This window comes from Sphingobium naphthae (assembly GCF_043589935.1).
GTDB classification, from domain to species: Bacteria; Pseudomonadota; Alphaproteobacteria; order Sphingomonadales; family Sphingomonadaceae; genus Sphingobium; species Sphingobium naphthae_A.
In genome coordinates, this window is record NZ_CP171455.1 from 385,172 (window position 1) to 440,773 (window position 55,602).

53 protein-coding genes (2 of these 53 only partly in view) are annotated in these 55,602 nt (G+C 65.8%); 35 read left to right on the top strand and 18 right to left on the bottom strand.

Annotated features, from left to right (window positions below):
* Nucleotides 1-553: the 3' portion of an HpcH/HpaI aldolase/citrate lyase family protein gene (locus ACGGKE_RS16780; RefSeq protein WP_394443088.1), read on the top strand. The gene continues 284 nt to the left of window position 1, outside the view; the window shows 553 of its 837 coding nt (coding positions 285-837); its start codon lies off the left edge, out of view; its stop codon occupies nucleotides 551-553.
* A 30-nt stretch (nucleotides 554-583) separates the two neighbouring features.
* Here the strand turns inward: ACGGKE_RS16780 and ACGGKE_RS16785 are convergent, their stop codons facing one another.
* The 6 genes from ACGGKE_RS16785 to ACGGKE_RS16810 are packed head-to-tail and all read right to left on the bottom strand — an operon-like array spanning nucleotide 584 to nucleotide 6,100.
* On the bottom strand, nucleotides 584-1,582 hold the full coding sequence (locus ACGGKE_RS16785) for a Gfo/Idh/MocA family protein (RefSeq protein WP_394442407.1): 999 nt from the start codon (nucleotides 1,580-1,582) through the stop codon (nucleotides 584-586).
* An 11-nt stretch (nucleotides 1,583-1,593) separates the two neighbouring features.
* Entirely contained in the window at nucleotides 1,594-2,598 is a 1,005-nt protein-coding gene (locus ACGGKE_RS16790; protein ID WP_394442410.1) for a zinc-binding dehydrogenase, read from the bottom strand.
* Nucleotides 2,595-3,716 (bottom strand): inositol-3-phosphate synthase, encoded by a 1,122-nt coding sequence (locus tag ACGGKE_RS16795; RefSeq protein WP_394442413.1) that lies wholly within the window; start codon nucleotides 3,714-3,716, stop codon nucleotides 2,595-2,597. Before ACGGKE_RS16795 ends, ACGGKE_RS16790 begins: the two co-directional genes overlap by 4 nt.
* A 19-nt stretch (nucleotides 3,717-3,735) precedes the next feature.
* A complete protein-coding gene (locus ACGGKE_RS16800; protein ID WP_394442416.1) occupies nucleotides 3,736-4,656 on the bottom strand; it encodes a glycosyl hydrolase in 921 nt (306 codons plus the stop codon).
* Nucleotides 4,653-5,477 carry a TIGR04290 family methyltransferase gene (locus ACGGKE_RS16805; RefSeq protein WP_394442419.1) on the bottom strand — a complete coding sequence of 275 codons (825 nt, stop codon included), beginning with the start codon at nucleotides 5,475-5,477 and terminating at the stop codon, nucleotides 4,653-4,655. Before ACGGKE_RS16805 ends, ACGGKE_RS16800 begins: the two co-directional genes overlap by 4 nt.
* Complete coding sequence (locus tag ACGGKE_RS16810) at nucleotides 5,474-6,100, bottom strand: histidine phosphatase family protein (RefSeq protein ID WP_394442422.1); 627 nt, start codon at nucleotides 6,098-6,100, stop codon at nucleotides 5,474-5,476. The genes ACGGKE_RS16805 and ACGGKE_RS16810 overlap by 4 nt, the downstream gene beginning before the upstream one ends.
* Before the next feature lie 304 nt (nucleotides 6,101-6,404).
* Here ACGGKE_RS16810 and ACGGKE_RS16815 point away from each other — a divergent pair, with 304 nt between their 5' ends.
* From ACGGKE_RS16815 to ACGGKE_RS16845, 7 genes are read left to right on the top strand one after another with little or no spacing between them, the layout of a single operon-like run.
* Nucleotides 6,405-7,517, top strand: a complete 1,113-nt coding sequence (locus ACGGKE_RS16815; protein WP_394442425.1) for an SDR family NAD(P)-dependent oxidoreductase — start codon at nucleotides 6,405-6,407, stop codon at nucleotides 7,515-7,517.
* A gap of 5 nt (nucleotides 7,518-7,522) precedes the next feature.
* Nucleotides 7,523-8,593 (top strand): SDR family NAD(P)-dependent oxidoreductase, encoded by a 1,071-nt coding sequence (locus ACGGKE_RS16820; RefSeq protein ID WP_394443090.1) that lies wholly within the window; start codon nucleotides 7,523-7,525, stop codon nucleotides 8,591-8,593.
* Complete coding sequence (locus tag ACGGKE_RS16825) at nucleotides 8,590-9,672, top strand: glycosyltransferase family 4 protein (RefSeq protein WP_394442428.1); 1,083 nt, start codon at nucleotides 8,590-8,592, stop codon at nucleotides 9,670-9,672. The genes ACGGKE_RS16820 and ACGGKE_RS16825 overlap by 4 nt, the downstream gene beginning before the upstream one ends.
* Complete coding sequence (locus ACGGKE_RS16830; protein ID WP_394442431.1) at nucleotides 9,669-10,790, top strand: glycosyltransferase; 1,122 nt, start codon at nucleotides 9,669-9,671, stop codon at nucleotides 10,788-10,790. Before ACGGKE_RS16825 ends, ACGGKE_RS16830 begins: the two co-directional genes overlap by 4 nt.
* The gene (locus ACGGKE_RS16835; protein WP_394442434.1) at nucleotides 10,787-11,893 is read left to right on the top strand and encodes a glycosyltransferase; all 1,107 of its coding nucleotides are present in this window, start codon (nucleotides 10,787-10,789) and stop codon (nucleotides 11,891-11,893) included. Before ACGGKE_RS16830 ends, ACGGKE_RS16835 begins: the two co-directional genes overlap by 4 nt.
* Complete coding sequence (locus ACGGKE_RS16840; RefSeq protein ID WP_394442437.1) at nucleotides 11,890-12,969, top strand: glycosyltransferase; 1,080 nt, start codon at nucleotides 11,890-11,892, stop codon at nucleotides 12,967-12,969. Before ACGGKE_RS16835 ends, ACGGKE_RS16840 begins: the two co-directional genes overlap by 4 nt.
* 26 nt (nucleotides 12,970-12,995) lie before the next feature.
* Nucleotides 12,996-14,015: a UDP-glucuronic acid decarboxylase family protein gene (locus ACGGKE_RS16845; RefSeq protein ID WP_394442440.1), complete on the top strand. Its 1,020-nt coding sequence runs from the start codon at nucleotides 12,996-12,998 to the stop codon at nucleotides 14,013-14,015.
* 25 nt (nucleotides 14,016-14,040) lie between these two features.
* On the opposite strand, the gene ACGGKE_RS16850 is transcribed toward ACGGKE_RS16845, so the two are convergent.
* The 4 genes from ACGGKE_RS16850 to ACGGKE_RS16865 all read right to left on the bottom strand — a co-directional run bounded on the left by ACGGKE_RS16850 (nucleotide 14,041) and on the right by ACGGKE_RS16865 (nucleotide 15,498).
* On the bottom strand, nucleotides 14,041-14,787 hold the full coding sequence (locus ACGGKE_RS16850) for a Crp/Fnr family transcriptional regulator (RefSeq protein ID WP_394442443.1): 747 nt from the start codon (nucleotides 14,785-14,787) through the stop codon (nucleotides 14,041-14,043).
* 67 nt (nucleotides 14,788-14,854) lie between these two features.
* Complete coding sequence (locus ACGGKE_RS16855; RefSeq protein WP_394442446.1) at nucleotides 14,855-15,094, bottom strand: DUF6894 family protein; 240 nt, start codon at nucleotides 15,092-15,094, stop codon at nucleotides 14,855-14,857.
* A gap of 45 nt (nucleotides 15,095-15,139) precedes the next feature.
* Nucleotides 15,140-15,352 (bottom strand): DUF3606 domain-containing protein, encoded by a 213-nt coding sequence (locus ACGGKE_RS16860; RefSeq protein ID WP_394442449.1) that lies wholly within the window; start codon nucleotides 15,350-15,352, stop codon nucleotides 15,140-15,142.
* Between the two features lie 5 nt (nucleotides 15,353-15,357).
* Nucleotides 15,358-15,498: a hypothetical protein gene (locus ACGGKE_RS16865; protein ID WP_394442452.1), complete on the bottom strand. Its 141-nt coding sequence runs from the start codon at nucleotides 15,496-15,498 to the stop codon at nucleotides 15,358-15,360.
* Between the two features lie 225 nt (nucleotides 15,499-15,723).
* On the opposite strand from ACGGKE_RS16865, the gene ACGGKE_RS16870 reads away from it, so the two are divergent.
* A complete protein-coding gene (locus ACGGKE_RS16870; RefSeq protein ID WP_228165139.1) occupies nucleotides 15,724-16,353 on the top strand; it encodes a Crp/Fnr family transcriptional regulator in 630 nt (209 codons plus the stop codon).
* 271 nt (nucleotides 16,354-16,624) lie between these two features.
* The gene (locus tag ACGGKE_RS16875) at nucleotides 16,625-17,374 is read left to right on the top strand and encodes a Crp/Fnr family transcriptional regulator (protein WP_394442456.1); all 750 of its coding nucleotides are present in this window, start codon (nucleotides 16,625-16,627) and stop codon (nucleotides 17,372-17,374) included.
* On the opposite strand, the gene ACGGKE_RS16880 is transcribed toward ACGGKE_RS16875, so the two are convergent.
* On the bottom strand, nucleotides 17,371-19,440 hold the full coding sequence (locus ACGGKE_RS16880; protein WP_394442459.1) for an NAD(+) synthase: 2,070 nt from the start codon (nucleotides 19,438-19,440) through the stop codon (nucleotides 17,371-17,373). The genes ACGGKE_RS16875 and ACGGKE_RS16880 overlap by 4 nt on opposite strands.
* Nucleotides 19,427-19,972, bottom strand: coding sequence for a CinA family protein (locus tag ACGGKE_RS16885; RefSeq protein WP_394442462.1), 546 nt, complete (start codon nucleotides 19,970-19,972; stop codon nucleotides 19,427-19,429). The genes ACGGKE_RS16880 and ACGGKE_RS16885 overlap by 14 nt, the downstream gene beginning before the upstream one ends.
* A gap of 229 nt (nucleotides 19,973-20,201) precedes the next feature.
* Here ACGGKE_RS16885 and ACGGKE_RS16890 point away from each other — a divergent pair, with 229 nt between their 5' ends.
* From ACGGKE_RS16890 to ACGGKE_RS16910, 5 genes are read left to right on the top strand one after another with little or no spacing between them, the layout of a single operon-like run.
* Nucleotides 20,202-20,795, top strand: a complete 594-nt coding sequence (locus ACGGKE_RS16890; protein WP_394442465.1) for an SRPBCC family protein — start codon at nucleotides 20,202-20,204, stop codon at nucleotides 20,793-20,795.
* Nucleotides 20,795-21,988: a zinc-dependent alcohol dehydrogenase gene (locus ACGGKE_RS16895; RefSeq protein ID WP_394442468.1), complete on the top strand. Its 1,194-nt coding sequence runs from the start codon at nucleotides 20,795-20,797 to the stop codon at nucleotides 21,986-21,988. Before ACGGKE_RS16890 ends, ACGGKE_RS16895 begins: the two co-directional genes overlap by 1 nt.
* Nucleotides 21,989-22,011: 23 nt before the next feature.
* Nucleotides 22,012-22,611: a DUF4142 domain-containing protein gene (locus tag ACGGKE_RS16900; protein WP_394442471.1), complete on the top strand. Its 600-nt coding sequence runs from the start codon at nucleotides 22,012-22,014 to the stop codon at nucleotides 22,609-22,611.
* 8 nt (nucleotides 22,612-22,619) lie between these two features.
* Nucleotides 22,620-23,411, top strand: coding sequence for an SDR family NAD(P)-dependent oxidoreductase (locus ACGGKE_RS16905; RefSeq protein WP_394442475.1), 792 nt, complete (start codon nucleotides 22,620-22,622; stop codon nucleotides 23,409-23,411).
* 2 nt (nucleotides 23,412-23,413) lie between these two features.
* Complete coding sequence (locus tag ACGGKE_RS16910; protein ID WP_394442478.1) at nucleotides 23,414-23,566, top strand: hypothetical protein; 153 nt, start codon at nucleotides 23,414-23,416, stop codon at nucleotides 23,564-23,566.
* A 32-nt stretch (nucleotides 23,567-23,598) separates the two neighbouring features.
* Here the strand turns inward: ACGGKE_RS16910 and ACGGKE_RS16915 are convergent, their stop codons facing one another.
* Entirely contained in the window at nucleotides 23,599-24,078 is a 480-nt protein-coding gene (locus ACGGKE_RS16915; RefSeq protein ID WP_394442481.1) for a MarR family winged helix-turn-helix transcriptional regulator, read from the bottom strand.
* A gap of 72 nt (nucleotides 24,079-24,150) precedes the next feature.
* On the opposite strand from ACGGKE_RS16915, the gene hmgA reads away from it, so the two are divergent.
* Nucleotides 24,151-25,491 carry a homogentisate 1,2-dioxygenase gene (hmgA, locus tag ACGGKE_RS16920; RefSeq protein WP_394442484.1) on the top strand — a complete coding sequence of 447 codons (1,341 nt, stop codon included), beginning with the start codon at nucleotides 24,151-24,153 and terminating at the stop codon, nucleotides 25,489-25,491.
* On the top strand, nucleotides 25,488-26,780 hold the full coding sequence (gene fahA, locus ACGGKE_RS16925) for a fumarylacetoacetase (protein WP_394442487.1): 1,293 nt from the start codon (nucleotides 25,488-25,490) through the stop codon (nucleotides 26,778-26,780). The genes hmgA and fahA overlap by 4 nt, the downstream gene beginning before the upstream one ends.
* A gap of 138 nt (nucleotides 26,781-26,918) precedes the next feature.
* On the opposite strand, the gene ACGGKE_RS16930 is transcribed toward fahA, so the two are convergent.
* Genes ACGGKE_RS16930 through ACGGKE_RS16945 form a run of 4 tightly spaced genes read right to left on the bottom strand, consistent with a single transcriptional unit; the run spans nucleotide 26,919 to nucleotide 31,150 of the window.
* Complete coding sequence (locus ACGGKE_RS16930) at nucleotides 26,919-27,611, bottom strand: YoaK family protein (protein WP_394442490.1); 693 nt, start codon at nucleotides 27,609-27,611, stop codon at nucleotides 26,919-26,921.
* Between the two features lie 2 nt (nucleotides 27,612-27,613).
* Nucleotides 27,614-29,539, bottom strand: a complete 1,926-nt coding sequence (locus ACGGKE_RS16935) for an amidohydrolase (RefSeq protein WP_394442493.1) — start codon at nucleotides 29,537-29,539, stop codon at nucleotides 27,614-27,616.
* A gap of 60 nt (nucleotides 29,540-29,599) precedes the next feature.
* Nucleotides 29,600-30,439 (bottom strand): alpha/beta fold hydrolase, encoded by an 840-nt coding sequence (locus tag ACGGKE_RS16940; protein ID WP_394442495.1) that lies wholly within the window; start codon nucleotides 30,437-30,439, stop codon nucleotides 29,600-29,602.
* 51 nt (nucleotides 30,440-30,490) lie between these two features.
* Nucleotides 30,491-31,150 (bottom strand): hydrolase, encoded by a 660-nt coding sequence (locus ACGGKE_RS16945; protein ID WP_394442498.1) that lies wholly within the window; start codon nucleotides 31,148-31,150, stop codon nucleotides 30,491-30,493.
* Nucleotides 31,151-31,391: 241 nt separating this feature from the next.
* Here ACGGKE_RS16945 and ACGGKE_RS16950 point away from each other — a divergent pair, with 241 nt between their 5' ends.
* From ACGGKE_RS16950 to ACGGKE_RS17035, 18 genes are all read left to right on the top strand, one after another.
* Nucleotides 31,392-32,288, top strand: a complete 897-nt coding sequence (locus ACGGKE_RS16950; protein WP_394442501.1) for a LysR family transcriptional regulator — start codon at nucleotides 31,392-31,394, stop codon at nucleotides 32,286-32,288.
* An 83-nt stretch (nucleotides 32,289-32,371) separates the two neighbouring features.
* Nucleotides 32,372-33,607, top strand: a complete 1,236-nt coding sequence (locus ACGGKE_RS16955) for an amidohydrolase family protein (protein ID WP_394442504.1) — start codon at nucleotides 32,372-32,374, stop codon at nucleotides 33,605-33,607.
* Nucleotides 33,608-33,623: 16 nt separating this feature from the next.
* On the top strand, nucleotides 33,624-35,135 hold the full coding sequence (locus ACGGKE_RS16960; RefSeq protein ID WP_394442507.1) for a bifunctional 3-(3-hydroxy-phenyl)propionate/3-hydroxycinnamic acid hydroxylase: 1,512 nt from the start codon (nucleotides 33,624-33,626) through the stop codon (nucleotides 35,133-35,135).
* Nucleotides 35,132-35,572, top strand: coding sequence for a heme-binding protein (locus tag ACGGKE_RS16965; protein ID WP_394442510.1), 441 nt, complete (start codon nucleotides 35,132-35,134; stop codon nucleotides 35,570-35,572). The genes ACGGKE_RS16960 and ACGGKE_RS16965 overlap by 4 nt, the downstream gene beginning before the upstream one ends.
* Nucleotides 35,569-36,477 carry a VOC family protein gene (locus tag ACGGKE_RS16970; protein ID WP_394442513.1) on the top strand — a complete coding sequence of 303 codons (909 nt, stop codon included), beginning with the start codon at nucleotides 35,569-35,571 and terminating at the stop codon, nucleotides 36,475-36,477. Before ACGGKE_RS16965 ends, ACGGKE_RS16970 begins: the two co-directional genes overlap by 4 nt.
* Nucleotides 36,477-37,307 carry a fumarylacetoacetate hydrolase family protein gene (locus tag ACGGKE_RS16975; RefSeq protein ID WP_394442516.1) on the top strand — a complete coding sequence of 277 codons (831 nt, stop codon included), beginning with the start codon at nucleotides 36,477-36,479 and terminating at the stop codon, nucleotides 37,305-37,307. Before ACGGKE_RS16970 ends, ACGGKE_RS16975 begins: the two co-directional genes overlap by 1 nt.
* A gap of 34 nt (nucleotides 37,308-37,341) precedes the next feature.
* Nucleotides 37,342-39,672 (top strand): TonB-dependent receptor, encoded by a 2,331-nt coding sequence (locus tag ACGGKE_RS16980; RefSeq protein WP_394442519.1) that lies wholly within the window; start codon nucleotides 37,342-37,344, stop codon nucleotides 39,670-39,672.
* Nucleotides 39,673-39,760: 88 nt separating this feature from the next.
* Nucleotides 39,761-40,720 carry an MBL fold metallo-hydrolase gene (locus tag ACGGKE_RS16985; protein WP_394442522.1) on the top strand — a complete coding sequence of 320 codons (960 nt, stop codon included), beginning with the start codon at nucleotides 39,761-39,763 and terminating at the stop codon, nucleotides 40,718-40,720.
* Complete coding sequence (locus tag ACGGKE_RS16990) at nucleotides 40,717-41,562, top strand: alpha/beta hydrolase (RefSeq protein WP_394442525.1); 846 nt, start codon at nucleotides 40,717-40,719, stop codon at nucleotides 41,560-41,562. The genes ACGGKE_RS16985 and ACGGKE_RS16990 overlap by 4 nt, the downstream gene beginning before the upstream one ends.
* A 27-nt stretch (nucleotides 41,563-41,589) precedes the next feature.
* Entirely contained in the window at nucleotides 41,590-42,894 is a 1,305-nt protein-coding gene (locus ACGGKE_RS16995; RefSeq protein WP_394442528.1) for a family 1 glycosylhydrolase, read from the top strand.
* A gap of 12 nt (nucleotides 42,895-42,906) precedes the next feature.
* Nucleotides 42,907-43,821 (top strand): alpha/beta hydrolase, encoded by a 915-nt coding sequence (locus ACGGKE_RS17000; protein ID WP_394442531.1) that lies wholly within the window; start codon nucleotides 42,907-42,909, stop codon nucleotides 43,819-43,821.
* Nucleotides 43,818-44,276: a hypothetical protein gene (locus ACGGKE_RS17005; RefSeq protein ID WP_394442534.1), complete on the top strand. Its 459-nt coding sequence runs from the start codon at nucleotides 43,818-43,820 to the stop codon at nucleotides 44,274-44,276. Before ACGGKE_RS17000 ends, ACGGKE_RS17005 begins: the two co-directional genes overlap by 4 nt.
* A complete protein-coding gene (locus ACGGKE_RS17010; RefSeq protein ID WP_394442537.1) occupies nucleotides 44,273-47,599 on the top strand; it encodes a glycosyl hydrolase in 3,327 nt (1,108 codons plus the stop codon). Before ACGGKE_RS17005 ends, ACGGKE_RS17010 begins: the two co-directional genes overlap by 4 nt.
* An 86-nt stretch (nucleotides 47,600-47,685) precedes the next feature.
* Entirely contained in the window at nucleotides 47,686-48,588 is a 903-nt protein-coding gene (locus ACGGKE_RS17015) for a Ku protein (RefSeq protein ID WP_394442540.1), read from the top strand.
* 4 nt (nucleotides 48,589-48,592) lie between these two features.
* Nucleotides 48,593-49,072 carry an MgtC/SapB family protein gene (locus ACGGKE_RS17020; RefSeq protein WP_394442543.1) on the top strand — a complete coding sequence of 160 codons (480 nt, stop codon included), beginning with the start codon at nucleotides 48,593-48,595 and terminating at the stop codon, nucleotides 49,070-49,072.
* Nucleotides 49,069-51,576 carry a DNA ligase D gene (gene ligD, locus ACGGKE_RS17025; protein WP_394442546.1) on the top strand — a complete coding sequence of 836 codons (2,508 nt, stop codon included), beginning with the start codon at nucleotides 49,069-49,071 and terminating at the stop codon, nucleotides 51,574-51,576. The genes ACGGKE_RS17020 and ligD overlap by 4 nt, the downstream gene beginning before the upstream one ends.
* A gap of 106 nt (nucleotides 51,577-51,682) precedes the next feature.
* Nucleotides 51,683-52,771 (top strand): glycosyltransferase family 4 protein, encoded by a 1,089-nt coding sequence (locus ACGGKE_RS17030; RefSeq protein WP_394442549.1) that lies wholly within the window; start codon nucleotides 51,683-51,685, stop codon nucleotides 52,769-52,771.
* 10 nt (nucleotides 52,772-52,781) lie between these two features.
* Nucleotides 52,782-54,998 carry a glycogen debranching N-terminal domain-containing protein gene (locus ACGGKE_RS17035; RefSeq protein ID WP_394442552.1) on the top strand — a complete coding sequence of 739 codons (2,217 nt, stop codon included), beginning with the start codon at nucleotides 52,782-52,784 and terminating at the stop codon, nucleotides 54,996-54,998.
* Between the two features lie 9 nt (nucleotides 54,999-55,007).
* Here ACGGKE_RS17035 and fghA read toward each other — a convergent pair whose 3' ends face one another.
* On the bottom strand, nucleotides 55,008-55,602 hold the 3' portion of the coding sequence (fghA, locus tag ACGGKE_RS17040; protein ID WP_394442555.1) for an S-formylglutathione hydrolase. It continues 239 nt past the right edge of the window; the window shows 595 of its 834 coding nt (coding positions 240-834); its start codon lies off the right edge, out of view — the gene reads right to left on this strand; it ends in the stop codon at nucleotides 55,008-55,010.

Here is a 55,602-nt window from a genome sequence, read left to right on the forward strand (position 1 = left end):
GCAGACGGTCGGGGCCTTGGCCGCGCGCCTTGCGCCCGGCGTGCGCATCCTGCCGATCGCCACCGAAACGCCGCGCGCCATCTTTGCGCTGGGCGACTATGGCGAAGTCGCCGACCGGCTCTGCGGCCTGACCTGGGGCGCGGAGGATCTGCCCGCCGCGATCGGCGCCGCCGGCAGCCGCCAGCCCGATGGACGCTATACGTCCCCCTATGAAATGGTGCGCGCCCTCACCCTGTTCGGCGCGCATGCCGCCGGCGTCGCCGCGATCGAAACCGTCTATCCCGCCATAGGCGACGCGGACGGCCTGGCCGCCTATGCCGCGCGCGGCGCGCAGGATGGCTTTACCGGCATGATGGCGCTTCACCCGGCGCAGGTGCCGATCATCAACGCGGCCTTCACGCCGACGCCCGAGCAGATCATTCATGCGCAATCGGTTATCGATGCATTCGACCGCGCCCCCGATGCCGGCGTGCTGCTGCTTGACGGACGGATGATCGACGCCCCGCATCTGGCCCAGGCGCGCAAATTGCTCGCCCGCGCTGGCCTCGGCTGACGCGGCGCACTTGTCGCTTTCGCTGTCGCGCTACGTCCGCGCCGCCGCCTCGTAAATGCCATCGATGATCGCGGCCAGCGCGATCAGCTTCTCGCAATCCGGATCGTAGCGGTTGGACCGCGCCAGCTGCTGCGCCCAGAGCGTCGCCATCTGTCCGCCCCATGCGTCGCCCGGCTCCGTCAGCCGTTCGCGCCGGGTGCCGCGCAGCAGGTCGGCGCTGAAATCGTAGAAGGACCCATTCTCGTTGCGGAAAGACGCGCCTGCCGCGCTGCCGTAGAAATCGGCGCTGATGACGGCGTCCTGTCCCGCGGGCAGATGCCAGGAACAGGCGATCCGCACCACTGTGCCGCCCGCCAGCCGGATCGTCGCCAACCCCAGATCCTCAACCTGCGCCGACCGGTCGGCCAGCGGCTGACCCCTGCAGAACAGATCGGCTTCGATGCTCTCCACTTCGGGGAAGTCGAGCATCCACAGCGCCACGTCGATCAGATGCACGCCCAGGTCCATCACGCATCCGCCGCCCGATAGCAGCGGATCGTAGAACCAGGGCTTGTCGGGTCCATAGGCGTTGTGGAACACCAGATCGATCGCATGGACATGCCCCAGCTCGCCGGCCTGTATGCGCTCGCGGATCGCGCGCATGCCCGCCGTCCCGCGATAGGAGAGATCGACGCCCAGCAGCCGGTCGGCCCGCCGCGCCGCATCGATCACCGCCGCCACTTCCGCGCGGCTGCGGCCCAGCGGCTTCTGGCAGAAGACAGCAATGCCCCGGTCCAGCGCCCGGATCGACTGTTCGGCATGAAGCGCGCTCGGCGTCGCGATGACGATGCCGTCCAGCACTTGGTCCAGCAATGCGTCAATATCGTCCAGCTGCACGGCGCCGGGGGCCAGCGCCCCGGCTTGTGCGCTGTTGTCGGGCAACGCGTCGCTGATCGCCGCCACCGTGATGGCATCGGAGCCCAGCATCGCCTCCATCCGGTGCCGGCCGATCCAGCCGACCCCCAGAAAGCCGAGGCGCGGCCGCGTCATGAGCAGCGCGCTCATAGCGTGATTACGGCCTTGACGAAGCCGTCGGGCTTGTCCCGCGTCGCGTCGAGCGCTGCGTCCAGCTGCTCCAGCGGATAGCGGTGCGAGCAGAGCGGCGCCGGGTCGATCCGCCCCGCCGTCACCGCCGCGATCGCGTCGCGCACGCCCTGCGCATAGATTGTCGGGTCGCGTTCATGGGCATTCACCACGTCGAGGCCGCGCCAGTTCCACAGCCACATGTTGATCTGGCGGGGGCCATCCTGATGATAGCCGGCGATGACCAGCCGGCCGCGCTCCGCCGTCAACTCGCCCGCCAGGTCCAGCGGCCATTGCTTGCCGACGGCCTCGATCACGCGCTCGCAGAAACGACCTTCGGTCAGCGCGCTCACCTGGTCGATGATCGCCTGATGATCGTCCATCGGGATCGTCTCGTGCGCGCCATGGTCGCGCGCCAGCTCGAGCGAAGAGGACCGGCGGGAAATGGCGATCACCCGCGCGCCCGCTTGCGACGCCAGCCGGCACAGGATCGCGCCCAGAAACCCGACGCCGATGATCGCGACCGTCTGACCCGCCTGAATGTCGCAGCGGCGGAAGATGTTGAAGGCGCAGCCGAGCGGCTCGCCGGGGAAGGCCATGCCGTCCAGCGCGGCGGGCAGGGGAACGACCGCCTGCGCGTCTGCTATGTCATATTCGGCATAGCTGGCGTGGGACAGCGTCGCCACCCGGTCGCCGGGTTGCACGTCGGTGACGCCTTCACCCACGGCATCCACCACGCCCCATCCCTCATGCCCCAGCTCGCCGGGGCGAAGCGGATAAGTCTGCCACTCCGGTCCGGCCCAGGGGGTCAGGTTCGACGCGCACACGCCGCACCCTTCCAGCTTCACCCGCACCTGCCCCGGCCCCGGCTCGGGGCGGGGCAGATGGTCGATGCGCACGGCTCCGGGGCCCGTCACCACCGCCGCCCGCATCAGCGGCGCGTCGACGCTGGCCTGCTTCTCCATCGTCAGCATCTCGCTCATTCCGCCGCCATCGCCATGATTGCATCTCCCTTGATGAAGGCTTCCAGCGCCTCATGCGCCAGGTCGTCGGTCATCTGGCGCGGCGGGTGCTTGCAGAAATAGGCGGCGGCCGGATCGATCGGCCCGCCCAGCCCGCGGTCGCGCGCCAGCTTGGCGCAACGGATCATGTCGATCGCCACGCCCGCCGAATTGGGGCTGTCCTCGACCGACAGGCGCAGCTCCAGGTTCATCGGCACGCCGCCGAACAGCTGCCCTTCCATCCGCAGGAAGCAGACCTTGTTGTCATTCTGCCACGCCACATAGTCGGATGGCCCGACATGGATATTCTCGTCCTCGATCCGGCTGTGCGCCACCGACTGCACCGCTTCGGTCTTGGAAATCTTCTTCGACGCCAGCCGCTTGCGGTTCGACATGTTGAGGAAGTCGGTATTGCCCCCGGTGTTGAGCTGGTAGGTGCGGTCCAGCTTCACGCCGCGCTTGGCGAACAGGTCGGTCAGCACGCGGTGGACGATGGTCGCGCCCAGCTGCGCCTTGATGTCGTCGCCGATGATCGGCACCCCGGCCTGCCGGAACCTGTCGGCCCATGCGGGGTCGCTCGCGATGAAGACCGGGATGTTGTTGACGAAGGCGACGCCTGCTTCCAGCGCGCATTCGGCATAGAATTCGGTCGCCTGCTGCGATCCCACCGGCAGATAGTTGAGCAGCACGTCGACCTTCGCCTCGCGCAGCCGCCGCACCACGCTCTCGCGCGTCGCCTGTGGCGCATCGGCGGGCAGGAAGGTCCGCTCGTCCGGATAATCCTCCATATGCTCGGCGACGCCGTCCAGGATGCGACCCATTTCGACGGTCGTGCCGCTCGGCCTGATGTCCGCGCAGAAAATCTGGGTGCAATTGGGCTTGGCCAGCACCGCCTCGGCCACATCCTTGCCGACCTTGCGCCGGTCGATGTCCCAGGCCGCCGCCACCTTGATGTCGCAGGGACGATATCCCCCCAGATCCCAATGCATCAACCCGTGATGATCGTTGCTTTCGGGCCGGTAGAAGGAAAGGCCCTGCACCAGCGAACTGGCGCAGTTGCCCACCCCGATGATGGCGATGTTGATGGGGGCTGGCGGCATGGAACGTCTCCTTCTCGCTTCAGGCGGTGCGCGCGACCGGCGCCGATCGGGCGGGCGCGTAACGGTCGATCATCCAGGCGCAGAAATCGGCAAAGGCCTGCGGTTCGTGGACGGCGCTGCTATGATGGGGGGCAATGCCCAGATGCTCAGGCGTGAAGCAGAAGGTGACGGTCACGTCGAAATCGGCGAGCGCCTCCATCTGCCGGTCGAACCAGTCGACCGCATTGGGGCGGAAACTGTCGGCCCAGCTGAGCCCGGTGCGCAAATGCCGCACCCCCAACCGCTTCATCCAGGCGACGGCGTCGTCCAGCCGCGGATCCTCGAAATGGAACCACTGCATCAGGCCCATGTCGCCGGCGTGCTTCGCAAATTCCTCCAGCGCCGGCTTGGGCGTGCCGTCGGCGCGGATCAGACCCATGTAGAAATGGCGGTAATAGCTCGATCCTTCCGCCTCGCGGTGGCGCGTGGTCGCGCCCCATTCCTGCGGCAGGTCGAACAGCGAATACCAGTAGATGCGCGCCACCCGGCCGACCAGCAGTTCGGCGGTCCGGTTGACGCCGAAGACCTGCACCTCCTCCGCGCCGAAGGAGCCGACGCCCACTTCCGTCACCCACACCGGCTTGTCCGGCACCACCGCCTCGATCTCTGCGATCTTGTCCGGCCAGGCATTGATCGGCCACAGATTCCAGTCGAGCGGAAAGCCATGCACGGCGACCACATCGACGGCGTCGAGCGCGCCGTGGCCGCGCATCCGCTCCACCCAGTGCGGGTCGATCGGCGACATGCCGCCTAACACCCGCGTCACCGCAGGGTTGATGGCGTGGATCGCATTGCCGGCGCGGATCACCATGTCGGCATAGAGCGACCATTCCGGGTCGATCTCCGGGTCCCAATGCGACTTGTTGTTGGGCTCGTTCCAGATCATCGCGGCTTCGATCATGCCTCTTCTCCCATGGCCGGCATTGCGGGATAGACTGCGGCGCTGCCCATCCAGTCGCCATAGGGAACCGGGGCGGTGCGGCAGAGATAGACTTCCTCTTCGGGCTGGGCCGCGATGGTGAAGCCGGCGGCGCGCAGCATGGCCTGCGAACAGGCGGCGTTGGGCGCCCACCAGTTGGTCCAGTCATGCGCGAACCTGCGCTCGATGAAGTGCATCCTGGGATAGGCGGGATTGTCGAAATAGGTCGGCGGGCGCGTCGTGCCGGGCAGGTGAAAGGGGTGATCCTCGGGCACCTGCAATATGTCCGCCGATCCCTGCTGCATCGTCTGGAACAGCATCAGCTCGCCCGCGACATGCTCGCGGATCAGGTCCAGCGCCAGCAGCGGGTGCCGCAGATGATAAAGCACGCCCATGAAGATGACGAGGTCGAACCGCCGCCCCAGCCGCCCGACATCGTATACGGACAGCTGCTCGAACCGGATGTCGGGAAAGCCGAGCGCGTCGGCGGCGAAGCGCGCCTGCGCCAGATAGCGTTCGTCGCTGTCGATGCCGACGACTTCGGCCGCGCCCCGCCGCTTCATCTCGATGGCGTAGAACCCCGCATTGCACCCGATGTCGAGCACCGACTTGCCGCTGAGGTCCCGGGGCAGCGCATCGGCGAAGCGCGCGAACTTGAACGCGGGATAATCGCCCAGGAAATGGTCGGGCGCGGTCTGGACGCCGCCGATGGTCAGATTCTGGAACCAGGGGCCAAGCGCCTCGATCTCGCGCCGCAGCGTCCGTTCATCCTGCTTGGACGCCACGGCTTTGGCTGTCGTCATGCGGGTACCTCGTTGATGCGGATGATGCGGGCCTGGCCTGCGCCGACCTCGATGGTGCTGACCGATCCGGGATCGATGTCGAAGCGCAGGATATGGTCCAGGCTCAGCCCCAGATAGAAAGCGATGACGCCGCGGATGATGTCGCAATGCGTGACGATCATCACCGGCCCCTGGATCGGCTCGGTCGCGGCCTGTTCCAGATGCGCCACCGTGCGTGCGACGGCTTCGCCCATGCGTTCGCCCCCGGGCGTGGCGGCCGTGGCGCGGCGGCTGTTCCATTCATGCCAGAGCGGATCCTCCTCCAATTCTGCGAAGCTGCGCCCGTTCCAGTCGCCGAAGTCGACCTCGTCGAGCGCGTCCACCGTTTCCACCGCCAGTTCCCGCGCCGTTGCGACGATCGTGGCGGTCTGCTGCGTCCGGCGGCGCGGGCTGGCCTGCACGGCCGCCACATCCGCTCGGCCGGCCCAGCGCGCCAGCCGGTCGGCCTGAAGCTGACCGGTCTCGCTCAGGCTCGACTGTCCCGCCCGGCCGCTCAGTCTCTCGCCATATTCGTCATGGGCGCCGTGCCGCACCAGGTAAAAGCGGCGGAGGGACGCGCTGTCCGAAGGGTCGAGCATCAACATAGAAGCTGCTTAACAGCAGGTGTGATGCAAGGTTCCACCTCCCTTGCGGTGAGGCAATGAATATCCATCAAAATGTCACGTAAAACGGGACAAAAACAACCTGAGTTATTTCAAGATAACATAAGTGATCCATGTATCACCCAGTTGCGACCATTCCCATATTGATAAATATTGCTCGTCTTTTAAGCTGGCTGCTCGGAACATCAGAGTTGAAGAAGATGTTCCTGCCCCCAAGACCACAGCTGCCGCCGGCCGCCGTCGACATTCTGTCCGGCTGCAGGCGCCATCCATCAGGGGATTGGCCATGGAAAAGATACTCGTCACCGGCGGCGCCGGCTTCATCGGACGCCAGCTGTGCCGGGAACTGCTCGGCAGGGGGCATCAGGTCCGCGTGCTCGACAGCCTGGTCGAACAGGTCCATGGCGATGTCGAACGGCCGGCGGATCTGCCCGACGATGTCGAACTGATCCGCGGCGACGTGCGCAACGGCCATGCGGTCGAGCGGGCGTTGCAGGGCATGGACGCCGTCATCCACCTCGCCGCCGAAGTGGGCGTCGGCCAGTCGATGTACGAGGTGGAGCGCTATACATCGGTCAATGATGTCGGCACGGCGGTATTGTTGGAACGGTTGATCGCGCAGCCGGTCCGGCGCGTAGTCACTGCCTCCTCCATGAGCATCTATGGCGAAGGCCTGTATCGCGACGCCGACGGTAATTTCGTCCAGGATGCCGAACGCGGCGCCATTCGCGACGGGCAGAAAAGCTGGGAGCCAACCGACAAGGCCGGCCGCCCGCTGCAGCCGGTCGCCACGCCGGAATGGAAACAGCCCAATCTCGCGTCCATCTACGCGCTCAACAAATATGTGCAGGAACGCACGACCCATATCATGACCGCGCCCTATGGAATGGAGGGCGTGTGCCTGCGGCTGTTCAACGTCTATGGCCCCGGGCAAGCGCTGTCCAACCCCTATACCGGGGTACTGGCGATCTTCGCCTCGCGCCTGCTCAACGGGCAGAAGCCGATGATCTTCGAGGATGGCGAGCAGCGGCGCGACTTCGTGCATGTGACCGACGTCGCGCGCGCCTTCGCCGATGCGCTGGCGCTGCCGCAGGCTGCCGGGGGCACCTTCAACATCGGGTCGGGCGTGGACCGCTCGGTGACTCAAGTCGCGCAGGCGCTCGCCGCCGCCATGGGCCGCAATGATCTGGAGCCCGAAATCGTCGGCAAGGCGCGGACCGGCGATATTCGCCATTGCTTCTGCGACACCGGCCTTGCCGCCCGGACGCTGGACTTCACCGCGCGTCAGGATTTCGGCGAAGGCCTTGCGGAACTGGCCGAATGGGTGGCGCAGCAGACCGCCGAGGACCGGGTGGCCGATGCGCGCGCCGAACTCGAAGCGCGGGGGCTGGTGGCGTGAGCGACATGGACAATCGGCCGGTCCTCATTACCGGCGGCGCCGGCTTCATCGGCTCCAATATCGCGGACCGGCTGGCGGGGGAGGGGCATCGCGTCCTCGTCTATGACGCCCTGACCCGTCCGGGGGTGGAGCGCAATCTCGCCTGGCTGCAGCAGCGCCATGGCGCGCTGATCGAACCGATCATCGCCGATATTCGCGACGCACAGCCGGTGGCATCGGCCGTCCGCGGCGCCAAGGCGGTGTTCCACATGGCCGCGCAGGTCGCGGTGACCACCAGCCTCACCGACCCGCGCGCCGATTTCGAAACCAACGCGCTCGGCACGCTCAACCTGCTGGAAGCGGCGCGGGCCTGCGCTTCGCCTCCGCCGATGATCTTCGCCTCGACCAACAAAGTCTATGGCGGCCTGGAAGACATCGCCTTTGACCTCGTCGAAGACGCCTATCAGCCCGCCGATCCGCAGCTGCGCGCCCATGGCATCGATGAATGCCGTCCGCTCGATTTCCACACCCCCTATGGCTGTTCCAAGGGCGCGGCCGACCAATATGTGCTCGATTATGCGCGCAGCTACGACCTGCCGACCGCCGTGCTGCGGATGAGCTGCATTTATGGCCGGCGCCAGATGGGGACGGAGGATCAGGGCTGGGTCGCCCATTTCCTCATCAGCGCGATCGAAGGGCGGACCATCACGCTTTATGGCGATGGCTGCCAGGTCCGCGACATTCTGGACGTCGATGATGCGGTGGACGCTTATCTGGCGCTGTGGCGGGGCATCGATCAGGTGCGGGGCCGCGCCTTCAACCTGGGGGGCGGCGTCGACAATGCCGTCAGCCTGCGCCAGATCATCGCCCATATCGGCGCCTGCCTCGAACGGCCCGTGGCGCTCGAGACCGCCGATTGGCGCGCCGGGGACCAGCGCTATTTCGTCGCCGACAACCGCGCCCTGGCGCAGGCCGTCGCGCTCAAGCCGCGCAAACCCTGGCGCCAAGGCGTCGCCGACCTTGCCGAATGGCTGATGGCCGAGCGCGGCCTGAGCATGGATGCAGCGCCCCTGCGGATGAAGGCATCCGCCCTGTGAGCCCTGGCCGCCATCTGCTGCTGACCGGCGACGCCGTGGGCGGCGTCTGGCAATATTCGCTGGAACTGGCCGCAGCGCTGGCGCCGCTCGGCTATCAGGTGACGATGGCGATCGTCGGCCCGGAGCCGGACGATGCGCAACGGGCCTCCGCCGCAGCGATCCCGGGCCTGCACCTGGTTGAGACGGGGCTGGACCTCGACTGGCTGGCGCAAGATGCCGCGTCGGTACAGGCGGCGGAACGGCGGCTGGCGCAACTGGCCGCCGACATCCATGCCGACATCGTGCAACTGCACAGCCCCGCGCTCGCCAGTCTGGGCGCCTTTGCCAGCCCCGTCCTATCCATCCTGCACAGCTGTGTCGCCAGCTGGTGGCAGGCGGTCCGGACGGGTCCGCTGCCCGACGATTTTGCCTGGCGCACCGCGCTGGTTGCGGACGGGTTGCGCCGATCGGCCCTGGTCGCGACGCCCACCGCGGCCTTTGGCGAAACGGTGCGCGCGCTCTACGGCGTCCGCCCGATCACCGTCCATAACGGCCGCACCATCCCCGTTCCGGCGGCCGCGATGCAGGATCATGTCTTCACCGCCGGTCGCCTGTGGGACGAGGGCAAGAATCTGCGCACGCTCGATGAGGCCGCGCAGCATATCGGCGTGCCGTTCAAGGCGGCGGGGCCGCTGCGCGCGCCCCATGGCGAAGCGATCGGGCTGCGCCACATCCACGCGCTCGGGTCGCTCGATGGCGACGCGCTGGCGCGGCAACTCGCCTCCCGGCCCGTCTTCGCCTCGGCCGCGCTCTACGAACCCTTTGGCCTCGCCGTGCTCGAAGCGGCCTCGGCGGGTTGCGCGTTGGTTCTGTCGGACATTCCGACATTTCGCGAATTGTGGGACGGCGCCGCTCTCTTCGTCGATCCTCGCGATGCGCAGGGTTTCGCGCGCGCGATCGAGGATCGGATCGCGGATCTGCCCGACCGCATCGATGCCGGCCGCCGCGCCGCCGCGCGCGCCGCCACGTATACGCCGGCGCGCATGGGCGCGCAGATGGCGAGCCTCTATGCCCGTCTTGCGCAGAGGAGCGCTGCATGAACATCGTCTATTTCACGCATTCGCTGCTGTCCTGCTGGAACCATGGCAATGCCCATTTCCTGCGCGGCGTGCTGCGCGAACTCGCCGCCTGCGGCCATCAGGTCCAGGCGTTCGAGCCCGAAGGCAATTGGAGCCTCGCCAATCTGCTTGCCGACCATGGCGACGCGGGGCTCGACGCCTTCCGCCAGGCCTATCCGGACCTGCACACGCGCGGCTATGGCGCCGGGGACGATCTGCTGCAGATGGTCGATGGCGCGGACCTGGTGATCGTCCACGAATGGAACGAGCCCACCCTGGTCGCTGCGCTCGGCCTGCTGCGGCAGGGGAATGCGGGCTTCACCCTGTTGTTCCACGATACCCATCACCGCGCCGTGTCCGATCCCGATGCGATCCGCGCCTTCGACCTGTCGGGCTATGACGGCGTGCTCGCCTTTGGCGAGGCGCTGTCGATCGTCTATCGCCGCTGGGGCTGGGGCGACCGGGTCTGGACCTGGCATGAAGCCGCCGACCTGCGCCACTTTCACCCGCCCGCGGAGGAGACCGACCGCGAAGGATTGGTGTGGATCGGCAATTGGGGCGATGGCGAACGCACCGCAGAGCTGGAGGAGTATCTGCTCCAGCCCGCCGAGCGCGCCGGCCTGCCGCTCGACATTTTCGGCGTGCGCTACCCTACGGAGGCGATTTCCCTTCTGGAGCGCTATGGCGTCGCCTATCATGGGTGGGCGCCCAACGCCCGCGCGCCGGAGATCTTCGCCCGGCATCTGGCGACCATCCATGTCCCGCGCCGCTACTATACGCAGCTGCTGCCCGGCATCCCCACCATTCGCGTGTTCGAAGCGCTGGCCTGCGGCATCCCGCTTTTGTCCGCGCCCTGGGAGGATAGCGAAGCGCTGTTCCGCCCGGGCGAGGACTTCCTTTTTGCCAGGGACGGCGCGGACATGACCCGGCACCTGCGCGCGCTTGCCGCCGACGCGGACCTGCGCACAGCGCTTGTCCGCAGCGGGCTGGAGACTGTCCGCGCTCGCCACAGTTGCGCGCATCGTGCGCGCGAACTGCTCAATATCGTCGCCGGCCTTCGTCAGGACGCCGCGCCCCCCGCCATGGAGCCCGCCGCATGAAAATCGCCTTTTACGGATCCAGCCTCCTCTCCTCCTACTGGAACGGCGCCGCCACCTATTATCGCGGCATTCTGCGCGAACTGGCCGGTCGCGGCCATGACATCCGATTCTATGAACCCGATGCTTTCGACCGGCAGCAGCATCGCGACATCGATCCGCCCGACTGGGCGCGCGTCACCGTCTATCCCGCCACCGTCCAGGGCCTCGCCAGCGTCATGGACGAAGCCGCCGACGCTGATGTCGTGGTCAAGGCGAGCGGCGTGGGCGTGTTCGACGATGAACTGATCGCCGGCGTCATGCAACGCGCCCGTCCCGATGCCCTGCGCATTTTCTGGGATGTCGATGCCGCCGCGACACTGGACGAAATGCGCGCCGATCCCGCGCACGCCGTTCGCGCCATGCTGCCGCAGATCGATCTTGTCCTCACCTATGGCGGCGGCGATCCTGTCGTCTCGGCCTATCGGGCAATGGGCGCGCGCGAATGCATCCCCGTCTATAACGCGCTTGATCCCGACACCCATTTCCCCGTCGCGCCCGATCCGCGCTTCGCCTGCGACCTCGCTTTCCTCGGCAATCGCCTGCCCGACCGGGAAGCGCGGGTGGAGGAATATTTTCTCAAGCCCGCCGCGCTGCTGCCCGACCGCAGCTTCCTGGTTGGCGGCAATGGCTGGGAAAGCAAGGCGATGCCCGCCAATGTCCGCCATCGCGGCCATGTCTACACGGCTGAGCATAATGCCTTCAACTGCACGCCGCTTGCCGTGCTCAACGTCGCGCGCGACAGCATGGCGCAGATCGGCTTCTCGCCCGCCACGCGCGTGTTCGAAGCGGCCGGCGCCGCCGCTTGCCTCATCACCGACGCCTGGGAGGGCATAGAGATGTTCCTGACGCCCGGTAAGGAGGTGCTGGTGGCCCGCGACGGGCAGGATGTCGCCGATCATCTCGCCGCGCTGACGCCCGAACGCGCGCGGCAGATCGGGCAGGCCGCCCGCGCCCGCACCATGCTGGAACATAGCTATGCCCTGCGCGGCGCCCAGGTCGACGCCATCCTCAAGCGTCATGGCGGCCAGGCCGCGCTCCACCAGCCGCGGATGGCGCGCGCATGAAGCTCGTCGTCCTCGGCCTCAGCCTGTCCTCCTCCTGGGGCAATGGCCATGCCACCACCTATCGCGCGCTGCTCTCGGCCTTTGCCGCGCGCGGGCATGACATCCTCTTCCTCGAACGCGACGTGCCCTGGTATGCCCCGCACCGCGACTTGAAGCAGCCCGACTTCTGCCGCCTCGCCTTCTACCAGGATCTCGCCGGGCTCGACGCCTGGCGCGCGGAGATCGCGGCTGCGGACGCGGTCATCGTCGGCTCCTATGTGCCCGATGGCATCGCGGTCGGTGCTTATGTCCAGCGCGAGGCGCGCGGCATCGTCGCCTTCTACGATATCGACACCCCCGTTACCTTGGCGCGGCTGCGCGACTCAGATTGCGACTATCTCTCGCAACCCCTGATCGCCGGCTATGATCTCTACCTCTCCTTCACCGGCGGGCCGACGCTCGACCGGCTGGAGCGGGACTATGGATCGCCCATGGCCCGCGCGCTTTATTGCTCGGTCGACGCCGCCGCCTACCGGCCCGTTCCTGGTCCCAAGCGCTGGGACCTGACCTATCTCGGCACCTACAGCGCCGATCGCCAGCCCACGCTGGAGCGGCTGCTGATCGAACCTGCCCGGCACATGCCCGACAAGCGCTTCTGCGTCGCGGGACCGCAATATCCCGACGACATCGACTGGCCCGCCAATGTCGAGCGGATCGACCATCTGCCGCCAGCCGATCATGCCGCCTTCTATTGCGCGTCGCGCTACACGCTGAACGTCACGCGGGCCGACATGATCGCGGCGGGATGGTCGCCCTCTGTCCGCCTGTTCGAGGCGGCGGCCTGCGGGACGCCGATCATTTCCGACATCTGGCCGGGACTCTCGGACCTGCTGGCGTCCGATCGCGAAATCCTCCTCGCCGACAAGCCGGAACAGATTTGCGCGTGGCTGCATGAGGATCGCTCGGCGGTCGGCGCGGCGGCGCGCGCGCGCATCCTGGCCGAACATACGGCCGACGCCCGCGCGGCGCAGCTGGAACAGCATCTGCAGGCGGCGACCGCCCAATCGGGGGCGGACCGGGTCATCGCGGCCGAGTGAACGATACAGGAAAGGACAGGAAGCCGATGAAGAGCGGACAGAAAACGACATTGGTCGCCGGCGGGGCGGGGTTCATCGGCTCCCATCTCTGCCGCGCGCTGCTGGACCGGGGCGAGCAGGTCCTGTGCCTCGACAATCTGCTGACCGCGCGCGACGGCAATCTCGACGCGCTGGAGCATGAGCGCGGCTTCACCTTCCTGCGCGCCGACATCGTCGATCCGCTGCCCGACGCGGTCCTGCGGCGCCGCGACATCGGCCGCATCTACAATCTCGCCTGCGCCGCGTCCCCGCCGCAATATCAGGCCGATCCCGAACATACGATGCTCACCAACGTCGTGGGGACGGACCGGCTGCTGCGCCTTGCCGAACAGACCGGCGCGCGCTTCCTCCTCACCTCGACCAGCGAAGTCTATGGCGATCCCGAAGCCCATCCGCAGCGCGAGGAATATCGCGGCTGGGTCAACTGCACCGGCCCGCGCGCCTGCTATGACGAAGGCAAACGCGCCGCCGAAGCCATGGCGTTCGATTTCGCGCGGCTGGGCCGCGCCGACGTGCGGGTGGCGCGCATCTTCAACACCTATGGCCCCAATATGCACCCCGATGACGGACGCGTCGTGTCGAACCTGCTCTGCCAGGCTCTGTCGGGCGAGGACATCACCATCTTCGGCGACGGCTCGCAGACGCGCAGCTTCTGCTATGTCTCCGACATGGTCGACGGCCTCATCCGGCTGATGGAATCCGACATGCCCGACCTCGCGCCCGTCAACCTCGGCAATCCGGAGGAATATACGATCCTCCAGCTGGCCGAGCGCATCATTGCCGAAGTGGGCGCCAGCGGCCGCATCGTTCACCAGCCGCTGCCGCAGGATGATCCGCGCCGCCGCCGCCCCGACATCAGCCGCGCCCGCGCGATGCTGGATTGGGAACCGCGCGTGCCGCTGGCGGAGGGATTGCGGCAGACCTGCGCCTATTTCGCGCAGCAGCTGAACGCCGCGCAGCCGACGACCGCTTTTCCGCGCATCGCGCCGGCGGTCGCGGCCGAATAGCAGCGGGCCGACGCCGCTGCTTGCGTCATTCCACCCGCCGCCAGCGATCGTCGAGTTCCAGATAGCCCCCATCGAACCCGCCCACCGCTGCCAGCGCGTCCCAGTCGGGCACCTGCACGTCGCGGCCCTGCACCCGCAGCAGATTGTCCTGCCGCAGCGCGCGGATCACGCGGTTCATATGTACCGGCGTCATGCCCAACGCGTCGGCCAGTTGCGACTGGATGGCGGACAGCTGGAACGCGGTGCGGCTCCCCAGTCCCGCCTTTTCCATGCGCAGGCCGACCTCGCAGAACAGATGGGCGGTGCGCATGCGCGCGTCGCGCCGGCCGACATTCACCACCCATTGCGACAGGATCGACGCATCGGCCACGCAGTCGCGCCAGAAGGCCTCGGCGACCGCGGGATAGGCGCGGACCAGCTCCAGCAATTGCCGATGCGGCACCTTGATGATGGTGAGGCGGCTTGACAGCGCCTGCAGCGCCCATTCCACCTTGGGCAGCATCAGCGAATAGAGATCGCACATATCTCCGGGGATATAGACGGCCGTGATCTGGCGAGTCCCGTCGGGTAACTGCCCGAAGCGCGCGGCCATGCCCGATACGACTAGGCAGGAAAACTCCGTCACTTCGCCCGGGCGCACGATGTCGCGATGGGGCGGGATGTCCACTTCCTGCCCGTCGATCGCCAAAATCGCGCGGCGCTCTTCATCGGTCAGGCGCGATCGTTCGCACAATTTGCGCACAAACAGTTCGAATGCGGGGTGGCTGGGCATGGATGTGGCTCCGATGGCTGTTGGACCGCGGGGCTACATCCCTACAAACCTGACCGACATAGCGGGGTCAGTGCTTGAAATACACGCAGTCGCCGAAGCGAACAACCTTCAGGATTGTCCCATCGCCATCGACGATCTCCAACCGGTGATTGAGGTCGATGGGCATGCCGTGGCGGACATGTTCCGCGATGACATCGCGGGCGTTGCGGATCGCTTCGCGCTCTGCGGCGTCCAGATCGGCGAAATCCTGTCCCTCCTCGTCCAAGACATCGTCGTCGTTGAAGAGGTTCAGATGATAGACGGTCATGGCTGTCCAAAATGCTGACGCGTTGTGCCGGTTCCCATGTAAAGATCAGGCGGCGTGATCGCGATGCCGATCCAGATAGGCAATCACCGCGCCGATATTGTGCCCGACCTGCTCGATCGCATCCTCCAGCTCCTGCCGGCTCGCGCCCAGGCGCTGCGACCAATATTGGGCGTCGAGCGCGCGCTCGCAGCGCACATGCTTGAGATCTGCCGGTGCCGGCGGCGCGACGGTGTGACGGGGAAGGGCTGGCTCCTGCATGGGCTTCAGCTCCCCGGCTCGACATTGACCGGCGGGGCCAGCGGATTGCTGTCCTGCTTGTCCCTGTCGGCCGCCGGATCCTTGTCAGTAACCGGCTCGGCTTCATGATCCGTCGGGCGGTCCTGCTCCTCGCGCGCATCGTCCATGTCGCATCTCCTCCTGGCTTTAGCGCGCCAGTGGGATTTGGGTTCCCGATTCGCCGCTAACCTGCGTCAGCGCCCGGTCTCATCCGCCGCCCATCGTCATGGAAGCTTGGTTCAGGTCGTAAAAGCAACGGTCCAGCAGAATTATTTCTCGTTTAGAACATATGTGAATCCATCCTCACGCACTTTGCGTAGGTTGAACGGCGGGGGGCTTTTCAGGGGAAGCCCATGTTGAGTCAGATCGCAGCGAGCGAAGACCTCGTCTTTTTTCGACCGCATCAGTTTCTGACGCGGGAACATGACCGACCCGAAGCGCTCTATGACATATTGGAGGGCTGGGCCTGTCGTCACCGGCTGCTGCCCGATGGCCGGCGGCAGATCACCGCCCTCTATCTGCCTGGCGACCTGTGCGATCCGATGTGGTCGCTGACGCCCACCTGCCATGAACCGGTGATCGCCCTTACCAATGTGCGCGCCACGCGCAAAAGCCTGGTCGACCCGTCGACGATCGATCGGCACAAGGGGTTTTCGTCGCGCCTCGCCGAAAGCGTGGAGCGGCAGTCGAACTGGCTCGTCAGCCTGGGCCGCAAGACCGCGGTGGAGCGGCTGGCGCATCTGCTGCTCGAATTGTTCGAACGGATGCGGCGGGCGGGCCTCGCTTATGGCCAGCAATGCGCGCTGCCCTTGACTCAGACCGACATTGCCGATGCCACTGGCCTGACCGCCGTTCATGTCAATCGCACGCTGCAATCGATGCGCTCCAAGGGGGTTCTCGAACTCCACTCCAAATGGCTGCGCATCCCCGATCTTGGCGCGCTGCGCGATCTGGCCGCCCTGGGCCCGCATGACGCGCTGTAAGGCGCATCCTGTAAATATTACCAGTGAGTTAGCCTATGTTAGCGTCGGGCCGTAGCGGCTTGGCGCAAGGTGACGCGTCGCCGCCTTTGCGTTCACAGCCGGGCATGGCGGCGGCACCGAATGAGCAGCGCGACCAGACATAGAGCATGACAGCAGCAGGGAATGGGACGAACAGGGGCATGGTCGATCGGCGGCGCCAGCAAGCCGCGCGCGCAGGGGTGCGCCGCGCAGGCGGAATGTCACGATATTCGACACGCCTGATCCCGCGCGCATGACGCCTCAGGAGCCTTTGTTGGCGCCGCTCGTCGCGCGGCTGAGTGGTCGCGCGCCCCTGTCGGCGCAGGATCAGGCGGCGCTGCTGGCGCTGCCCTGCCAGGAACGATCGGTCGAACCGGGCGCCTATGTCGTCAAGGAAGGCGACCTGACGCCGGGCTGGCAGGTCCAATTGGCCGGCGTCGCGCATCGCCACCGCATTTCCGCCGACGGCGCGCGTCATATTGTGGGCATGCATGGCGCGGGCGATTTCCTCAACCTGCCCCTGACGCCGCCAGCTCCGTCCGAAGATTTCGTCCAGGCGCTCACCCCCGTTCGCGTGGCGCTGGTGCCGGTCGACGCCATCCTCGCGCTCAGCCATGGCCGGCTGAGCATCTTCAAGGCGATCTGCGGGGAAATCGCGGCCGACCTGTTGATCTACCGCGCCTGGATCTCCAATGTCGGCCGGCGCGAGGCGCGCGCGCGCATCGCCTATCTGCTGTGCGAACTGGTGATGCGCAGCCATCCCGGAGGCGGATCGGACGGCTGCTCCATCACCCTGCCCATGTCGCAGGTGGAGATTGCCGACGCGACCGGCATCACCACCGTCCATGTCAACCGCACCCTGCGCGCGATGGAGGCGCAGGGGATCATCCGCCGCCAGCGCCGCGACATCATCGTGCCCGACTGGCGTGTGCTCACGCGCATCGCGGAATTCCGCCCGGCGCCCTGGGTCAGCCGTCTGCCGGGCGATCCGTCCGACCGCTAGGCGCTGCGCTCGGGCGCCGGGCCGAGCGCCGCCGCCAGCTCATCCAGCCACAGCCGCGCCGTGCCGTCCGATGGCGCCCGCCAGTCGCCGCGCGGCGACAGCGCGCCCGCCGCCGAAATCTTGGGGCCATTGGGCAGGGCGGACCGCTTGAACTGACTGATCGTGAAGAAGCGATAAAGAAAATTGTCGAGCCACCGCCGGATCGTCGGCAGGTCATAGCTGACCCGGCCCGCCTCGGGATAGCCCGGTGGCCAGCTGCCCTGGTCCGCGTCGCGCCACGCATGCCAGGCAAGGAACGCGACCTTGGACGGCGGCAATCCCTGCCGCACGATATGATGCAGGAAGAAATCGTTGAGCGCATAGGGCCCCACTCGCTCTTCCGTGCTCTGCAGCGCCCCGTGCGCATCGGCGGGCACCAGTTCGGGCGAAATCTCGGTGTTCAGCACGTCGTCCAGCACATGCGCGGCCGTCTCGTCGAACTGGCCGGTCGCGATGCACCAGCGGATCAGGAACTGGATCAGCGTCTTGGGCACGCCGCTATTGACGGCATAATGGCTCATCTGGTCGCCCACGCCATAGGTGCACCAGCCCAGCGCCAGCTCGCTCAGATCTCCTGTGCCCACGACAAAGCCGCCATGCCGGTTCGCCAGTCGGAACAGATAGTCGGTCCGCAGCCCCGCCTGCACATTTTCGAACGTCACGTCATAGACCGGCTCGCCCGCGGCGAAGGGATGCTGCATGTCCGTCAGCATCTGCCGCGCGGCCGGGCGAATGTCGATCTCCTCGCCGCTCACGCCCAGCGCGCGCATCAGCGCCCAGGCATTGTCCTTGGTCCGCTCGCCCGTCGCAAAGCCGGGCATCGTATAGCCAAGGATGGTCGATCGCGGCAGTCCCATACGGTCGCACGCCTTGGCCGCGACGATCAGGGCATGGGTCGAATCCAGCCCGCCCGACACGCCGATGACTAGGTGCCGGCCGGACGTCGCGCGGAACCGCGTGACCAGCCCCTCCACCTGGATGTTGAACGCCTCGTAGCAGTCCGCGTCCAGCTGCTGCGGATCGGCCGGGACGAAGGGGAAGCGGCGCACCGCGCGGCTCAACCCCCGGTCTCCCTCGCGTCGCGCGAAGGGGAAGGGGATGCGCCGGAAACGCCGTTCGGGATGGCCTGCGGCCACCGCGCTGTCGTTGAACGTGCCGTTGCGCATCCGCTCCAGCCGCAGCCGCTGCAGGTCGACATCGGCGTAGAGCAGTTCGGGCGTATCGTCGAACCGCGTCGATTCCGCGATCAGATCGCCCATCTCATGCACCATCGCCTGCCCGTCCCAGGCAAGGTCGGTGGTGCTTTCGCCCGCGCCCGCGGCCGAATAGGCATAGGCCGCGATGCAGCGCGCCGATTGCGACGCCGACAGAAGATGCCGGTCGCGCGCCTTGCCGATGGTGATGTTGGACGCCGACAGGTTGCACAGGATCAGCGCGCCCGCGAGCGCCCCCATGGTGGAGGGCGGCAGCGGCGCCCAATAATCCTCGCATATCTCGGCATGGACGATGAAATCGCGCATCCCTTCGGCGGCGAACAGCAGGTCGGTGCCGAACGGCACGGTCTCGCCGGCCACGGCGATGTCCAGCCCGGTAATGCCTGCGCCCGGTGCAAACCAGCGCTTCTCATAATATTCGCGGTAGTTCGGAAGGAAGCTTTTGGGCACCACGCCCAGCAGCCGCCCGCCCGCGATCGCCAGCGCACAATTATAGATCTGTCCGGCCCGGCGCAGCGGCGCGCCGATCAGCATCATGGGCAGCTCGCCGCTCGCCGCGACGATGCGCCCGATCTCCTGCTCGACCCGGTCCAGCAATGCGTCCTGCAGGTGCAGGTCGTCGATCGCATAGGAGGAGAGGCAAAGTTCGGGGAATAGGACCAGATCCGCGCCGCCCTCCGCCGCCGCGCGCGCCAGCGCCACTATGCCCTCGGCATTGGCGGCGACATCGCCGACGCTGCCCTTGGGCGTCGCGGCGGCGATACGCACCAGCCCCTGGCGGTGCAGGCTCGAAAATCTCTCAATGCTCGTCAACGGCGTCCCTCATCATCTTCAGCGCGATGCGCAACGATCCTATCCGCACCGGCCCGCGGCCGACAGGGCCGAAATGCTCCGCCCGGTGCCGCGGCGTGCCGCCCCGGCGCATGCAGGCGAAATGGACCAGCCCATCCTCCTCGCCGTCGGGCGCCACGCCGGCATAGCCGGTGATGGCGAGCGCGATGTCCGCGCCCGAATATTCCAGCGCGCCGCGGACCATCGCCTTGGCCACCGCTTCGCTGACCGCGCCATGGCGGTCGATCTCGTCCCGCCGCACGCCCAGCATCGCGCTTTTGGCGTCCTCGCTATAGGCGACGAAGCCCCGGTCGAACGCATGGCTGGCGCCTTCCACGTCGGTCAGCAGCGATGCGATCAGCCCGCCGGTGCAGCTTTCGGCGGTCGCCACCTTGATCCCCGCGTCGCAGCACGCCTCCAGCAGGGTGGCGGCGGCGTCCTCCACATCCTGGGGCAATAGCGGCGACAGCGTCTTGGCGTCGCGTTCATGATCCTGGGTCTTCTCGTCATCCATCGCTGGCACATGCTCCTTGGCGAAGTCTCATTATCGGTTCCGCTCCTTTGCCGGTCCATCCTTGTCGCAGTGTAACGACTTGGCCGCCGGGGATTTCCGATCGGCGCCGCGCAAATCCCACTGACGCATGTTAGCTGCCCTTCGTTTTACCGCATCCTGGCGCATGGGCAGGGAACAGGCTTTCGCCTCAACCGCTTGGCAGGGACATTTCGCAGCAAGGGAGCCAGATATGGGCACCGGCCTCACACGCACACAGGAGCAGGATGCGCCGATCACCACGTCCAAGGACAGGGATCGGTCGAACATCGCGGCGGCGCAGCTGGACGCGGCCAAGGGCGACACGCTGGTCGGCAAGACCGTGACGATCAATCGTCCGCGTCAACATCTCTATGATTATTGGCGCACGCTGGAGCAGCTGCCCGCCTTCATGGAGAATGTGGAGCGGATCGAGCCGCTGGGCGGCAACCGCTATCGCTGGACGGTGAAGGCGCCGGCTGGCCGCACCGTCGAATGGGTGGCGGTCATCACCGAGGAAAAGCCCGGCGAAGCGATCGGCTGGACGTCGGAGGAGGATGCCGATGTCGCCAATAGCGGCCGCGTCGAATTTCGCGACGCGCCGGGCGGCCGCGGCACATGGGTCACTGCGACCCTGCTCTACGATCCGCCCGCCGGCATCGTGGGCAAGGTGATCGCCAAGCTGTTCCAGCGCGAACCGGCGATCCAGGTTCGCCGCGATCTTCGCCGCTTCAAGCAACTGATGGAAACGGGGGAGGTGGCGACCGGCGCCTGGACCCAGGCGCAACGGGCCGAGGAGATGAATTGATGCGCGCACTGACATGGCATGGCAAGCATGACGTCCGGGTCGACAGCGTGCCCGATCCCGAAATCCTGAACCCGCGCGATGCGATCATCCGCATCACCTCCACCGCCATTTGCGGGTCCGACCTGCATCTCTATGACGGCTATATCCCGTCGATGAAGGCGGGCGACATATTGGGCCATGAATTCATGGGCGAAGTGGTGGAAACGGGCTCCGGCTCCACCCTGCGCAAGGGGCAGCGCGTGGTCGTGCCATTCACCATTTCCTGCGGCGCCTGCTTCCATTGTTCGAAACATCAATATTCCGCCTGCGACAATGGGTTGCCCGCCGACAATCAGGACATCGCCCAGGCCGCCTATGGCCAGCCCATGGCCGGGCTCTTCGGCTACAGCCACATGACCGGCGGCTATGCCGGGGGGCAGGCCGAATATGTGCGCGTGCCTTTCTCCGACGTCGGGCCGATCGTCATCCCCGACGGGGTGGAGGACGACAAGGTATTGTTCCTCTCGGACATCCTGCCCACCGGATGGCAGGCGGCCGAATATGCGCAGATCGAACCGGGCGACACGGTGGCGGTCTGGGGCTGCGGTCCGGTCGGGCTGTTCGCCGTCCAGTCCGCCTTTCTCATGGGCGCCGAACGCGTGATCGCGATCGACCATTTTCCGCATCGGCTCGACCTCGCCAGGCGTTTCGGCGCGGAGACGATCAATTTCGAGGAGACCAGGACCTATGAGGCGCTGCTGGAAATGACCGGCGGCATCGGGCCGGACGCCTGTATCGACGCGGTGGGCCTGGAAGCGCACGGCTTCTTCGCCGACAATGTCTGGGACCAGATCAAGGTTTCGACCTTCACCGGCACCGATCGCACCCATTCCATCCGCCAGGCGATCCTCGCCTGCCGCAAGGGCGGGCGCGTGTCCATGCCCGCCGTCTATGGCGGCTTCGTCGACAAATTCCCGCTCGGCGCGTTCATGGAAAAGGGGCTGACGCTCAAGACCGGCCAGACCCATGTGCAGCATTATATGCCCGCCCTGCTCAACGCGATCATGGAAGGAAAGATCGACACCACCTTCCTCATTTCGCACCGCATGCCGCTCGAGCAGGCGCCCGAAGGCTATCGCATGTTCCACGACAAGCAGAATGAAGTGACCAAGATTGTGCTGAAACCCGGCATGGATTTGCCCCAGGCCGCCTGAAAGAGAGAAAGAGGAGAAGCAGGATGAAGATGATGCCCCTGGCGCTGGCGCTGCCGGCCCTTGCGCTGGCCGCCTGCCAGCAACAGCCCGCCAACGAAGCCGCCGCCGACAATGGCGCGATGATGGGCGGCAACGACATGATGATGGCCGGCAACAATGCCAGCGCGATGGCGCCGGCCGCTCCGGCTGCCGCGCCCACCGATGCCGCCGGCTATATCGCCCAGGCTGGCGCCGGCGACCTGTTCGAAATCGAATCCTCCAAGGTGGCGCTCGAAAAGAGCCAGACCAAGGCGGTGCGCGATTTCGCCCAGATGATGATCGACCAGCATCAGAAATCGACCGCCGACGTCAAGGCCGCGGCGCAGAAGGCGGGCCTCACCGTGCCGCCGCCCAAGCTGATGCCCAATCAGCAGCAGATGCTGGACGAGATCAAGGCGGCCGATGCGGCAAGCATCGACAGCGTCTATCTCCGGCATCAGCGGACCGCGCATGAAGCGGCGCTCGCCCTGCATCAGGGCTATGCCCGCGACGGCGACACGCCTGCCCTCAAGCAGACCGCCGGCGCCATCGCCCCCGTGGTGCAGGAGCATATCGACCATCTCGCCAGCATGCCCTCGGCGTGAGGCGGGACATGAGGCCCCTTGCGATCGTCACCGGCGCATCGACCGGCATCGGCTTTGAACTGGCGCATATCGCGGCGCGGGAAGGCTATGACCTTCTCGTCGTCGCGGACGAACCGCTGATCGACGCCGCCGCCGACGATCTGCGCCGCCATGGCGGCGACGTCCGATCGGTCGAGGCTGACCTTGCCACGCTGGACGGCGTTGACCAGCTGCTGGCGGCGGCGGGCAACCGCCCCGTCGACCTGCTCTGCGCCAATGCCGGCACCGGCACGGGTCATGCCTTCCTGGAACAGGATGTCGCCCTGTGGCGGCGATCGATCGACACCAACATCACCGGCACCGTCTATCTGCTGCAAAAGCTGTTGCGGGCGATGGTGGCGCGCAACGCGGGCAAGGTGCTCATCACCGGGTCGATCGCCGGCTTCATCCCGGGCAGCTTCAACGCGGTCTACAACAGCACCAAATCCTTCATCAACAATTTCGCCGACGCGATCCGCGACGAGCTGAAGGATGCGGATGGCGTGACCATCACCACGCTGATGCCCGGCGCGACCGATACCGAATTCTTCGCTCGCGCCGGCATGCTCGATACCGATGTCGGCACGCGCGAGAAGGCGGACCCGGCGAAGGTGGCGCAGGATGGCTGGGACGCGCTGATGAAAGGGGAGGCGCATATCGTCTCCGGCTGGAAAAACAAGCTTCAGGCGGCCGCCGCTCATGTGACGCCGGCAGCGATCCTGGCGCAGCAGCATCGGGCCATGGCGGAGCCTGGCACGGCCGATCCGGAAAAGGAGGATTAACGATGTCGGAAAAGAAAGTGACCGATGGCGACATGGCCAGCACGCCGAACGGGCCGATGGGCGACACGCTCCCCGGCCATGAAAAGGCCGATCCCCGCACCTCGGCGGCCATCCGCCCGAGGATGTGGAGGACCGGCCCAATGTCGGCCAGGTGAAGCCCGAGGATTATCCCGATCAGGCTTGAGCCTCAGCCTTGCGGTGAAGAGGGCGCGGCCGCCGCTGCGCCCTCCAGCAATATCGCGTCGATCTGGCGCAGCATCGCGTCGAACTGCGCGATCTCGGCAGCGCTGAAGCGGCTGAAAATCTGCTTCTCCAGCGCCAGCGCCTTGGGCACGATAGCGCTGTAGAGCGCCTTGCCCTCGGCGCTCAGCGTCAACAGATGCGACCGCTGGTCCGCCTCATGGGGCCGCCGCTCCAGCAGCGCGCGCGCGATCAGGCTGGCGGCCGCGCGACTCACCGTCACCTTGTCCATCCGCGTCTTGAGCCCGATCGCCTGCTGCGTCACGCCCTGCGGGCTTTCGGCGACCACGGCGATCACCCGCCATTCGGCAATCCGCAGCCCGAACGCCTGCTCATAGGCGCTCGCCACCGTCTCGCTTACCAGATTGGTGGTGAAGGACAGGCGGTAGGGCAGGAAATCGTCGAGCCGCAGGGAGTGCTTGGTCATGGCCGATAGTATCATTTGACACCAGTTGCGCAACGGCTATGCTGGTTGCAAATGAAACTATAGGAGAGGGCGATGCCGCGCTTGTCTGCCCAGGAGGATGGCGGCGACCCGCCGGCGATGATGCCCGGCTTCGCCAATCATTTCGTGACGGAGGCTGTGGCCGGCGCTGTGCCGGTCGGCCGCAACTCGCCCCAGTCCACGCCCTTCGGCCTCTATGCCGAACAGCTGTCCGGCACGGCCTTCACCGCGCCGCGTGCGGACAATCGCCGCAGCTGGCTTTATCGCCTTCGCCCGACCGCCCAGCATCGCGCCTATGCCCCCTATGCCGGAGCGCCTCGTCTCGCCACTGCGCCCTTCACCGACCTGCCGCCCTCTCCCAACCGGCTGCGCTGGGACCCTTTGCCCATGCCGCAGGACCCAACGGATTTCCTCGACGGGCTCGTGACTTATGGCGGTAATGGCGATGTCGCCGCATCTGTCGGCTTCGCTGTCCATCTCTATGCCTGCAACCGGCCGATGGAGCGCCGCGTGTTCTTCAACGCCGATGGCGAGATGCTCATCGTGCCGCAGCAGGGAACGCTGCGCCTTATCACCGAAATGGGCAGGATCGACCTCGCGCCGCAGCAGGTCGCGCTGGTCCCGCGCGGCGTCCGCTTCCGCGTCGCGTCGCAGGAAGGCGAGGCGCGCGGCTATGTCTGCGAAAACTACGGCGCCCCCTTTCGCTTGCCCGAACTCGGGCCGATCGGCGCCAACGGGCTCGCCAATGTCCGCGATTTCGAAACGCCAGTCGCCTGGTTCGAGGATGTCGACCAGCCGGTTGAACTGATCCAGAAATTCCAGGGCGGCCTTTGGTCGACCAGCCTGCCGCACTCGCCCTTCGATGTCGTCGGCTGGCACGGCAATCTCGCGCCCTGCCGCTATGACCTGCGCCGCTTCAACACGATCAACACGGTCAGCTACGACCATCCCGATCCCTCCATCTTCACCGTGCTGACCAGCCCCAGCGATACGCCCGGCCTCGCCAATTGCGACTTCGTCATCTTCCCGCCGCGCTGGATGGTGGCGGAGGACACGTTCCGCCCGCCCTGGTTCCACCGCAACGTCATGAGCGAGTTTATGGGCCTGATTACCGGCGTCTATGATGCCAAGGCCGGCGGCTTCGCGCCCGGCGGCGCCTCGCTGCACAACCAGATGGCGAGCCACGGTCCCGATCGCGCCAGCTATGACGCCGCGATCGCTGCGCCGCTCGCTCCGCACAAGATCGACGCCACCATGGCCTTCATGTTCGAAGGCCGCTTGCCCCTGCGTCCCACGCGCTTCGCTGCCGAAGCGGACTTCGCGCAACGGGATTATGACGAATGCTGGTCGGGCTTCCGCAAGGCGCGCCTGCCCGACAGAGAGGACAAGGCATGACCCTGACGGACGAAACCCACGCGATCGACCTGACCTGCTGGGTCGAGGGCGCAGATAGCCATCCGGACTTTCCGGTGCAGAACCTGCCGCTGGGCATCTTCTCGCCGCCGCGGGCTGGGCCGCGCCCCGGCGTCGCGATCGGTGACTGGATCCTCGACCTTGGCGCCATTGCCGATCATCTGCCCGACGCCGTGCGCCCGATGCTCAGCGAAGATCGTCTCAATCGGCTGCTCGCTTTGCCGTCCGCCGATCGGCGCGCGCTGCGCCAGAGCCTCTCGGGCCTGCTCTGCGACCCGACGGCGCAACCGGCGCTGTCGCCCGCGCTGCACCGCGCCGATGATTGCACCCTGCATCTGCCCGCGCGGATCGGCGACTATAGCGACTTCTATGTCGGCATCCATCACGCGACCAATGTCGGCACGCTCTTCCGCCCCGACAATCCGCTGCTGCCCAATTACAAATATGTGCCGATCGGCTATCATGGCCGCGCCTCCTCGGTGCGCCCGTCCGGCATCGCGGTCGTTCGCCCCAGCGGCCAGTCCAGGGCGCCCGATGCTACCGAACCCCGTTTCGGCCCGACCGCGCGTCTCGATTATGAACTGGAACTGGGTGTTTGGATCGGGGAGGGCAATGCCCTAGGCGATCCTGTCCCGATCGATCGGGCGGCGGATCATATCGCCGGCTTCTGCCTGCTCAACGACTGGTCCGCGCGGGACTTCCAGGCATGGGAATATGTGCCGCTCGGCCCCTTCCTCGCCAAGAGCTTCCATTCGACCATATCGCCCTGGGTGGTGACGCCTGAAGCGCTGGCGCCCTTCCGCATGCCCCAGCCGCCACGCGCCCAAGGCGATCCCCCGCCTTTGCCCTATCTGTTCGACCCGCAGGACCAGGCGCAGGGCGCTCTGGCCGTCGATCTTGGCGTCTTCCTGTCGACCGCGCGCATGCGCGAGGCCGGCCTGCCGCCGTTCCGCCTCAGCACCGGCACGGCCACCGCCATGTATTGGACCGCCGCGCAGATCGTCACGCACCATGCTTCCAATGGCTGCAATCTGAACCCCGGCGATCTGCTCGGCACCGGCACGCTCTCGGGTTCCGATCGCGATTCGCTGGGCAGCCTGCTGGAAATAACGCGTGGCGGTGAGGCGCCGGTGGACCTGCCATCGGGCGAGCGCCGCACATTCCTGGAGGATGGCGATGAGGTGAGCCTGGACGCGCGCGCCCATCGCGACGGCTTCGCCTCGATCGGCTTTGGCGAATGCCGCGCGCGCATCGTGCCGGCGCGCGCATGAGAAAATGGCCCCGCCAGCGATAAGCCGGCGGAGCCGAGGTTCAGGGAGGGTCACTCCAAAGGGGGAGGGAGTGACTGATGAGACAATAGCCAATGGTCATGAATGTTCCATGACTGAAGGCGCATGACCTCTTAGCCGTCACGCTCCGACCGGATCGCCCGCCGACGGGTGCGCCATGCAGGCCAGCGTTCCGGCCAGCACCAGCCCGCCCGCCAAGAGCAGCGGCGTCACCAGGCCGCCACGCATCACCAGCGCAGCCCCGACGGCTGCGCCAAGGCCGATGGCGACGACGCTGCCGACGCGTCGTCCCCAATTGGGATTGCCCCCGCCCGCCAGCCGTGAATCCGCGGCCAGGCCCGTGATCGTCAGCGTCAGCACCGTGGTCGTCAGGTCCGGCACCTTGAGCTGTCGGATCGTCGCATTGCGAAATCCCATGGCGATCGCGGTCAGCGCGATGATCGCATATAGCCGCCCATCCGGTGACGGCAACGCGGGATCAAAGCTAATCGCCACGGCCGCCGCGATCCAGAGCAGCCCCGCCTCCACCAGCGCCGCGACCAGCAGCCAACGGCGCATCGGCAGCCCTTCATGGCCCTTGCCGACCCGTCCAGCGACCAGCGCGCCGGCCATGAAGGCCAGGATCGCCACGACGTAGGAAAGCGGCGCGAACCCCGGGGTGCCTGCGGCGGCGAAGCCTAGGAACACGATGTTGCCGGTCATGTTGGCGGTAAATACCTTGCCAAGCCCCAGCACGCTGATCGCATCGACCAGGCCGGTTGAGACCGACAGCAGCAGGAGCAGCCAGGGGAGCGGGGTTGCCGGGCGCGTCATCGTCACACTGCCCAGCAGCCGCAGCCGAGCGCGCCCCAGAAGCTCTGGACATCGGCTGCCGGCACATCCGCTCCCAGCGCTGCGGCATGGTCATGGCCATGGACGCCGCAGGCGGAATGACACCCGCAGGCCGACGCCATCGTCTGCGCGGTCTCGCCCCGCCGATAAGTGCCGCCAAAGGTCGCCACCGGCGACCATTCGGGCATCGGCTTGGGTGCTGCCGGCGCGATCGGCGCATAATCGCCCTCGCCATAGACGATCTTGCCGCCCAGCAGGGTCAGGACCGATCGCAGATGTGCGATCGCTTCTTCGGGCACGGCGAAATAATCGTCGGACAGCAGCGCCAGGTCGGCCAGTTGCCCGGCCTTGATCTGCCCCTTCTTGCCGACCTCGTTGGAAAACCACGTATTCTTCTCGGTCCACAGCCGCAGCGCGGTCTCGCGATCCAGCCGATTGCGCACCGGATATAGCGCTAGCCCGCCGACCGTCTTCGACGTCACCAGCCAGCTGAGCGACACCCAGGGATTATAGCTGGCGACTCGCGTCGCGTCGGTGCCTGCGCCCACCGGCACGCCGGCGTCCATCATCCGCATGATCGGCGGGGTCGCCTCGGCCGCCTTGGCCCCGTAGCGCTCGACAAAATATTCACCCTGGAACGCCATGCGGTGCTGCACCGCTATGCCGCCGCCCAGCGCGGCGATCCGGTCGATATTGCGTTCGCTGATCGTCTCGGCATGGTCGAAGAACCAGTTGAGGCCGGTCAGCGGGATGTCGCGATGGACTTTTTCGAACACGTCCAGCGCGCGGCCGATCGTTTGGTCATAGGTGGCGTGCAGCCGCCAGGGCCAGCGCCGCTCGGCGAGCAGGCGGATCACCGGTTCCAGATCGCCTTCCATCTGCGGCGGCATGTCGGGGCGGGCGACGCGGAAATCCTCGAAATCGGCGGCCGAATAGACCAGCATCTCGCCCGCGCCATTGAGACGATAAGTATCGTCGCCGTCCCCCGGCTTGATCTGCGTCGACCAGGTGGCGAAGTCCTTCAGCTCTTCCTTCGGCTTTTGCGTGAAGAGATTATAGGCGATGCGCAATGTCAGCTCGCCATCCTTGTGCAGCTTGTCGATGACGGCATAGTCATCGGGATAATTTTGCGAGCCTCCGCCCGCATCGATCACGCTGGTGACGCCCAGGCTGTTGAGCTCGCGCATGAAATGCTTGGTGCTGTTCAATTGATAGTCCGGCGGCAGCTTGGGCCCCTTGGCCAGCGTCGCATACAGGATCGTCGCATTGGGCTGCGCCAGCAGCAGGCCGGTAGGACTGCCCTGCGCATCGCGGACGATCTCGCCGCCCGGCGGATTGGGCGTATCCTTGCCATAGCCGACCGCGCGCAGCGCCGCCGCGTTCAGCAAGGCGCGATCATAGAGGTGCAGGATGAACACCGGCGTTTCGGGCGCCGCGGCGTTGATCTCGTCCAGCGTCGGCAGCCGCTTTTCGGCGAACTGATGCTCGGTAAAGCCGCCGACCACGCGCACCCATTGCGGCGGCGGCGTATTTTCCGCCTGACGCTTCAGCATCGCCATGGCCTCGACCAGGCTCGGCACGCCTTCCCAGCGCAGCTCCATATTATAGTTGAGTCCGCCGCGAATCACATGGATGTGGCTGTCGATCAGGCCAGGGATCGCTCGCCGACCCTTGGCGTCGATCACCTGCGCGTCCGGCGCGGCGGCGGCGCGCACCGCCGCTTCGGATCCGACCATCAGGAATTTGCCGTCGCGGATGGCGACGGCCTGCGCCACCGGATTTTCCCGGTCCAGCGTCGTCACCTTGGCGTTGATGAGGATCAGGTCCTTTGGCGGCATGGCAAAACTCTCCGAAGCGGTGAGGAAAGCGGTGGTGGCGGCGCTGGCGAGCGCTTGGCGGCGTGTGATCATGGGGCTGGCTCCGTCGGGCGGGCAAGGGGGGAGCGCGGTCGCGCCGGCTCCCCGCCACGCTCAGCTCTGGATGAAGGCGAGGATGTCGGCGTTCAGCACGTCGGCATTCACCGTCAGCATCCCGTGCGAATAGTCCTCGTAGATCTTCAGCGTCGCGTCGGGCAGGATCTCCGCCTGCAGCACGCCCGCATTCTTGTAGGGCACGACCTGGTCGTCGTCGCCATGCAGGACCAGCGTCGGCACGGTCATTGCCTTCAGGTCATCGGTCTGGTCGGTTTCGGAAAAGGCCTTGATGCCGTGATAATGGGCCAGCGCGCTACCCATCATGCCCTGCCGCCACCAATTGTCGATCACCCCCGGCTTCACGTCCGCGCCCTCGCGATTGAAGCCGTAGAAGGGCCCGGCCGCGACGTCGCGGAAGAATTGCGCGCGGTTGGCCGCCAGCGCCGCGCGGAAGCCGTCGAAAACCTCGATCGGTAGGCCGCCGGGATAGCGGTCGGTTTTCACCATGATCGGCGGCACCGCGCTCACCAACACCGCCTTGGCGACGCGCCCCTGCGGAATGCCGTGACGTGCGACATAGGCCGCCACTTCGCCGCCGCCGGTCGAATGGCCGATATGGATGGCGTTGCGCAGGTCCAGCTGCTCGGCGACCGCGGCCGCGTCGGCGGCATAATGCGCCATGTCATGGCCGGCATCGACCTGAGCGGAGCGGCCATGGCCGCGACGGTCATGGGCGACGACGCGATAGCCCTTCGACAGGAAGAACAGCATCTGCGCGTCCCAGTCGTCCGACGACAGCGGCCAGCCATGGTGGAACATGATCGGCTGGGCATCCTTGCTGCCCCAGTCCTTGTAGAAGATGTCAACGCCGTCCTTGGTGGTGATGAAGTTGCTCATGAGAAAAGTCCTTCGGCCTCGAAAACATGGGATAAGGGACGGGATATCGGATCAGTGTCCGCCCTCGGCGGCGTTGAACATGCTCTTGGCGTAGGTGATGCCCAGGCCATAGGCGCCGCCCCACTGACGCGCGATGCCGGTGGTGAGGTCATAGGTGTCGCCTCGCGCCCAGTCGCGCTGCAGTTCCAGCAGATATTGCAGGGCGGTGATCGGGCGCGCGCCCGCCTGGATCATGCGAGTGACGGCGCGCTCATGCGCTTCTTCCGAAATGTCGCCGCTGGCATCCGTGATGACATAGACCTCGAAACCCTGCCCCAGCGCCGACAGCACCGGGCCGACGATGCACACGCTGGTCCACAGGCCCGCAAAGACCAGGCGATCCTTGCCGATGCGATTGACCTCGTCGATGACCGCGGCATCCTCCCATGTGTTCATGCTGGTGCGGTCCAGCATCGGCTGGCCCGGGAAGGCGTCCGTGACTTCGCTGAACATCGGGCCGGAAAAGCTCTTTTCGGCGACGGTGGTCAGGATGGTGGGAACCTGGAAGCCGGCGGCGGCATTGGCCACCAGCGCGGCATTGTTGCGCAGCAGTTCGGGCGCGATGGACTTGGTGGCGAAGGCCATTTGCGACTGGAAATCGATCAGCACCAGCGCATGGTCGGCGGGCGAAAGCAGCGCCTTGGCGGGCGTCGGGGTGGCGGTGATGGACATGGGTACACTCCTTCCTGAACCTTGTTCGCCCAGCCATCTGGGCTGATGAAACGTGTAAGCCGACATGATTATGCGAAAACAGACACATAAGATTGTGGAATATGTTCTAGAAAATCGAACAGATATGATTTTGTCATTCCCGCGACCGGGAGCGTGAATATCATGAAAATGGCCGGTGTCTCATCGCGAAACGACGCCGCGCGCCATTGTCAGCGCGCCTGCGCTTTGCGATGCATGATGCATGATCGACCCCCGCGCCCTGCGCATGTTCCTGGCGGTGTGCCGCGCCAATTCCATCAGCGGCGGCGCGCGCCTGCTCAACATTTCGCAGCCGTCCGTCTCCAGCGCGATCGCGCAGCTGGAACAGGCGGTGGGCGCGCAGCTCTTCGCCCGATCGCGCACCGGCATCAGCCTGACGGCGGAAGGCGAAATGCTGCTGCGCCGCGCGGAAACCGTCGACAGCGTGCTGCGGGAGGCGGAGGAGGAAATGCGGCTCGCGCGCAAGGGCGTTACCGGGCCGTTGCGGGTCGGCGGCACGCCGGGCGCTCTCGTCAGCCTGCTGCCTGCCGCGGTGCGGCAGCTGGAGGACCGGGTCGGCCGCTTCACCCTTCATGTCGTGGAGCGCGCGGACCATGATCTGGCGACCCTGTTGCGCAATGGCGAGATCGAGCTCGCCTTCGTCACCACGGGAATCGAGGCGCCGCCGGACGATCTGGAGGAAATGACCTGCTCGCAGGATCCCTTCGCTCTGATCGTGGGCCGCCGCAACGATCATCTGCCTTCCGAATTGTCGTTGCGCGACATGGGCGCGATGCGCTGGGTCCTGCCCGAAGCGCGGGGCGCTTTCCGGCGGCAGATCGACGCGCTCTTCATGGCGGCCGACGTGCCGGTGCCGCAGGACGCGATACGCTGCGACTCGCTGCTGACGACCAAGGCGATCGTGCGGGGCAGTGGCCGCGTCACCATCCTGCCGATGCAGGTCGCCTCCGCCGAATTGTCGATCGGCGTGCTGCGCGCGATCAGCATCCGCGAATCCGTCTTTCCCCGCAGCATCGGGGTCAGGCGCATGGCCGGCGGCCGGTTGACGCGCCTGGGCGAAGCGCTGCTGGAAACCTTGATCCATAGTTCCAGCCTATGATGTTCCCAAAAATCATTATTTTTCTTGGGATGAAAAACAACTCATAAGCTGTCTCGACAAGAAGGACGGGAGAGGAGAGGGCCATGCGGCAACTGATCCATAATTGCATGATCTTCGATGGAACGGGCAGCGCATCCGTCGCTGGCGCCGTCCTGATCGAGGATGACCGGATCGCCGCCATCCTTCCCGCAGACGCAGCCATCACCGATGTCCATGCCGACAGCGTCATCGATGGACAGGGCGCAACGCTGATGCCCGGCATGGTGGACGCGCATACCCATCTGACCTGGGGCAGCTCGGTCGAGAAAATCTACCACCAGTTCATTCTGCCGCCTGAGGAACTGAAGGTCGCGGCCTGGCGCAACGCCCGGGTGCTGCTCGACCATGGCTTCACCAGCCTCTATTCCGCCGGCGCGCTTTGCGACCGGATCGAACCCGAACTTGCCCGGGCGATCGAAGCGGGCGAAACACCGGGGCCGCGCTTCATCCCCTCGACCATCGAGCGCAGCCCCGAAGGCGGTGAGGGGGTCGAAACGGGAGACGTCTTCAACGGCCGCGGACCCGACGCGATGCGCGCCTTCGTCGCCTATTGCGCTGCCGAAGGGGTCAAGTCGCTCAAGCTCGTCATCTCGGGCGAGGATGCGCTCAAGCCCGGCACATCGGGCGACGTCCTCTACACCGACGAGGAAATGGAGGCGGCGGGTAAGGCGGCGCGCGAAGCCGGCCTCTGGATTGTCACGCATGCTTATTCGCCCCGCGCCATCACCCTTGCGCTCGAAGCGGGCGCGCGTGTTCTCTATCACTGCTCCTATGCCGACGATGCCGCGATCGACGCGATGGCGGCGAAGAAGGACGAGATTTTCTATGCGCCCGGCCCTGGCGTGTCGGTCGGCGCGCTCGAGGCCAATCCGCCGCCGCACATCGACATGAGCGCGATGAAGGCCAGCGCCGCGGAACGGATCGCGCTCGAAAAGGCGCTGGTCCCTAAGCTCAGGGCGCGGGGGGTGCGCATCCTGATCGGCGGCGACTATGGCTTCCCCTTCAACCCCAATGGCCGCAACGCCCGCGATCTGGAGCATTTCGTCACTCTCTACGGCTATACACCCGCCGAGGCGCTGAGCGCCGCGACCATGCTGGGCGGCCAGCTGATGGGGCTGGAGGCGGGACAGGTGAAGCCGGGCTATCTCGCCGACCTGCTGCTGGTGGCGGGCGACCCGACCAGCGACGTGCGCATCCTGCAGGATCGGGACAATATCAAGATGATCATGCTGGGCGGACGGATGCACAAATCACCCGCGCTCCAGCCCGTGGCCGCCTGACCGGAAAGACGCTTTCATGTTTGACGTTGCGATCATCGGCTGCGGGCCGGTGGGGGCCTTTGCGGCCAATCTCCTTGGAAAATCCGGCCTGTCGGTCCTGGTGATCGAGCAGGAAGCCCATCCCTATCCGCTGCCGCGCGCGGTGCATCTCGACCATGAAATGATGCGCCTGTTCCAGTCGGCGGGCGTGATCGACCGTGTCGCCGCGGACATGCGCGACACCGAAGGGCATCTTCATGTCGGCGCGGATCATGGCGTCATCCGCTACATGGGCACGGTTGGGCGCGCGCGCCCCTTCAGCTGGTCGAACGACTATTTCTTCTACCAGCCCGAACTCGAACAGCATCTGCGCGATGCGCTCGGCGCCTATCCCCGCCTATCTGTCCGGTTCGGTGTCGGCTTCGAAGGACTGGAGCAGGATGGCGAAACCGTCACGCTGCGCCTGTCCGACGGCGAGCGGGCGCAGGCGCGCTATGTTATCGCCTGCGACGGCGCGCGCAGCGCCGTGCGCAAGGCGCTGAGCATCCGCCTAGACGATCTGGATTTCGAGGAACCCTGGCTGGTGGTCGACGCCGAAGTGGACGGACCGGTCCGCTTCCCCGATCTGTGGGGCGTGCCGCCGGAGGCCGACCTGCAGAAATTGTCCGTCATGATGTGCGACCCGCGCCGCCCGGCCACGATCGTGCCGGGGCGCGGCAATCACCGCCGCTGGGAATTCATGCTGCTGCCGGGCGAGGACGATCGGGCGATGATGCAGCCCGACAAGGTCGCGGCCTTGGTCGAACCCTATCTCTCCGGGGTTCCGCACAAGGTGGTGCGCGCGGCGACCTATCGTTTCCACGGTCTGATCGCCGAGCGGTGGCGGCAGGGCGGCGTCTTTCTGGCCGGCGATGCCGCGCACCAGACGCCGCCCTTTTTCGGGCAGGGCATGTGCCATGGGCTTCGCGATGTCGCCAATCTGGCCTGGAAGCTGGAACTGGTGCTGAGCGGCCGCGCCCCCGACGCGCTGCTCGACAGCTATCAGCCCGAGCGCGACCCGCATGTCCGCGCCGTCATCTCCGCTGCCGTCGGCGCCGGCCGCTATATCTGCATGCTCGATGTCCAGGCTGCCGCCGATCGGGACTCGTCCATGCGCGAAGCGGCGAAGGGTGCGCAGCATGGCACCGCCGCCGACCTCATCCCGCCGATCGCGGCCGGCATCGTCGCCACCGACACGCCGGGTGCGGGCGAACGCTTCATCCAGCCGCGGGTGGGCGACCGGCTGCTTGACGATGTGACCGGCGGCGGCTGGCGCCTCTTCACGCGTTGGTCGCTCGCTCGCGATCAGGTCACCCTGATTAATCCCGCCACGCTGGACGATGGGGGCGCGATCGCCGCCTGGCTGGCCGCGCGCGATGTCGACGCGGTGCTCGTCCGCCCCGATCATTATGTGTTCGGCACCAGCCGCGGCGCGCAGGGCGCTGCCGACCTTGTCGCTCGCCGAGACGCCCTGATCGCCGGAACAACCCCGCAGGAGATTGCCGCATGAGCCTCAGCCTCGCCCAGGCGCGTACCATCATCGACGCCGCCCTTGCCCAGGGCCGGACCGAAGGCGCGCAGCCGCTCGCCATCGTCATTCTCGACGCCGGTGCGCATCCCGTGGCCATGGTGCGCGAAGATGGCGCCAGCCTGTTCCGCTTCGACATCGCCAAGGCCAAGGCCGCAGGAGCGCTGGGCATGGGCGCCGACACGCGCATCCTGGCGACGCGCGCCGCCGCCAACCCCGTCTTTTTTCAAAGCGTCGCAGCCGCCACCGGCCGCCTGGCTCTGTCCCCCGGCGGCGTCCTGATCCGTGATGCCGATGGCGCAGCCCGCGGGGCGGTGATCGGCGCCGTGGGCATCAGCGGCGATACGGGCGACTGCGACGAAGCCTGCGCCCTGGCCGGCATCCGCGCCGCCGGCCTTTCCCATGGAGATATGCAATGAAACTGCGCAGCATCGAACTGGCGCTGCCCCATGCCGGGGAAGCCGCGGCGTTCCTGACCGACATCTGGGGCATGGCGCCTGCGGGCGTCGAGGGTGACACGCATTATCTGCGTGGATCGGGCGGCTTCCCCTATTTGGTCGCGCTTGCGGAATCGGCGGACGCCCATGTGCGCTCCACCACCTTCGTCTGCTCGGCCGAGCGACTGGAGACGCTCAAGCGCAGCGTAGCCGCCGCTGGCCTTCCCGCCACGCCGACAGTCTCGCAGGATCCGGGCGGCGGGCATGGCATCATCGTCGAACTGGCCGAAGGCGAATTGCTGCGCTTCCTCACCGATGCGCAGGATGTCGCGCCGATCGAGGGTCGGGACCTGCCGGTCAAGCTGACGCACGTCGTCTTCAACAGCGCCGACGCCGAAGCGACCGGGGATCTGGCGGAACGGGCGCTGGGCTTCCGCGTATCCGACCGGACCAAGGGCATGGTCTTCGTGCGCTGCAACGACTCCCATCACAGCACTGCCTTCGCCCGAGCGGGCTTCGCTTCGCTCAATCACATCGCCTTTGAAATGGCGGACATGGACGCGGTTATGCGCGGCATCGGTCGCCTGCGCGACCAGAATATGGCGCCCGCCTGGGGGCCCGGCCGCCATGGCCCCGGCGCCAATGTGTTCGCCTATTTCATTGCCCCCTTCGGCCCCGTCATCGAATTCTCCACCGCCGTGGAAAAGGTGCCGGAGGATTATCAGCCCGGCGCGCCCGAGGATTGGACCTGGCCCGAAGGCCGGATCGACCAATGGGGCATGTCCGACAAGGATTTCGCCGGCCTGCGCGCCGCCGAAGAGAAGTTCCGCCATCGCCGCGACTGGGAGCCCCAGCCGCTAGACATCCTGTCAGAGGAAAATCACTAATGCGTTATGTCAGCTTCCGCCGCCCGGACGGCACGCCCAGCTTCGGCCGTCTGGATGGCGAAACGATCGTCGAACTGGCGACCGACGCGACACCCAGCCTCAAGGCCGCGCTGACCGACGGTAGCCTGGCGACGCTGCCGGACGGCGCTTCCTTCGCCGCCGCCGACATCGTGCTGCTGCCGGTCATTCCCGACCCTGCCAAAATCCTGTGCGTCGGCCTCAACTATGCCGAGCATGTCAAGGAAACCGGTCGCGAGCAGAAGGCGCATCCGGCCATCTTCGTGCGCTATGCCGACAGCCTGGTCGCCGATGGCCAGCCGATGGTGAAGCCGGCCGTGACCGATCGCTTCGACTATGAAGGGGAACTGGCGATCGTCATCGGCAAGGCCGCGCACAAGGTGGCGGCAGCCGACGCCTGGTCCTATGTTGCGGGCTATGCCGCCTTCAACGACGGCAGCGCGCGCGACTGGCAGCGGCACAATATCCAGTTCACGCCGGGCAAGACCTTTCCGGGCACGGGCGGCTTTGGGCCTGCGCTGGTGACGACGGACGAGATCGAGGACGTAAGCGCCCTGCGGGTTCAGACTCGCCTCAACGGGGAGGTTGTGCAGGACCAGCCGGTCAGCGACATGATCTGGGATATTCCCACGGTGATCGAATATGTCAGCGCCTTCACCCCGCTCAGCCCCGGCGATGTCATCGCTACGGGCACGCCGGGCGGCGTCGGCGACAAGCGTAATCCGCCGCTCTACATGAAGGCGGGGGACAAGGTGGAGGTAACCATCGGCGCCGTCGGCACGCTCACCAACCGCATCATCGACGAACAGTGACATCAACCCGAACATAAGAAGGGGAGGAATAATCATGCGTAAGTTCATTTCGATCACTGCGCTGGCGGGAGCGAGCGTCATTGCGCTGGCTGCGCCCGCTGCGGCGCAGGATGCCGCGCCGCAGGAAGCGGTGGAAACGCCGGCGGCAGCAGGCGCGGGCGCCGACATCGTCGTCACCGCAACGCGCCGCGCGGAACGCCTGCAGGATGTGCCGATCGCTGTGTCGGCCATCGGCGGCGATCAGCTGGCGGAAGGCGGCTTCCAGCGGCTGACCGACATCCAATATCAGTTTTCCGGGGTGCAGTTCGGCACGTCGCCTAATGACAGCGGCTTCCGCTTGCGCGGTGTCGGCACGGCAGGCGGCTTTTCCAGCTCATCCGAACAGAATGTCGGCACCGTGGTCGACAATGTCGTCATCCCCTTCGGCAATCCGATCAACAGCCTTGGCGATCTGGAACGAGTCGAGGTGTTGAAAGGACCCCAAGGCACCCAGTTCGGCAAGAACGCCTCGTCGGGCGTTGTCAATATCACGACCAAGAAGCCGACCTTCGACGCCGTTGGCGGCAAGGTCTTCGCCTCCTATGGCGAACTGAATGAAGTCAACGTCAACGGCAATATCAACCTGCCGCTCAGCGCCAACAGCGCGCTCGGTATCTTTGGTTTCTACCGCCGCAACGATGGCTTCCTCTACAATGCCACTCAGGACAAGGATTGGGGCGGGGAGGAAAGCTACGGCGCGCGCGCGAAGTTGCTGTTCGAGCCCAGCGATACGCTCAGCATTTATCTGATCGGCGACTATTCCAAGATCGACCGCACCGGCCCGACCCAGTTGTGGACAATCGCACGCCTGCCCAGTTTCGCCAATCCGCTGATGGCGGCGCGCTATGGCAATCTCGCCTCGCTCGGCATCGTGCCGGGGTTCGACAATAGCAAGTCGGCAGAGGAATATGAAAGCTATACCAGCGAACAAAATTATGGCGCCTCGCTCGAAGTCAATCTGGGCCTGGGTGACTACAACCTAACATCGATCACGGCCTGGCGCCGGCTGGATGAAGGGGACCAGCGCTTTGCCATCGACGGCAGCAGCGTACCGATCTTCACCTCGCAGCAGACCGGCGTCGATCAGACATTCCTGTCCCAAGAACTGCGTATCACTTCGCCGGCGGGCTCCGCGCTTGAATTCACGTCCGGCGTCTATGGGTCCCGCCGCAAGGTCGGCGACGACAATGATTTCAACAAATCGCAGCTTCGTCCGGCAGCGCCGTTCAACCCGTTCATCGTCAACATCTCCGCTGGGCAAAGCAATACGCAGACCCGCTCGGACTCGCTTGCGGTCTTCTTCGACGGCAAGTTCAACGTCAGTGAACAATTTGCGGTCATCGGCGGCCTGCGCTACCAATATGACTGGGTGAAATCGTCCAGTTTCTCGATCATCGATCCCGCCTATCCGCCGAGCCCGCCAGGGCCGCCGGTCGCGGGTCAGGTCAATTATTATGTGCCACGCGCCTTGGCAGAAGGATCCACCAAGAAGGGCGACTGGTCTGGCCGCGTCGGCTTCCAGTTCAAGCCCGATCGCGACCTCATGGTCTATGGCACGATTGCGCGCGGCTACCTTGGGCCGACGGTGACTTTCTCAGGACTGACCGGGCAGAAGGTCGATGTGGGGCCGCAGACGGTGCGCGACATCACCTTTGGCGTGAAGTCGCAGCTGTTTGCCCGGGCCGTGACGCTCAACGCCAATATCTTCTTCGACAAATATAATAATCTGCAGACCTCCGTGTTCAACGGCCTGGAGTTCCTGACCGAGAATGCCGGCGGCTTCGAAGCCAACGGGTTCGAGATTGAAGGCTCCTGGCGCGTCAGCCCGGTCTTCTCGCTCAACGCCTCCTTCACCTATTCGGATACGAAGTTCACCGACTATGTGACGGCCTGCCCCGATGTCGTGAAGAGCGGCTACACCTGCTATCTGGCCGAAAATGGCACGACCAGCCTGGTGCAGGCGGCGGGCGAGCCGCTCTCGGGTGCGCCCAAATATAGCGCGACCGCGGGCGCGGACGTGCGGCTGCCGATCAACGACAGGCTGACGTTCGACAGTTCTGCCAACTTCTATTATCGGAGCCGGGTGCAATATGCCGCGGTCCAGGCTTATACGTCGCAACCGGGCTATGGGACGATCGGCCTCAACGCCGGTATCGGCCATCCGGATGGCAATTGGCGGATCGGCCTGTTCGCGCGCAATCTGCTCGACCAGCGTTTCCATTCGTCGGTGATCGGCCTGCCGTTCAGCGATCCGGGCGGCCGCGTCAACTGGTTGACGCGCGAGGGGCGCCGCACGCTCGGCATATCGGCCGAAATGCGCTTCTGATGGATCCCGGGGGCGAACCTTCATGGTTCGTCCCCGAACAGCAAGCATGAGGTAGGAGAGACGAATGGCTGTAAGAAGCGGTTTGCTGTTGACGACGCTTATCGTCTGTCTGGCCAGTGCCGAACCGGCGCCCGCGGCCACCTGTCCAGCGATGCGGTGGACGACGCTGGGCACGGCAGGTGGGCCGGTTCCGACCGCGGACCGGGCGGAGCCATCCAATCTGCTGGTGGCGGGTGATCAGCAAATCCTGGTCGACACTGGCGACGGCACCGTCAACCAGCTTGCCGGGCTGGGCATGGACATGCGGCGCATCCGCACCGTCTTCATCAGCCATCTTCATCTGGATCATAGCGGCGGCCTCGCCGCGGTCATCGGCCTACGCTGGATGAACCAGTTTCCCGGCCAACTGACCATCTATGGACCGCCCGGCATCAGGGCGGTGGTGGATGGCATCATCGCCTCTATGGCTCCCCCGGCCCGGATCGGCTTTGGCCTCGGCACGCCGCCCCCCGGCGTGGCCGCATCCGTTCGCGCAGTCGAATTGCGGGATGGCCAGATCGTGCAACTGGGTGACGGTCTCACGGTGAAGGCAGCGGCGAACAGCCACTTCGACCATGATGGGAAGCCTGACCCGTCGAACATCTCGTTCAGCTACCGCTTCGCGCTGGGCGATCGCAGCATCACCTATACCGGCGACACGGGCCCCAGCGAAGCCGTCACTCGGCTGGCGTCAGGCACGGACATGCTGGTCAGTGAAGTCATTGATCTCGACCGGCTTCTGATGGAGATCAAGCAGCGGCGCAGCGATGCGCCACCGGAGATGTTCGCCGCCATGCAAAAACATCTGTCGACACATCATCTTCTGCCCGCCGATGTCGGCGTCCTGGCGGCCGAGGCGAAGGTGGGCCGGGTCCTCCTCACCCATTTCGCCGTGCCTGGCCCCTTGAGCCAATCCGAACCGGCCCTGCGCGCCGGGATCGGCAAGAATTTCGGCGGCCCGGTCGACCTCGCGCGCGATCTTTCCAGCTTCGATCTCGGCTGCCCATGACTGGTTCGGCGATCCAAGCGATGGGCTCCGAGCTTGGGCCTCAGGTACTCGAACAGTGCCGCGCCTTGTTCGATGTGGAACAACAGGCTCTGGCCGAGCGACTGCCGGTGTCCCAGGCCGATATCGCTTATGGCCCGGAGGCACGCCACCGGCTGGACCTGTATCGGCCAGAGGATCAGGACAGCGCTACGCCGATCCTGGTCTTCGTCCATGGCGGCGGGTTTCTGAAAGGAGACAAGGGCGGAGCGGATGTCTGGCCCAATGCCAATGTCGGGCGCATGGCCGCGCAGGCTGGCTTTCTGGGCGTCGTCATCAACTATCGGCTCGCCCCGGACCATGCCTGGCCGGCAGGGGCCGAGGATGTGGCGGCGGTCGTCACCTGGTTGCGGGCGCATGCCGCCGATCATGGCGGCGATGCCGATCGCATCGTGCTGGCGGGGACTTCGGCAGGCGCCGTGCATGTCGCGGGCTATCTCGACCAGTCGGGCGACCGCGACATTCGCGCCGCCATCCTGCTCTCTGGCCTCTACGGCTACACCCCGCTCGATGCGCGCGACATGCTCTATTATGGCGAGCCTGCGCTGTACCCGGATCGTATGCCCAAGGAAGCGGTCGTCGCGACCAGCCTGCCGCTGCTCGTCGCCTGCGCGCAGTTCGACCCTCCCCGGTTCCAGGCGGAGTTTCTGGGCCTGATGCAGGACCGGCTTGCCCGCCATGGCACGATGCCGCGCGCGCTGATCCTTCCGGGCCATAATCACTACTCCTTGCCCATGCATCTGGGCACCGCCGACCGACGCCTCGCCGACGAGATCTGCGCCTTCGTGCGCGACACCACTGGCTGACGATCATAAGAGAAGAGAGGGACTATCATGCTGGATCGCCGCACCTTGTTAGCGACCGCCGCCGCGTTGATGGCGACGTCGGCGGCCGCCGCGCGCAAGCCGACAAACCCCCAATTTCCCGAAGCCTTCCTCTGGGGTGCGGCCACCGCGCCGCACCAGATCGAGGGCAGTAATATCGCGAGCGATCTGTGGTGGCTGGAAAACCAGCAGCCTACCATCTTCGCCCAGCCGTCGGGCGATGCCTGCAACAGCTTCGAATTGTGGGAAGCCGATCTCGACATCGTCAAGTCCATGGGCCTCAACTGCTATCGGTTCGGCATTGAATGGGCGCGGATCGAGCCGGAAAAGGGCCTCTTCAGCCAGGCGATGCTGAACCATTACAAGGCGGTGATCGACGGGTGCCGCGCGCGCGGGCTTACCCCGATCGTGACCTACAGCCATTTCACGGCCCCGCGATGGTTCAGTGCCCAAGGCGGCTGGACCAATCCGGAAAGCGCGTCTCTCTTCGCGCGCTATTGCGACAAGGCGACGCGCGCGCTGGGCCAGGGGATCGACCGGGTCATCACCCTCAACGAACCCAATATCCTGTTGCTTCTGAAGCCCATGCTGCCGCCCAAGGTCTGGGACATCCAGAAACTGACGCTGGAAACCGCCGCGCGGCGGCTGGGTGCCGAGCGGTTCGTCAGCGCCAATGTCGCTGGCCTGGACGATCTTCCCGCACTACAGTCCGGCCTGCTCGCCGCGCACAAGGCGGGCAAAGCGGCGATCAAGGCCGCACGATCCGATCTGCCGGTCGGTTTTTCGCTGGCGATGATGGATGATCAGGCGGTAGGCAAGGCGTCCGTCCGCGACCGGATGCGCAACGAACTTTATGGGGAGTGGCTGGAACTGGCCAAGGCCGACGATTTCATCGGCGTCCAGAATTATGAACGCGCGCTCTGGGGTGACAAGGGTCGGTTGCCTGCGCCCAGCGGCGCGACCGTGAACTGGTCAGGCTCGGAAGTCTGGGGGCCTTCGCTAGGTGGCGCGGTCCGCTATGCCCATGAAGCGACCGGCGTGCCCATCCTCGTGTCGGAACACGGCGTTGGCACGGACGATGATGCGATCCGCGCCCGCTTCATTCCCGAAGCCTTGGCGGGGCTCAAGGCGGCGATGGATGATGGCGTCCCTGTGCTGGGCTATTGCCACTGGTCGCTGCTCGACAATTTCGAGTGGATCTTTGGCTACAAGCCTAAATTCGGCCTCGTCAGCGTCGATCCGCAAAGCTTTGCCCGCACACCCAAGCCCAGCGCCGCTGTCTATGGCGCGATCGCGCGCCGCAACGCGCTGTAAGGAGGGAACGGCATGAAGCATCTCTCGTTCATCCTGGTGCCGTTGTTGGCCGCCTCCGTGCCTGCAGCGGCACAAATGCCGGCTCCAGTCCGCGCGCAAGCGCCCGCCGAGCCAAACGCGCTTCCTCTTTATCCCGACCTGAAGGCCCCAGCCGGAGCGATGGAAAACTGGGTTCGCTTCGGCGACGAACTTGCCGTTCGCAACGTCACTGTGCCCACTTTGACGCCCTTTTTGCCCGATCCCGCCAAGGCGACGGGCGCAGCCGTGATTGTTGCTCCGGGCGGGGCCTTCATGTTGCTGGCGATGGAGCATGAGGGTTGGAAAGTGGCGAAGTGGCTGGCCGATCATGGCGTTGCCGCTTTCGTTCTCAAATACCGCCTCAACAAGACGCCGGCCGACGATCAGGAAGCCGCCGCCTATATGGGGCAGCGCATGGCTGCATCGTTGCGCGATCCCACTTCGCCCCCGGAAATCACAGAGCCGCGCGCTACGCTGGACGCGCTGGCTGCGCTCAAGCTGGTTAGGGACGGGGCAGACAAATGGGGCATCGATCCGCAGCGCGTGGGCATGATCGGCTTTTCCGCCGGCGCCATGACCACGCTCAATGCAGCACTGGAAGGCAAGGGCGCCGATCGGCCTTCCTTCATTGGCTATGTCTACGGCCCCATGCTGGCGCGGGATGTGCCAGGAGACGCGCCGCCGATGTTCGCGGCGCTCGCCAATGATGACAGCCTTTTCGCCAACCCGTCCTACGCGCTCGTGGAAAGCTGGCGGCGCGCCAAGGCGCCTGTCGAATTCCATGCCTATGAGCGCGGCGACCATGGCTTTGGCACAGGCAAGCCCGGCACGACCAGTACGGGATTGCTGCCGCAGTTTCTGTCATGGATGAACATGCGGGGACTGCTGCAAAGATCGTCCGGGCAATGACTGCCGCCACGTCGATCCGGCGGGAAGCGGCGATCAGCTTTGTCATCAACGCTGTGCTCAGCCTCGCCTTCTTCCTGGGCCTCTACAGCAACACGGGCCGCACGCTCAGCTGGGTCGAGCCCGACGGGCTGGCGCTGGACTTCGTTCCCCAGAGCCTGGCCGTGGCGCTGATGAGCGCGCTGGTGCCAGCACTCATCGCTCGCAAGCGGCTCGGCAACGGACCTGCCCTGCGTCCGGTCCTGCTGCGCGCAGGGTTGTTCGCTCTTGCCGGAGCCTGCCTAGGCGCGGTGTTGGCCCTGTTGGCTAGCGCGGCAGAACCGCCAGCCATTGCCTGGAGCACGGCGCTGGTCGGCAAGATGCTCTATGGGGGGCTGCTGGGCGCTCTGGTCGCCACGCTCGCGCTCCGGCCGTTGCTGGCGACGGGTTCCGTTACAACAAGAAAGATGCATCGATGACTCGTCACAGGCTTCGCTTCGCCGCTCTGCTCGCCTGCACCCTGCTTGGCCGTCCAGCGCTTGCAGACGATCTCGCCGACGGCTTCCGCAATCCGCCGCAATCGGCCCGTCCGCGCGTCTGGTGGCATTGGCTGAACGGCAATGTGACGAAGGACGGGATCGACAAGGATCTCGACTGGATGGCGCGGATCGGCATTGGCGGCGTGCAGAATTTCGACGCCAATCTCCAGACGCCGCAGATCGTGCCAGAGCGGCTGACCTATATGACCGATGGCTGGAAGGATGCCTTCCGCCATGCGGTGCGCACCGCCGACGCCAAAGGCCTGGAATTCGCCATCGCCGCCTCGCCGGGCTGGAGCGAGACGGGCGGCCCCTGGGTCAAGCCGGAGGATGGCATGAAGAAGCTGGTCTGGAGCGAGACGGACCTGCGGGGCGGCGCCCGCCTGACCGGTCCCTTGCCTCCGCCGCCTTCGGTGACGGGCCCGTTCCAGAGCGCCAGGTTCAGCGATCCGCTGGCCGGTGGCGAAGAAGGCGGCCCGCTGCCGCAGCATTATGCCGATGCGCGCGTCCTCGCCTATCCCGTCAGCCTCATGCCCTTGCCGCAACCGCGCGTGACGCAGCGGGATGGCAGCGCCGTCGTCGCCGCGCCCCTGTTCGATCAGGATCTCGACACCGTGGCGCAGGTCAGCAAGGGCGATGAGCATGCGCCGGGCGCGCTGCTGCTCGACTATGGCAAGCCCGTCACCGTCCGATCGGCCAGCCTGTTCGTGCCGCGTGCCCGCCCGCCTTTCGGCGATCCGGTCTACCGCCCGACCCTGGAGGCGCAAACGCCGCAAGGTTGGCGGCCAGTGGGTCGCTTCACCCTGACCGAAGTGGCCTCGACGATCAGCTTCGCGCCGGTGAAGGCCCAGCGCTTTCGCGTGGTCCTGTCCGCAAATGACGCGGCCAAGTCGCCCAGTCTGGGCGACGGCGCGCCCGGCGCGGTGCAGTTCGACGTCTTCGCCCGACCGGCCAGCGCCACGCTGGGCATTGGCGACTTGCGGCTGTCGGCCGAAGCGAAGATCGACCAATTTGAAGCCAAGGCAGGCTATGCGATCCTGCCCGACTACACCGCGCTTGGCGGCGCCACCGCCACCCCAGCCGCGATCGATCCCGCCAAGGTCATCGACCTGACCGACCGCCTGCGGCCGGACGGCACGCTCGACTGGACCGCGCCTGCAGGTAGCGACTGGCGTATCCTGCGCATGGGCTATTCGCTCACGGGCAAGACCAACCATCCCGCCACGCCCGAAGCGACCGGCCTTGAAGTCGACAAATATGATGCTGGTGCCGTGCGCCGCTATCTGGAAACCTATCTCGGCATGTATCGCGATGCCGTTGGCGCGGACTGGATCGGCAAGAATGGGATTGGCGCGCTGCTGACCGACAGTATTGAAGTCGGCGCCTCCAACTGGACGCCGCGCATGGTGGAGGAGTTCAAGGCCAGGCGCGGCTATGACCCCGTGCCCTATCTGCCGACGCTGACCGGCGCAGTGATTGGTTCCATGGCCCGAAGCGACGCTTTCCTTCACGACTATCGCCAGACGCTGGCGGACCTCCTCGCCGACGCCCATTATGGCACGATCGCGAAAGTGGCGCATGAACATGGGCTGATCGTCTATGGCGAGGCGCTGGAAAATGCGCGGCCTGTGCTGGGCGACGACCTTGCCATGCGCGCCCATGCCGATGTGCCCATGGGGGCAATGTGGACCTTCAGCCGGGGTGCTGCGCCGCGTCCCACGCTGATCGGCGACATGAAGGGAGCGGCGTCGGTCGCCCATATTTACGGCCAGAATATCGTGTCGGCCGAATCCATGACGTCGGCCTTCGCACCCTGGGCCTTTGCGCCTGCGGACCTCAAGCGCGTCATCGACCTGGAATTTGCGTCCGGGGTCAATCGGCCGATCGTCCATACCTCCGTGCACCAACCGGTCGATGACAAGCAGCCGGGGCTCAGCCTGATGATCTTCGGTCAATATTTCAATCGGCATGAAAGCTGGGCGGAAATGGCCAAGCCCTGGGTCGACTATATGGCGCGCACTGGCTTCCTGCTGCAACAGGGGCGGGATCATGCCGACGTCGCTTATTTCCATGGCGAGGATCAGCCGATCACATCACTGTTCGAACATGGCGTGCCCGCGGACCTGCCCACGCGCTACGCTTATGATTTTGTCAATGCGGACATCGTGGCGAACAGGATGCGCGTCGATAGGGGCGAACTGGTCGCCGGCGAAGCGCGCTACAAGGTGCTCTATCTTGGCGGGTCGAGCCGTGTCATGACGCTTGGCACGCTCCAGCGCATCGCTGCTCTGGTCGAACAGGGAGCGACGGTCATCGGCATGGCGCCGGAGCGCTCGCCAGCCCTTCAGGACGATCCCGCCGCTTTCCAGGCGCTGGTCCGTCGATTGTGGAGCGGCGCCCCGCATGGCAAGGGGCGCGTGATCGCGAGCCAGCAGGTCGAGGCGGCGCTGGCGCAAACCGGCACCGGTCCCGATTTCCGCATCAGTGCCGGCGCATCCGATGCGGACTATCGTTTTGTCCATCGCAAGCTCGCCGATGGCGACCTGTATTTCGTGAACAACCGCACTACCGACAGCGGCCGCATCGAAGCGCGCTTCCGCGTGACGGGCAAGCGACCCGAAATCTGGCGCGCGATGGACGGCAGGACGGCGCCGCTCTCCTACCGCACCGAAGGATCGGAAACGGTTGTGCCGATTGACGTCGGACCGGAGGACGCTTTCTTCATTCTTTTCCGCGTCGATGCGGATGCGCCTTCGGCAACGCTGGCCCAGGCGCAGCCGCATCAACTGACGCGGCTCGACAGCCCCTGGACCGTGCAGTTCCAGCCTGGCCGCGACGCGCCGGCGCGGATCGACATGCCGGCGCTGACACCGCTTGACAGCAGTGCGGACAAGGGGGTGCGCTATTTCTCCGGCGTCGCGACCTACACCACGCGTTTCACCTTGCCGCACGGCGTCAAGGCTGGCGATCCGCTCTCCATCGACCTTGGCCAGATTGGCGACGTGGCGGAGGTGCGCGTCAACGGGCAGCTTGCCGGCACCAGCTGGTTCGCGCCCTATCGGCTCGACATCGGCGAGCTGGTGAAGCCCGGCGCCAACAGGCTGGAGGTGAAGGTCGCCAATCTGTGGGTCAACCGCCTGATCGGCGATCAGCAGCCGGATGCTGAGAAGATCAGCTTCACGGCCGCCCCGACCTACCGCCCCGATGCGCCGTTGCGACCCTCCGGGCTGATCGGGCCAGTCACCCTCTGGACGCAGGACTGACGCGCGCCGGCGTCAGTCGCACTGGGGATCGTTGTGCAGTCGGAACTTTCTCTGCGGCAGCGCGCTTCGCTGCTGGAGGTTTGTCCATGGCTGCACGCGCATATTGGCAGGGTCAGATCCGTCTGGCCCTGGTCTCGATCCCGGTGGAAATCTACCCCGCCACCAAGTCCGGCGCGGCCGTGTCCTTCCGCCAGATTCACGAGCCCAGCGGCAAGCCGATCAAATATGAGAAGGTGGTGACCGGCGTCGGCCCCGTCGACCCCGACGAAATCCTCAAGGGCTATGAGGTGTCCAAGGGCAATTATGTCCTGCTGGAGCAGGAGGAGATAGAGGCGGTCAAGATCGAGAGCCGCAAGACGCTGGAACTGGTCCAGTTCGTCGAAGCCGATGCGATCGACGTCCTCTATTATGAAAAACCCTATTTCGTTCTCCCGGCCGACGATCTGGCGGAGGAAGCCTATGCCGTGCTGCGCGACGCACTGCGGCGCACGAAGAAGGTGGGGCTTGGCCAATTGTCCGTGCGCGGGCGCGAACAGCTGGTATCGCTCAAGCCCTGCGGCCGCGGCCTCGTGCTGGAAGTGCTCCGCTACGCCGACGAGGTCACGCGCGCGCAGACCTATTTTCGCGGCTTGCCTGAAACGGAGGCGGACGCCGACCTGCTCGACCTGGCGACCACCATTATCGAAAAGAAGACCGGTCCGTTCAAGCCCGAGGAATTTCACGACCGCTATGTCGATGCGCTGCAGCAGCTGATCGAAAAGAAGAAGAAGGCCAAGGGCAAGCGCGTCATCGAGGATGTCGAGGATGCCGCCCCGTCGCGCGGCGGCAATGTCATCGACCTGATGGCGGCGCTCAAGAAATCGGTCGGCGACAGCGGCGGCGCGGCAGCCCGGAAGCCGGCGACCAAGAAAAAGGCCACCGGCGGCACCGCGACCAAATCCGCCGCATCGCGTACCCGGTCGACCAGCGCGCGCAAGAAGAGCGCCTGATCCCATGATCCTGAATGCCGCCACACCGCTGCACGTCATCGATGGGCCGATCCTGCTGCGTCTGGGCGCGGCCGCGCTGCTCGGCCTGTTGCTGGGCCTCGACCGTGAACTGCGCGGCCATGCCGCCGGGCTGCGCACCCACGGCATTCTCTGCTTCACCTGCGCGCTCATGACGATCAGCGCGATCGCGCTGCACAATCAGCTGACGGTCGAAGGAAATATCGATCCCCTGCGCATCTTCGAAGCCTCGGCCGCCTTCACCGGCATCATCGCCGCCGGCCTCATCGTGTTCAACAAGGGGGAGGTCAAGAATCTGACCACCGCCGCGCATATCTGGCTGGCGGCGATGATCGGCATCGCCTGCGGCGCCGGGCAGTGGCCGCTGGTCATCAGCGCCGCGATAGTCGCGGTGGTGATGCTGACCCTGCTCGGCATCGTCGAGCATCGCTGGTTGGGCAAGCGCCGGGCGGAGGACGAAACATGACTGCCGCCAGGGACCCGCTCGCCACTTACAATGCCAAGCGGGATTTCGGCCGCACGCGCGAACCCAAGGGCGAACTGGCGGCCAAGGGCGGCAACAGCTTCGTGGTCCAGAAACATGCCGCGACCCGCCTGCACTGGGATTTTCGGCTGGAGATTGACGGCGTCCTTAAAAGCTGGGCGGTGACCAAGGGCCCCAGCCTCGATCCAGCCGACAAGCGGCTTGCCGTCCGGACCGAGGACCATCCGCTCAGCTATGGCGATTTCGAAGGGGTCATTCCCAAGGGTGAATATGGCGGTGGCACCGTGATGCTATGGGACCGGGGCAGCTGGGAGCCGGTCGCGGGCAAGAGCGCCAAGGATCTGGACAAGGGCCATCTCCATTTCGTCCTCCATGGCGAACGGATGAAGGGCGAATGGCTGCTGGTGCGGATGAAGGGGCGCCCTGGCGAAAAGCGCGAGAACTGGTTGCTGCGCAAGGTGGAGGACGAGGCGGCCGATCCCGCCGGAGCTCTGGTCGATCGGGCGCTCAGCAGCGTGCTTACCGGCCGGTCGATGGCGGAAATCGCGGCGGACAAGCAGGCGGCGCAATCCCTCTCCGGCGCCAAGGGCCGGGAATTCGCCGAGAAGATGCAGGCGGCGCGCGATCACAATGCCGGCATACGCCGCAAGAAGGGCAAGTCCGCCGGCAGTCCGCCGGCTTTTGTCGAGCCGCAGCTCGCCACGCTCGTCGACAGCGTACCCACGGGCAATGACTGGCTTCATGAAATCAAGTTCGACGGCTATCGGGCCATGGTGTCGGTGGCGGGCGAGAAGGTGCGCGTCTTCACCCGCAACGGGCTCGACTGGACCGAAAAATTTGCCGCGCTGGTGCGCACTCTCGCCACGCTGAACCTGCCGCCCGCGCTCATCGACGGCGAGATCGTGGCTTTCGGTGCGGATGGCAACCCCAGCTTCTCCGCGCTCCAGGCAGTGCTCAAGCGCGGTCATGGCGCCGAGCGCGACGAAGCGCCCTTGAGCTTCTTCGCCTTCGACCTGTTGTCGCTCGACGGCATGGACCTGCGGCCGCTGTCCACGATCGAGCGCAAGGAAAGGCTCGAAGCGTTGCTGCGCGATGCGCAGCCGCCCATCCATGTGGCGGATCATGTCATCGGTGCGGGTGAACAGCTGTACCGGTCGATGTGCGAGGCCGGGCAGGAAGGCATCATCGCCAAGCGCGTCGACGCGCCCTACCGCTCGGCGCGCACCCGGAACTGGGTCAAGGTCAAATGCACCCGGCGACAGGAATTCATCATCATCGGCTGGAGCCGCAGCAGCGCCAAGGGCCGCCCGTTCCGGTCGCTGTTGCTGGCGCAGAAGGAAGGGCGAACCCTCGTCTACAAGGGCAAGGTCGGCACGGGCTTCAATGCGGACACGATGCAGGAACTGGCCGATGCGATGGAGCCGCTTGTCGTCGAGAAGGCGCCACTCGATGTGCCGAGGACCGAAGCGCGCGGCGCTCGCTGGATCAAGCCGCAATTGGTGGCGGAGATCGCTTTCGCTGAATTCACCGGGGAAGGGCGCGTTCGCCACGCCAGCTTCCTTGGCCTGCGCGCCGACAAGAAGGCGAAGGACGTAAAGCCGGAGAAGCCCGCGCCCGCCCCGTCGCCGCAGCATGACGTGAAGATCAGCAGCGCGGAGCGCGTCATCTTCCCCGAAAGCGGCCAGACCAAGGGCGAACTGGCCGATTATTATGCGCGTATCGCGCCGCTGATGCTGCCCTTCGCGGCCAACCGGCCGATCAGTCTGGTGCGCTGCCCCCAGGGGCGAGCGAAAAAATGCTTCTTCCAGAAGCATGACAGCGGCGCATTCGGCAAGGCGGTGCATCAGGTGTCGATCCGCGAAAAGGGCGGCGGTGCGGAGGATTATCTCTATGTCGAGGATACCGAAGGGTTGCTGACCTGCGTGCAGATGGGCACGATCGAATTTCACGGCTGGGGCAGTCGCGCCGATGCAGTGGAACAGCCCGATCGCATGATTTTCGACCTCGACCCGGACGATGGGATGGACTTCGCCCGCGTCCGCGACGCAGCCCGCGACATTCGCGGCGCGCTCGGCGACCTGGGGCTCGTGTCCTTCGCGATGCTCTCGGGCGGCAAGGGCATCCATGTCGTCGTGCCGCTGACGCCCGGCCATGACTGGGCGGCGCACAAGGATTTCTCGTCCCGCTTTGCCCAGGCGCTGAGCGCCGCGGAGCCCGATCGCTTCGTCGCGACCATGAGCAAGGCCAAGCGCAAGGATCGTATCTTCATCGACTGGCTGCGCAACCAGCGCGGCAGCACGGCGGTTCTGCCCTATTCCGCGCGCGCGCGGGCGGGCGCGCCGATCGCCATCCCGATCGACTGGGATGAACTGGATGGGATCAAGGACGCGCACCCCTTCGGCATCGGCGATGTCGACCAGTTGCTGGAGCGGGCCGGCGCGCTCAAGGGCTGGGGCTTTGCCGCGCAAAAACTGCCTGACATCTGACAATTTGCGTCCAGCGGCGGGCTGGTGATGCAACTTCAGGGGCAGATCGGGATTTTACCGCGCAGGTGCGTTGGGGGGACGCCTGCTGCAGGAAAAGGATCATCGCATGAAGATTGCCCAGATCGCCCCCCTCGCCGAAAGCGTGCCGCCCAAATTATATGGCGGGACGGAGCGCATCGTATCCTATATCACCGAAGAACTGGTTCACCAGGGGCATGATGTAACTCTCTTTGCCAGCGGCGATTCCGTCACGTCGGCCAAGCTCGTGCCGGTCACGAAAATGGCCCTGCGGCTCAACCCGCACGTCAAGGACCCGATCCCGCACCATATGATCCTGCTCGACGAGGTGCGCCGCCGCGCCGACGAGTTCGACATCCTGCATTTCCATATCGACCTGCTGCACATGCCGATGGTGCAGGACATGTTGGACCGCACCGTCACGACATTGCATGGTCGGCTCGACCTGCCCGACCTTGTGCCTTTCTACCGCGCCTTTCCCGACAGCTGCCTGGTGTCGATTTCCGACCATCAGCGCCTGCCGATGCCTCCGGTCAACTGGGGCGGCACCATCTATCATGGCCTGCCCACCGACCTCCTGCCACCGCGCACGAACACCAAGGATGGTTATCTGGCCTTTATCGGCCGCATCTCGCCGGAAAAACGGCCTGATCGGGCGATCCGTATCGCGGCAGAAGCTGGGATGCCGCTCAAGATCGCGGCCAAGATCGACACCGTCGATCGCGCCTATTGGGACAGGGAGATCGAACCGCTGGTGCGGGCGCATCCCAATGTCGAATATATCGGCGAAATCAATGAGCAGCAGAAGGCGGAGTTCCTGGGCAATGCGGGCGCATTGTTGTTCCCCATCGACTGGCCCGAACCTTTCGGCCTGGTGATGATCGAGGCGATGGCCTGCGCCACCCCGGTCATTGCCTTCCGTTGCGGCTCGGTTCCGGAAATTATCGATCATGGCGTCTCCGGCTTTATCGTCGACAGTGAAGCGGAGGCCGTGGCGGCAGTCGGCAAGGCGCTCGCGCTCGATCGCGCCGGCGTGCGCGCCGCGTTCGACGCACGCTTTACAGCGACGCGGATGGCGCGGGATTATGTCAGCCTTTATGAAGATGTCATCGCAGGCCGGACGACGCCACGCCTCGGCACGATGCTGGGTGAAGGACCGGACCTGCTGGTAGCCTGAGGGAGCACGCATGACGCTGAGCCAGCCCAATCCCGCCATGGCCGATCTCGATCCGGGGCAGATGCTCTCGCAGGGACAGACGCAGTTCTTCATCCCTGCGACCGCTTCGCTGGCCGAGCGCCGGCCCCGGACGCTCAAACATGACGAAAGTTTCGCCGTTTTCGACCATAGCGGCGACGCCATTGCCGGGCCTGGCAGCCCGGAGGGACTATATTATCGTGATACCCGGCATCTCTCGCATCTATATCTGACGGTCAACGGGCTGCGTCCGATCCTGCTTAGCTCGGCGGTGCGCGACGACAATACGATGCTGACCTGCGATCTCGCCAATCCCGATTTTTTTGGCGAGGACGGGCGGCTCGCGGTCGAACATGACCTCATTCATTTGCGGCGAACGCGCTTCCTCTGGCGCGGAGCGGTTTACGAACGCGTGACGGTGCGGAATTTCGATACGGAGGAGCGCACCATCCAGGTTGATATCGGCTTTGCCGCCGATTTCGCCGACCTGTTCGAGATACGCGGCATGACGCGGCTGCGCCGGGGTGTCACTCGTGATCCTGAAGTGGGCCAGGCGCAGGTGCGCCTGTCCTATGTGGGGCGCGATGACCTCGAACGCTCCACCCATATCCAGTTCGAACCCGCGCCCGATCAGCTGACGTCGACCGGCGCACGGTTCGACGTCACCGTTCCGGCGGGCCGGCGCTGCACGCTCTTCATGCGCATCTGCTGCAATGAAGCGGAGCCTGCCGCCAGCCTGTCGTTCGAGTTTCTCAAGACATTGCGCGAAGCGATGCAGGGCGCGAAGCAGGCGCACGCCCGGGGCGGATCGATCCGGTCGTCTAACGCCCTGTTCAACGAGGTATCGCGCCGCTCCTTCTCCGACATCGCCATGCTGTCGACGGAAACGGACTATGGTCCCTATCCCTATGCGGGCATTCCCTGGTTCAGCACGGTGTTCGGCCGCGACGCCATTATTACCGCGCTGGAGATGCTCTGGCTCGATCCGGCGCTGGCGCGCGGGGTGCTGGGCTATCTCGCCGCGCATCAGGCCACCAGCTTCGATCCCGCGGCCGATGCAGAGCCAGGCAAGATCCTGCACGAGGTTCGCCGGGGCGAAATGGCCGAGTTGGGCGAAGTGCCTTTCCGCCATTATTATGGCAGCATCGATTCCACTCCGCTCTTCATCATGCTGGCTGGGGCCTATCTCGACCGCACCGGCGACATCGGCTTTCTGCACGGCATCATGCCGCAGATCGAGGCCGCTCTGACCTGGATCGACGAACATGGCGACCGGGATGGCGACGGCTTTGTCGAATATGGCCGGCTGACCGATCAGGGCCTGCAAAATCAGGGCTGGAAGGACAGCCATGACAGCGTCTTCCATGCCGATGGCAGCATCGCGCGCGGGCCGATCGCGCTCGCCGAAGTGCAGGCCTATGTCTATGGCGCCTGGCAGGCAGCGGCCAGCCTGTTCGAAGCGGCCGGCGACGCGGTGCGGGCAACCGGCTATCGGGCGCGGGCAGATGAATTGCGCCATCGGTTCGACGCCGCTTTCTTCGATGCGACGCTCAACACCTATGTCCTCGCGCTGGACGGCGACAAACGGCCTTGCCGTGTGCGCGCATCCAATGCAGGCCATGTCCTCTACACTGGCCTCGCGCTGGATGAGCGCGCCGCTGCCGTCGTGTCGACGCTCATGGCGCCAGCGTCCTTCTCCGGCTGGGGCGTGCGGACCGTCGCATCCACCGAAGCGCGCTATAATCCCATGAGCTACCACAATGGCTCGATCTGGCCGCATGACAATGCGCTGATCGCCGCCGGATTTTCCCGCTACGGCTTTCGTCGCGAAGCCGCGCGCATTTTCGAAGGATTGTTCAGCGCCGCCACCTATGTCGACCTGATGCGTCTGCCCGAACTTTTCTGCGGCTTTCCGCGCCGTCGGTCGCAGGGCCCGACCTTCTATCCCGTCGCCTGCAGCCCGCAGGCCTGGTCGGCGGCGACGCCGTTGTCGCTGGTGCAATCCTGCCTGGGGCTCGGCTTCGATGTCGCGAAGGAGGAAATCTGCCTGCGCGAACCGATCATGCCCGCCTTCCTTCAGCAACTGACGGTGCGCGGACTTCAGATCGGGGCGGGCGCGGTCGACATCGGCTTCGACCGGATGGAGGACAAGGTGGTGGTGCGCCCGATGGGCCGCTCGGGCAGCGCGCGCATCGTCACCATTGCCTGATCGCGGGGATCACAGGCGTGCGGCGTGCCAGCGCAGGTGATCCTCCATGAAGGTGGAGATGAAATAATAGCTGTGGTCGTAGCCCGGCTGCATCCGCAGGGTCAGGTCGATCTTTGCGTCGCGGCATGCCTCAGCCAGTAGCTGGGGCCGCAGCTGCTCGGCCAGGAACGGGTCTGCCTCCCCTTGGTCCACCAGCAGAGCGCCGATCCGCGCGCCATCCTGGATCAGCGCCACGGTATCATGCCGCCGCCACGCGGCCTGATCCGCGCCCAGATAGCCGGCCAGCGCCTTTTGCCCCCAGGGCACGTGCGACGGCGCGACGATGGGCGCGAAGGCGGACGCCGCCTTGAACCTGTCCGGCAGGGAAAGGCCGATGGTCAGCGCGCCATGACCGCCCATGCTGTGGCCCATGATGGATTGCCGATCCATGTCGGCGGGAAACTGCGCCTCCAGCAACGCCGGCAGTTCCTCGGTCACATAGGACCACATGCGATAATTGTCGGCGAAGGGCGGCTGCGTCGCATCGACGTAAAAGCCTGCGCCGAGGCCGAAATCATAGGCCCCATCGGCATCATCCGCCACGCCCTCACCGCGGGGCGAGGTA

What these genes read in the sequence shown, in the direction of transcription:
- ACGGKE_RS17030 (WP_394442549.1), top strand. Translation starts at nt 51,683, where the DNA reads ATGAAGATTGCCCAGATCGCCCCCCTCGCCGAAAGCGTGCCGCCCAAA.
- ACGGKE_RS17010 (WP_394442537.1), top strand. Translation starts at nt 44,273, where the DNA reads ATGACTCGTCACAGGCTTCGCTTCGCCGCTCTGCTCGCCTGCACCCTG.
- ACGGKE_RS16850 (WP_394442443.1), bottom strand. Translation starts at nt 14,787, where the DNA reads ATGCCCAGCCACCCCGCATTCGAACTGTTTGTGCGCAAATTGTGCGAA.
- ACGGKE_RS16835 (WP_394442434.1), top strand. Translation starts at nt 10,787, where the DNA reads ATGAAAATCGCCTTTTACGGATCCAGCCTCCTCTCCTCCTACTGGAAC.
- ACGGKE_RS16840 (WP_394442437.1), top strand. Translation starts at nt 11,890, where the DNA reads ATGAAGCTCGTCGTCCTCGGCCTCAGCCTGTCCTCCTCCTGGGGCAAT.
- ACGGKE_RS16905 (WP_394442475.1), top strand. Translation starts at nt 22,620, where the DNA reads ATGAGGCCCCTTGCGATCGTCACCGGCGCATCGACCGGCATCGGCTTT.
- ACGGKE_RS16965 (WP_394442510.1), top strand. Translation starts at nt 35,132, where the DNA reads ATGAGCCTCAGCCTCGCCCAGGCGCGTACCATCATCGACGCCGCCCTT.
- ACGGKE_RS16785 (WP_394442407.1), bottom strand. Translation starts at nt 1,582, where the DNA reads ATGACGCGGCCGCGCCTCGGCTTTCTGGGGGTCGGCTGGATCGGCCGG.
- fahA (WP_394442487.1), top strand. Translation starts at nt 25,488, where the DNA reads ATGACCCTGACGGACGAAACCCACGCGATCGACCTGACCTGCTGGGTC.
- ACGGKE_RS16815 (WP_394442425.1), top strand. Translation starts at nt 6,405, where the DNA reads ATGGAAAAGATACTCGTCACCGGCGGCGCCGGCTTCATCGGACGCCAG.
- ligD (WP_394442546.1), top strand. Translation starts at nt 49,069, where the DNA reads ATGACTGCCGCCAGGGACCCGCTCGCCACTTACAATGCCAAGCGGGAT.
- ACGGKE_RS16820 (WP_394443090.1), top strand. Translation starts at nt 7,523, where the DNA reads ATGGACAATCGGCCGGTCCTCATTACCGGCGGCGCCGGCTTCATCGGC.
- ACGGKE_RS16930 (WP_394442490.1), bottom strand. Translation starts at nt 27,611, where the DNA reads ATGACGCGCCCGGCAACCCCGCTCCCCTGGCTGCTCCTGCTGCTGTCG.
- ACGGKE_RS16940 (WP_394442495.1), bottom strand. Translation starts at nt 30,439, where the DNA reads ATGAGCAACTTCATCACCACCAAGGACGGCGTTGACATCTTCTACAAG.
- ACGGKE_RS16935 (WP_394442493.1), bottom strand. Translation starts at nt 29,539, where the DNA reads ATGATCACACGCCGCCAAGCGCTCGCCAGCGCCGCCACCACCGCTTTC.
- ACGGKE_RS16995 (WP_394442528.1), top strand. Translation starts at nt 41,590, where the DNA reads ATGCTGGATCGCCGCACCTTGTTAGCGACCGCCGCCGCGTTGATGGCG.
- ACGGKE_RS16900 (WP_394442471.1), top strand. Translation starts at nt 22,012, where the DNA reads ATGAAGATGATGCCCCTGGCGCTGGCGCTGCCGGCCCTTGCGCTGGCC.
- ACGGKE_RS16885 (WP_394442462.1), bottom strand. Translation starts at nt 19,972, where the DNA reads ATGGATGACGAGAAGACCCAGGATCATGAACGCGACGCCAAGACGCTG.
- ACGGKE_RS17020 (WP_394442543.1), top strand. Translation starts at nt 48,593, where the DNA reads ATGATCCTGAATGCCGCCACACCGCTGCACGTCATCGATGGGCCGATC.
- ACGGKE_RS16875 (WP_394442456.1), top strand. Translation starts at nt 16,625, where the DNA reads ATGACGCCTCAGGAGCCTTTGTTGGCGCCGCTCGTCGCGCGGCTGAGT.
- ACGGKE_RS17000 (WP_394442531.1), top strand. Translation starts at nt 42,907, where the DNA reads ATGAAGCATCTCTCGTTCATCCTGGTGCCGTTGTTGGCCGCCTCCGTG.
- ACGGKE_RS17005 (WP_394442534.1), top strand. Translation starts at nt 43,818, where the DNA reads ATGACTGCCGCCACGTCGATCCGGCGGGAAGCGGCGATCAGCTTTGTC.
- ACGGKE_RS17035 (WP_394442552.1), top strand. Translation starts at nt 52,782, where the DNA reads ATGACGCTGAGCCAGCCCAATCCCGCCATGGCCGATCTCGATCCGGGG.
- ACGGKE_RS16915 (WP_394442481.1), bottom strand. Translation starts at nt 24,078, where the DNA reads ATGACCAAGCACTCCCTGCGGCTCGACGATTTCCTGCCCTACCGCCTG.
- ACGGKE_RS16870 (WP_228165139.1), top strand. Translation starts at nt 15,724, where the DNA reads ATGTTGAGTCAGATCGCAGCGAGCGAAGACCTCGTCTTTTTTCGACCG.
- ACGGKE_RS16810 (WP_394442422.1), bottom strand. Translation starts at nt 6,100, where the DNA reads ATGTTGATGCTCGACCCTTCGGACAGCGCGTCCCTCCGCCGCTTTTAC.
- ACGGKE_RS16790 (WP_394442410.1), bottom strand. Translation starts at nt 2,598, where the DNA reads ATGAGCGAGATGCTGACGATGGAGAAGCAGGCCAGCGTCGACGCGCCG.
- ACGGKE_RS16950 (WP_394442501.1), top strand. Translation starts at nt 31,392, where the DNA reads ATGATCGACCCCCGCGCCCTGCGCATGTTCCTGGCGGTGTGCCGCGCC.
- ACGGKE_RS16960 (WP_394442507.1), top strand. Translation starts at nt 33,624, where the DNA reads ATGTTTGACGTTGCGATCATCGGCTGCGGGCCGGTGGGGGCCTTTGCG.
- ACGGKE_RS16975 (WP_394442516.1), top strand. Translation starts at nt 36,477, where the DNA reads ATGCGTTATGTCAGCTTCCGCCGCCCGGACGGCACGCCCAGCTTCGGC.
- ACGGKE_RS16980 (WP_394442519.1), top strand. Translation starts at nt 37,342, where the DNA reads ATGCGTAAGTTCATTTCGATCACTGCGCTGGCGGGAGCGAGCGTCATT.
- ACGGKE_RS16795 (WP_394442413.1), bottom strand. Translation starts at nt 3,716, where the DNA reads ATGCCGCCAGCCCCCATCAACATCGCCATCATCGGGGTGGGCAACTGC.
- ACGGKE_RS16890 (WP_394442465.1), top strand. Translation starts at nt 20,202, where the DNA reads ATGGGCACCGGCCTCACACGCACACAGGAGCAGGATGCGCCGATCACC.
- ACGGKE_RS16970 (WP_394442513.1), top strand. Translation starts at nt 35,569, where the DNA reads ATGAAACTGCGCAGCATCGAACTGGCGCTGCCCCATGCCGGGGAAGCC.
- ACGGKE_RS16895 (WP_394442468.1), top strand. Translation starts at nt 20,795, where the DNA reads ATGCGCGCACTGACATGGCATGGCAAGCATGACGTCCGGGTCGACAGC.
- ACGGKE_RS16955 (WP_394442504.1), top strand. Translation starts at nt 32,372, where the DNA reads ATGCGGCAACTGATCCATAATTGCATGATCTTCGATGGAACGGGCAGC.
- ACGGKE_RS16800 (WP_394442416.1), bottom strand. Translation starts at nt 4,656, where the DNA reads ATGATCGAAGCCGCGATGATCTGGAACGAGCCCAACAACAAGTCGCAT.
- ACGGKE_RS16945 (WP_394442498.1), bottom strand. Translation starts at nt 31,150, where the DNA reads ATGTCCATCACCGCCACCCCGACGCCCGCCAAGGCGCTGCTTTCGCCC.
- ACGGKE_RS16865 (WP_394442452.1), bottom strand. Translation starts at nt 15,498, where the DNA reads ATGGACGATGCGCGCGAGGAGCAGGACCGCCCGACGGATCATGAAGCC.
- ACGGKE_RS16805 (WP_394442419.1), bottom strand. Translation starts at nt 5,477, where the DNA reads ATGACGACAGCCAAAGCCGTGGCGTCCAAGCAGGATGAACGGACGCTG.
- ACGGKE_RS17015 (WP_394442540.1), top strand. Translation starts at nt 47,686, where the DNA reads ATGGCTGCACGCGCATATTGGCAGGGTCAGATCCGTCTGGCCCTGGTC.
- ACGGKE_RS16990 (WP_394442525.1), top strand. Translation starts at nt 40,717, where the DNA reads ATGACTGGTTCGGCGATCCAAGCGATGGGCTCCGAGCTTGGGCCTCAG.
- ACGGKE_RS16845 (WP_394442440.1), top strand. Translation starts at nt 12,996, where the DNA reads ATGAAGAGCGGACAGAAAACGACATTGGTCGCCGGCGGGGCGGGGTTC.
- ACGGKE_RS16830 (WP_394442431.1), top strand. Translation starts at nt 9,669, where the DNA reads ATGAACATCGTCTATTTCACGCATTCGCTGCTGTCCTGCTGGAACCAT.
- ACGGKE_RS16910 (WP_394442478.1), top strand. Translation starts at nt 23,414, where the DNA reads ATGTCGGAAAAGAAAGTGACCGATGGCGACATGGCCAGCACGCCGAAC.
- ACGGKE_RS16855 (WP_394442446.1), bottom strand. Translation starts at nt 15,094, where the DNA reads ATGACCGTCTATCATCTGAACCTCTTCAACGACGACGATGTCTTGGAC.
- hmgA (WP_394442484.1), top strand. Translation starts at nt 24,151, where the DNA reads ATGCCGCGCTTGTCTGCCCAGGAGGATGGCGGCGACCCGCCGGCGATG.
- ACGGKE_RS16860 (WP_394442449.1), bottom strand. Translation starts at nt 15,352, where the DNA reads ATGCAGGAGCCAGCCCTTCCCCGTCACACCGTCGCGCCGCCGGCACCG.